The sequence below is a fragment of the Polaromonas sp. YR568 genome, assembly GCF_943369415.1.
Classification (GTDB): Bacteria; Pseudomonadota; Gammaproteobacteria; order Burkholderiales; family Burkholderiaceae_C; genus Polaromonas.
Genome location: NZ_CALRNF020000041.1, coordinates 1 through 51,088 on the forward strand (window position 1 = coordinate 1; position 51,088 = coordinate 51,088).

The following is a 51,088-nucleotide window of genomic DNA, read 5'->3' on the forward strand; positions in this document are numbered from 1 at the left end:
CGCTCAGGTGCTGCTCTCGAATCATCTTGACGATCTGCACCTTGAACGCCGCATCGAACGATCGCCTGGTCTTGGCTTTGGTCATTTCTATTCCTCTCAGACATTGATTTCCCTCATCGGGATGTCTTTTGAAATTAGACCAGCACAGTTTGGTATTTTTCCTCCCCCGTTCCCACCCCTTGTGGATGCGCCGAGGAGCGGAGGTCCAGACGGATCAGGGCAAAAACTTGTTTGAGCCGCAGGCGAGTTGTTTTTGACCCCGGCTGGACCGAGCACCGCAGGTTGCCCGCAGCGAAGCGAAGGGACGCAGCAACCAGGGTCGCCTTTCTTTTGGGTACTTTTCTTTGGCGAAGCAAAGAAAAGTGCCTCGCCCGCCGGGGCGAGACCCGGCCAGCAAGCGCAAGAGGAGCGCACCCCTCTTGAACAAAAACAGCCCCACCATTACCCTAACCCAATGCCCCAAACCCACGTCCTTCGCCTGAGCCCCGGAGAAGACCTCCGCTCAGCCCTCAACACCGCCTTCGCCCAGCTGCAGGCGGAGCAGCACGCCACCGCCGCCTGCGTGATCTCGGCGGTTGGCAGCCTGTCCCGCGCCGTCCTGCGCTACGCAGCCGAGCCCGAGGGCACGCTGCTGGTCGAACCGCTGGAACTGATCACGCTGTCGGGCACGCTGAGCCCGGACGGCGCGCACCTGCATGCCAGCGTGGCGACGGCGCGCGGGGAGATGCGGGGCGGGCATGTGATGGCGGGCTGCATGGTGCGGACGACGGCGGAGATCGTGCTGGCGCCGTTGCCGGGCTGGGTGTTTTCGCGTGCGCTCGATGCGCAAACGGGATTCAAGGAGCTGGTGGCCCAGCCTGTAGGCCGGCCCTGACAGCGATGCCGGTATTCCGGGACATGACGCCTTTGCGGGAATCGGCGTAGAGTCAAACGACAAGCGTGCGCCGGTCAGCGCGCGGACTCAAGGAGAACACGCCATGCAGAAAAAACACTTTGCCGCTTTCGCGCTGGCCGCATGGGCCTTGCCTTGGGCCGCCGCGCAAACCATGCAGTCGGGATCGGCGCCGCCCGAGCCGCCCGGGTTGAATCCGGGCGCGGTGCAAACGCCCCCGGCGCCCTTGAACAACCCGCTGAACCGCAATCCTTCGCGCCGGGCGCTGGTGCCCGACAACACGCCGCCCCCGCCGCCCGACCCGCGTGATTCCAGTGTTCGGCCCGTGCTGCCGCCCGGCAGTTTTGACAGCCGCGACACCGTGTTGCCGCCGCCCGCGCCCACGGCATCGGACGCCCGCAAGCCCTGATGGTGTTTCGCGGCGCCTGCCGCGGGGCAGTGCGCGGTCTTGGCCGCTATGACCGCGACAGCGGCTGGCTGGAGGCGGCCTGGCCCGGACTTTGCGCCCTGGGCGCATGGGCCTTGCGGCCCGCCGCGCCGCGGCCCTTGCGGTAGCGCTGCGGCGAGGCCGCGGCTTTCTGCATCATGCGCCGCCTCCTGAGGCGGGCCGGGTGGAACACCTGCTCGTACTGCGTGAGCCAGTGCTGCTCGCCGGCGTCCAGCGTGGGCGCGTCCTGCGGGTCGGCGCCGGGGCCGAAGCGCAGGGCCACCGTGCCCTCATCCTGCGGGCCCAGGTAGTCTGATTCGACGCTGCTTTCGGGCGTGAGGATGGCCCAGCGCATCTGGGAAAAACGTTTGGCGAAGAAGGGCGCGACCGCGTCGACGATGTGGTGTTCGGGCTCGTACCAGGCCACGTGCAGCGGGCCGGCCAGGGGGCGGGCCCTGAAGGTGTCGTCCTGCACCGAGCGAAAGCGCAGCTGGGCTTTCATGGCCTGCATGTCCTGGCGCACGTCTTCGGCCATGCGGCGGGCTTCTTCCATGTCGGCGTCGAGCGGGTTGTGGCGCAGCTGGGGCTCGTGCACCAGGCGCCACAGCAGGCGGTAGAGCAGCTTGAAGCGCTGGGGATTGTTGTGCAGCACGGCGGCCTGGCACATGGCGAAGAACTCGGGCGGCACATGGACGGCGGGGGCGTCGCTGAAGGCGGGGCTGTGGGCGGTGCCGGCGGCCTTGGGGCTTTCGAGCGGCGTGTCGCTGCAGCGCCAGCTCACCTGCTCGGGCAGGATGTTCTGCGCCAGCAGGCCGCGCGCGGCGCGGCGAAAGCCTTCAAAGTCCGCCTGGCCTTGCAGCGTGACGGGCAGCAAGGCCTGGGGAAAGAGGTCGGTCGTCAGCAGGTCATTCATCACGCCCATGCGGTACATCCTTTCTTCTTCACGGTCTGACTTCATGTTGCCGCCGCGGGTTCAAGCGCGGCTGTAGGCAAAGAGGCCGACTTCCCGGGTGCGGGCGGCGCATCGCCAGGAAAGAGAACACCAAAAACACTGTATCAATATACAGTAGTTTGTGGTCATGGACACAAGGATGGGCGCGAAAACCCGCACGGGGTGTGGCTTTGGCGCCTAAAGCAGGGGGAAAGCGCCTGGTGGCGGGCTGGCGGGGGGTAGCGCGGCGCGGGGCGGGCGTTTCGCGGGGACTAGGCGGCGCGGGGTGCCCGGGCCGCGCGCTTGAGTTTTTTGGCGCGGGCTTCCATGACGAGGTAGGCCGCGCTGGCGATGCCCAGCGGCGCCAGGTAATAGATGACGCGGTAGGCGACCAGCGCGGCCAGCAGCTCGGCCTGCGGCATCAGGTGCGAGAGCAGGGCGACGAACACGGCCTCCAGCACGCCCAGGCCGGCCGGTATGTGGGTGATGACGCCGGCGACGGCGGCCAGCAGCAGCACGGCGACGACGGCGGAAAACTCGATGCGGTGTTGCAGCAGGATGAACAGGATGCCCGACATGACGAGCCAGTTGCCGGCGCCCATCAGCAGCTGCAGGCAGGCCAGCCGCGGCGCGGGCAGTTCGATGGTGTGGCCGCGCAGCTCGAAGTGGCGGCGGCGCGTGAAGGCGCAGACGCCCAAATAGGCGGCGGCCGCCGCCAGCAGCGCGAGGCCGGCCAGGCGCAGGTGGCCGGCGCTGACGGGCCAGTCGGGCGGCAGGGTGGGCGGGTGCAGGCTGAACACCAGGCCGGCCAGCAGCACATAACCCATCCAGTTGGCCAGCATGCTGATGGACATGATGCGGGTGATGGCGCCGGGCTTCAGGCCCAGGCGCGAATACAGCCGGAAGCGGAAGGCCACGCCGCCCACCACCGAGCCCAGGTTGAGGTTGAAGGCGTAGCTGATGAAGGTGACCAGCATGACGGTGGGGGTGCTGAGCGTGTGGCCGGTGTAGCGCCGGCCCAGCAGGTCAAAACAGCTGTAGAGCGTGAAGCTGGCCACGGCCAGCGCCACGGCGCCCCAGGCGGCGGTGAGGGGGTATTGCTCAAGCGAGGTCAGGACCTCGCCCCATTGGATGCTGCGCGCCTGCGACACCAGCAGGCCGGCGACGAGCAGGAAGAACACGGTGGTGGCGATGCGCCTGAACCAGGGCCACCAGGGCCGTCCGCGCAGGGGGACTCGCGGAACACGCGCGGGAATCGCGGGGTTTGCGAGAGGCAGGCTGCGGCTGTCGGCCATCAGGCGCTCACACGGGTTTGGCCTGGCCCACCGGCTCGGGATCGGAGCCGCCGGACGGGGGAAGGTCTTGCCCGGCGGGTGTGAGGCGCGGCGCGTGCGCGGGCAGCCAGCCGGCCCAGGCCGGGTAGCGGCGCAGCAGGTGAAAGATGAAGTAGCTGCGCACGGTGCGCCACCAACTGGGCTCCACCAGGTCTTTGCGGTCTATCTGTTTGCAGCTGTGCTGCATCAGCGCGTCCAGCCGCTCGCCCAGTTCCTGGTTGAAGGCGCGGTCGCGGATGACGACGTTGGCCTCGAGGTTGAGCGAGAGGCTGAGCGGGTCGAGGTTGCTGGAACCGACAGTGGCCCATTCGCCGTCGATGGCGGCGACCTTGCCGTGCAGCGGGCGCTCGCAGTATTCGTAGATGCGCACGCCGGCGTCCAGCAGGTGGTGGTAGAGCATGCTGGCGGCGGTCTTGACGATGGGCATGTCGGGCTCGCCCTGCAGGATGAGGCGCACGTCCACGCCGCGCCTGGCGGCCCGGCGCATTTCCTTGAGCAGCCGGTAGCCGGGAAAGAAGTAGGCGTTGGCGATGATGACGCGGCTGCGCGCGGTGCGTATGGCCGCGCGGTAGTGGCGCTCGATGTCGTTGGTGTGCTTGCGGTTGTCGCGGGTGACGAACAGCGCCGAGGCCTCGCCCGCGGGCGCGGGGATGTTGTCGCGGCGCAGGGCGCCGGCCAGCGAGCGCGCGTGGCCGGCCAGGCGCTCGCGCAGGCCTTCGGGCGGCTCGGCGCCGGCATTGCGCCAGCCGGCGGCGAGAGCCCGGTGCACAAAGCTGTGGATGTCGGCGACCAGGGGGCCTTCGATTTCCACGGCGTAGTCCTGCTTGGCCTGGGGGCCGAAGTCGGCCAGGTGGTCGGCCGAATAATTGATGCCGCCCACAAAGGCGCGCTCGCCGTCGACCACCACGATCTTGCGGTGCATGCGGCGAAACAGGTTGGTGCGCCAGCCCCAGAGCTTGGCGCCCGGGTCGAACACGTGCACGCGCACGCCGGCGCGCGTGAGGGTGGAGATGAATTCGGGCGACAGATCGGGCGAGCCGTAGCCGTCTATGGTGATGTCGACCTGCACGCCGCGCCGCGCGGCCTGGTGCAGGGCCGCGTGCAGTTCTTCGCCGACCTTGTCTTCAAACAGGATGAAGGTTTCCACCACGACCTCGCGCTTGGCGGCGGCGATGCACTCGAACACGCGCGGAAAAAATTCCTCGCCGTTTTCAAGCAGGCGAAACTTGTTGCCACTGACCCAACGGCTCATCTTCAAAGCTCGATTTCTGCCGCTAGGGGCGCATGGTCTGAGAGATGCGACCAGGGCCGCAGCGGCAGCACCACGGGCGCATGGCCTATGGCGTTGCGCACATAGATGCGGTCCAGCCGCAGCAGCGGCAGGCGCGCGGGGAAGGTGCGCGCCGCATGGCCGTTGGCCTGCACGAAGACCTCGTGCAGTTCGGCGCCTTTTTCGAGTTGCGCGTGGGCGCGGTGGCGCCAGTCGTTGAAGTCGCCGGCCACCACCACGGGCGCGTGCGGCGGGATGTCCTTGCGCACGAGTTCGCAGAGCATGTCCATCTGCTTTTCGCGGTGGCTTTCCATCAGGCCCAGGTGCACGCAGATGGCGTGCACGTTGACGCTGCGGCCGGGGATCTGCAGCTCGCAGTGCAGCAGGCCGCGGCGCTCGGGGCCGCTGATGGAGACGTCGCGGTTTTCAAAACGCACGATGGGAAATTTGGACAGCACCGCGTTGCCGTGGTGGCCGTTGGTGTAGACGGCGTTGCGGCCGTAGGCGAACTGCGGCCAGATGGTGTCGGCCAGGAATTCGTAGTGCGGCGTCTCGGGGTAGTTGTCGAACTTGTCCTGGTGCTTGACGTGGTTGCCCGTCACTTCCTGCAGGAACACCACGTCGGCGCCCACGCTGCGCACCGCTTCGCGGAGCTCGGGCAGGATGAACTTGCGGTTGAAGAAGGTAAAGCCCTTGTGGATGTTGACCGTGAGCACCTTGAAGGAGAACGAGGACTCGGGGCTGACCGCGGCCAGCGCGGTCTGCGTGTCGGCCTCGACGGCGGCCATGTCGACCTGCGTGCCCGCCTTGGGGGGCGTCACGGGGACGGCGACGGACAGCGCGTCGGGCGCGCCGCGGGGGGAAGAGTCGGATGGCGATGTCTGCATAGGGGAAAAGCGGGCCGCGGGTTGGGCGGCAGGTAAACAGGTGACAGGTAAGCGGGCTTATGGCCCGGACGTTGATTGTGATCCCGCGTGTATTCCCGCAGGTGTAGGACAGAAACTTATTTCTCTGTTTGTACAGCGCCCGGCCTGGCCCGTGCTGCCCTGGTGTGCCGGCGGCAACCACAGGGCGCGGGCGCAGTGTCCTACATGGTGCGGCGTGCCTCTCCGATAAGACTGTCCTTGCCTGCTCGCTAAATTGAAATCAGCCCGTCAAAAGATCAGGGCGTGATTCTCAACATCCACTGCCTTATCTATTTGGGGCCAACTGAAGGAAATTATGATGAAGAAATACTCAATGCGTTCCGTTCCCGCCGCTGCAGCCATCGCCGCAGCCATGTTGTTTGGCGTGCAGGCTTATGCACAGACCACCAGCACGATGCCCAACACCACAACGCCCCCCGGCAGCACCAAAGCCAAGGACGCCGTGACGGCTGCCCCGGCAACCAATGCCGCGGCCCGCGCAGGTGCCGAAGCCAACAACAGCTCGGGCAATCCCGTGGCCAGCGGCAACACGCAAATCGGCGGCACGACCAAGGCCAAGGACGCGGTGATGGCCGCTCCCACAGGCGGCATGGCCAAGGACGCTGATGCACGGACTGCCGCCAAGGCTGAAAAGCGTGAAAAGCGCGCCGCCAAGAAGGCGAAGAACCAGGCCGCACGCGACATGGCCGCCACGTCCAATGCCGGCGCCCCACCCGTCACCGGCGGTACCAAGTAAGACAACCGATTCGCCTCAGAGGATGGAGCGGCCATGAAAAAGCCGCGCATGACCTTGAGGCGCCCCGGCCCCTGCAGGCCGGGGTCGGGCCAAGGCGATTTCGCCGCGGCCCTCCCCAGGTGAGCCGCCTTCCGGCATGCCCACCGTTTTTCCAAGGAGATTGATATGTCCAAGTTCACCATTCGTTCCATTCCCGCAGCCGCTGCCCTGACCCTGCTCGCGGCCCTTGCTTCCCCTGGCGTGTATGCGCAGGGCCTGGGCGTCGGCGTAGGCGCCGGTGCCGGCGTGAATGCCGGCTCGGGCGCGCGCACCACAGGCGCTGCCGCCAACACGGGCGCAGGCCTGGGCGTGTCGCTCGGCCAGAACACCAACATTGACGCTGGCGTGCGCGCCAATGCGGCAGCAGGCGGCGACAGCGGCTCCGGCATGAACAGCGGCCGGGTTGGCACAGGCGCCAATGCAGGCGCGGGTGTCAATGCATCGGGCGCGGGCAACATGGGCGGCCAGGCCGCAGGCGCGGTGGACAGCACCGGCCGTGCGGTTGCCCGCACGGGCAGCGCCGTGAAGAGCGGCGCCAAGCGAACCTATAACGGTGTCAGCAACGGCGTCGGCAATGCCACAGGCAGCGTCCAGGGTGGCGCGCGCGTGCAGGGCGGTGCCGACCTCAGCGGCGGCACCAAGTAAGCGTGTAAAACGCAAGGCCTGAATTCAGGCGCCCTGTGCGCCTGGGTTCTCGTCAATACCGGGCGCGGGGTTAACCTGCCGCCCGGTATTTTTTGGGCGGCTCTTATTTGGGCCGCGGCCGTGGCAGGTCTTTGTCGGGTTGCGACGGCGTGCCCGCGCGCAATTCCTTGACCGCACCGGCCACGGCTTTCGCCACATTGCGCACTTCGGCCAGCACGGCCTTGTCGGCGTCCAGCGTGTTGTGGCTGGTGGCATAGGGTTCGTAGTAGCCGATGAAGCGGTCCAGCCTGGCCTGGCTGCCGGCGTCTATCAAGCCCATCCAGTCCAGCCAGTCTGTGAGGCTGCGGCGCGCGCCCTCGATGCCGGCGACGTCGCCGTGCACCACCACGCCGTAAGCGCGGCCGGCCAGGTGTTTGGGATAGTCCCAGCCTTTCATTTCGAGCGACTTGGCTTCCGACGGCGTTTTGCCGTGCGTGCTGGTGGGGTCGGGGTTGCCGCCGTCGGCGCAGACCAGGCGGTCCACCATGAGCTTGAGCGGGCTGGGCGACTGGTACCAGTAGACCGGCGTGAGGATGATGACGCCGTGCGCGGCCGTCCAGCGTTCGTAGATCTCGGCCATCCAGTCGCTGGTCTGCCCCAGCGAATGGTTGGGGTAGCAACTGCAGGGCCAGTGGCACAGCGGCATGGCGGTGGAGACACAGCCCTTGCACGGGTGGATGTTCAGGTTGTAGCTGGAGGTCAGCAGGCTCAGGTCCAGCACGTCGGTGGCCATGCCGGCGCTTTCGAGCGTGGTCTTGGCGGTGTTGAGCAGCCGCCAGGTCTTGGAGATCTCGCCGGGGCAGGTGCCGTCGTTGCGGGCCGAGCCGCAGATGAGCAGCACGCGGGACGGCGTGGCGGGTTTCTTCCATTCGGCCGCGGCTTTTTTCAGGCGCGCGCGGGTTTCCAGCCATTCGGTGGACAGTTCGTATTCGGGGTCGGCAAAGCCCTTGCCGGCCTTGCGCGTGAAGGGTGCCTTGCGGCCCTCCTTGTAGGCGTCCCAGGCCAGCGCTTCGACGCGCGCCAGGGCTTCGTCTTCATCGCGGAAGGCCGGGTCCACAAAGGATTGCATGAAGCGTTCGTGGAAGGCGGTGCGCGACAACACGGCGGGTGCCTGGCCCTTGCGGATCTTGATCATCGGCCCAGTTTAGTCAGCGCGCAGTGTGGAAACGGGTGCATTCGATGCCGTCCTACGCGGGCTCCCGGTGGTGTCCGGCGACATGCGGCACGCATAAAAAAGCCCGCACCGGCTTGCGGTGCGGGCTTTGGGGAGAGCGCTTTTTAACGCGCCGCGGCTTAACCCTTTTGCGGGGCCGGGCCGCCGTGATGGCGGGGGCCGCCACCGTGCGGGCCGTGCTTTTTGTGCTCGGCGTCAAAGGTCTTTTGCTGCTCGGGGCTCAGCGCAGCGTAAAAGGTCTTGGTGGCTTCGCCGCGCTTGTCCATGGCCGTGTTCATTTCGGCCATGCGCTGGGTGCGCATTTCCTTCATCTTGTCGATGCGTTGCGGCGTGGTCAGCTTGTCGAACTCGGCGCGTTGTTCAGGCGTGGGGCGCGCGCCGTGTGCGGGCGGTTGCATGGACGCCGTGTAGCTGGTCCACGCGCCTTCCTGGGCGGGCGTGATTTTCAGCTTGGCCTTGAGCTCGGCCTGGCGCTTGGCGATCCAGGCTTGCATCTTGGCGGGGTCATGGCGTGCCATGCGGTCGCCGTGCGGGCCGGCGGGTTTGCCGGCGACGGGCGGAGAACCTGCGGGCGGGGCGGGAGGCGTCTGTGCCATGGCACCGGCGCCCACGGTAGCCAGCAGGCCGGCGAGGACGAGGCTGTTGAGGGAAGCGGAGCGGTTGAATGCGAATTTCATGGAGAACTTCCTTTCAAAGAGAAGAAGCCTGAAATCCATCGCCCGTGACATACGGCTTTTGGCTTCAGGTTGAGAGCAAGTGTGGCGGCCCACTGTTTCCGAGCCATTGCCCGATGGTAAAGATTCACCCCTGTTGGGGCTCACTGCGTGTAGCCCCCTCTCCCCTTGCAGGGACGGCGCCCTGCGGCCTGGCGAAGCAAGTTCCGCGGAGAGATGGATACACCCCTATCGGCACTCACTTCGTGTAGTACCTTTTCCCCTTGCAGGGGACGGGGCCTGCGGCCTGGCGAAGCCAGTTCCGCGGCCCCTGCTGGTGAACACCGTGCCTCTTGGTCAGTTCGTTCCGTGCAGCAGTGTCTCGAACAAATCCTCGCCGCCCATCTGGCCGCCCTTGAGCATGATCTCCATGCCGTCGAGCGTGGCCTGGTCGCTGTGCAGGCGGCACAGGGCGACGCCGGGTGCGAGTTGCGCGGCGTAGGACAGGCCCCAGGCATCGAGCGCCTGCACGGCGTGGCTGGAGGTGTCGCCGCCGGCAATGCCGAGGCGGCGCAGGGGCACGGCCTTGAGCACGCGTGCGAGCAGGTCGCCGCAGGCCTGGGCCAGCGCGCGGCCGTCCGTGGTGGCGTTGCTTGCGCCATCGGCCGAGGTGCAGGCCAGCACATGGCGGCCCTGGGCCAGCAGCGCTGCGATCTGCGCTGCCATCTGCTGTGCATAGTCCGCGTCGCCTGTGAGGCGGGCGGCGTTGAGCGCGACCTGCCGATAGGCGCTTGCGGCCTGCACTTGCCGCGCGGTCACCGGCGACAGGCTGCCGGCCAGCACCAGCACCGGGCCGCTGGCCGCGTCTACGCGAGGAGGCGCCGCTTCATCACCGGCCTGCCAGTGCGCGGCCAGGGCCTGGACCACGCTGCTGGGTCCTGCGGCCAGCAGGTTTTGCTGTTGCGCGCGCTGCCAGATCAGGCGGCCCACGGTGGCCAGGTGGCCGGCGTGGGCGACGTCCAGCAGCACGGCGTCGGGCTTGCCGGCCAGCAGCGTGTCCAGTTGCGCGTCCAGCGCGGCGTCATCCTGCTCGTAGTCGGGATAGGCGATGGCGGCCACTTGCGCCAGGCCCTGCGCGGCGAGGTGGCGGCGCAGGTCGGCTTCGTGCATGGGCGTGACGGGGTGCCGGCTCATGGTGGGGTGGCGGTCCAGTCGGTGCACGGCGGGGCCGGCGCCGGCGAACAGGTTGCCGAACACGCAGTAGCGCCTGAGGTTGGGCTGGCCGCCGACGATGGGCACAAAGGCATTGCCGGCATGCGGCTGCAGGATGCGGATGGCCGCGCCTATGCTGCCGACCTGGGGCGCGCTGTCAAAGGTCGAGCAGGTCTTGTAGTGCATGACGGGCGCACCCAGCCGCGCGAACAGGCGGCCCACGGGTTCAAGTTCGGCGCGCATCTCGTCGGGGTTCATGGCGCGGGCCGCGCCGGCGATGCCCAGGCAGTCCAGCGGGCCGGCGCGTTGCAGTTGCGCATCCGTGGGCAGGCCGAGAAAGAGCAGGCTGCGCAGGCCGGCGCGCGCGGCCGTGGCCAGGGTGTCGGTGGCGCCCGTGAAGTCGTCGCCGTAGTAAGCGACTTTCAGGCTAGAGACACTCACAAAACCCTCCTGGCGTTGTTGCAGTCGCCTTGCCGTGCTGTAGCACTGTCTGCGGCGACGCGCCTAGCCAGGACCGCTTCGCTGGGTTTTGTGAGCGTCTCTAGGGTGGCCATATGGTTATTTACCGAAGAAAGCCAGCGCCGCCGCGAGTTCGGGCGCGCTGCGCGCATGCTCGGCCAGCGCCACGCCGGCGCGTGTGGCTTCCCAGGCCTGGCGGATGCTGGCCACGCCGGCGGCGGGGCCGCCCGGGTGGGCGAGTATGCCGCCGCCGGACATGAAGAGCAGGTCGTCGCTTTTGACGGCGGCCCAGGTGGCGGGCACGGTGCCAGCCCACTGGCCCGAGGAGAAGGCCGGCATGACGCGGTCGTCGACGCCGTGGGTGCCGTCGGTCAGCGGCGTGTAGCAGTCCTGCGCGGATTCGATGACTTCTTCGTCGGATTGCGAGAACTTGCCCTGCAGGCCGTGCACGTGCATGTGGTCCACGCCGGCCAGGCGCCACAGCGTCTGGTAGGCCTGGAAGGACATGCCCAGCAGCGGGTGCCGGGACAGCGCGCCGTAGCCGTTGCGGTGGCCGTGGATGGCCAGGCCCGTGTGGCGGCGCAGCGTCTGCATGCCGGAGTGGCCGCACCAGTTGAGGCTGGCCATGACGCAGCTGCCGCCTTCGCGCTCGACCAGGTCGGCGTGGCGTTTCATCGCGTCGGTCTCGTCGGTGATGTTGAAGGCCACCATGACGTGCTTGCCGGTGCGCTGCTGGTGATCCCGCACCACGGCCATCACGGCCGGCACGCGTTCGCCCAGCGGCGCGTGGGTGGGGTTGGCGCAGACCTCGTCGTCCTTGATGAAGTCCACGCCGGCCGCGCAGAGGCGCGCCACGAGTTCGGCGGTCTGCGCGGACGAGAAGCCGACGTTGGGCTTGATGATGGTGCCGACCAGGGCGCCCGCGGCCACGCCGGTGACCTTGCGTGTGCCGGCGATGCCGACTTGCGGCATGTCGAAGAAGGCGCGGTAGCCGGCGGACAGCTTCAGGCTTTCCAGGCGCAGGCCGCTGGCCTCGCCGAGGTCGTAGAGGTTGCCCGAGACGGTGGCGGCCAGCGTCGGCAGGTTGGGCCCCACGTTGGCGACGGGAAAGGAGATGCGCACACGCGCGCGGCGCCAGGGCCCGGTGTGGCCCTTGCGTTCGAGCAGGGCGTTGGGCAGGCTGGGCGCGCTCACCGGTTCGAGCTCATCGATCTGCTCGACCGTGGCGCGCGCGCGCAGGCGCAGCTCGTCGGTCTCGCCCTCGACGCGCGCGAAGGTGCCGCAGGACTGTTCGCCCGCCATGACTTCGGCGACCTTGGCGGGCTCCAGCGGTGTTTCGATCAGGTAGGTGGCTTCAAAGCGGTCGGCGTTCATGGCGTGCGTCTTTTGGGTTGTTCAGAGTTTGCTGAGGTCGGGGAAAGGCCGCACCGGGTCGCTGCCGTCCCAGCCTTCGCTCGATGCGCGAATCAGGTCGAACATCTTGCCCTTGGGGCCGGCGACTTCGGACAGCTCGATCACGGTGCCGGGGTGGTATTCGGTGTCGAAATAGATGAAGCGGCCTTTCTCGCCGACTTCGCCGCTCATGACGGGCTTGAATCCCTGCTTGAGCAGGCGCGCCAGGTCGGCGTCGTAGTCGCTGGTCCAGTAGGCGACGTGCTGCAGGCCGGTGCGGCCGGCTTGCTGGAAGTCGCGGTACATGGAGGGCACGTCGTTGCGCGTCTGGATCAGCTCGACCTGCACAAAGCCCGAGTTGGCCAGTGCCACCGAGTTGTGCGGCTCGTGCGATTCGCCGCGGTAGGTGTAGTTCCTGATGGGCACCTTGGGGTTGTAGAACCAGGGGCCCACGCCAAGCGTCTTGCTCCAGTAGTCCATTGCGGCTTCGATGTCGGGCACGACGTAGCCCAGCTGGCGGATCTCGCCGAAAAATTTGCTCATTTGTTTTGCTCCAGTGAAAAGGGAGGAAGTGGGGATTCAGGTTTTGAGGAAACCCGTGGAGAACCAGGGCACGGCGGCCACCAGCGCCAGGCCTATGAGCAGCGCGCCCATATAGGCCCAGATGTAGGGAATGCCTTCGTCGGGGTCGACCTTGCTGACCGCGCAGGCGCCGTAGTAGCCGACGCCGAAGGGCGGCGCGAACAGGCCTATGCCCATGGCGAAGATGACGACCATGGCGTAGTGCACCTCATGCACACCGACCATGCGCGCGATGGGAAAGAGCAGCGGGCCGAACAGCACGATGGCGGGAATGCCTTCGAGCACGCTGCCCAGGATGACAAAGGCCAGGATGGACACCGCGAGGAAACCGTAGGCGCCGCCGGGCAGGCTGCCCATGACGCGGGCCAGGTCCTGCGAGAAGCCCGACTGCGTGAGGCCCCAGGCCATGGCGGTGGCGCAGCCGATGATGAACATGATGGCGCCGGTGAGCGACGCGGTTTCGATCAGCATGGGCATGAGCCGGCGCCACGGGAACTGGCGGTACAGGAAGAGGCCGGCCAGCACCGAGTAGATGATGCCGATGGTGGAGACCTCGGTGGCCGTGGCCACGCCTTCGACCACCGCGGCGCGGATCACGAAGGGCAGGATGATGGCGGGCAGGGCGATCAGCAGCAGCCTGCCGATTTCGCGCTTGCTGTGGCGCACGACGGCGCTCAGGTCTTCATGGCGGTAGCGCCACCAGACGACGGTGCATAGCGCCGCGCCCAGCACCACGGCCGGCAGCAGGCCGCCGGTGAACAGCGCGGCGATGGACACGCCGGTGACCGAGCCTATGGTGATCAGCACGATGGACGGCGGAATGGTTTCGGTCTGCGCGCCGGTGGCCGACAGCAGGGCCACCAGGTCGCCGGGCTTGGCGCCGCGTTTTTTCATTTCGGGGAACAGCACGGGCGCGATCGCCGCCATGTCGGCGATCTTGGAGCCCGAGATGCCGGAGACCAGGTACATCGCGCCTATGAGCACATAGCTGAGGCCGCCGCGCACATGGCCCAGCAGGCTGGCCAGGAACTGGATCATGGCCTTGGCCATGCCGGTCATCTCGATCAACGCGCCCAGGAAGATGAAGAGCGGCACGGCCAGCAAAATCATGTGCGACATGCCCTCGTCCATGCGGCCGACCATGACCAGCAGGGGCGTGGAGGTGGTGAGCGCGAGGTAGCCGAAGGTGGCCAGCGCGAAGGAGAAGGCGATGGGCACGCCCGACAGCACGGTGGCGGCGACGATGCCGACAAAAAACAGGATCAGGTTGAGCTTGCCCAGTGGCTGCAGCAGGGGCTGGGCGAACCAGAAGAGCGCGACCACGGCGGCGGTGCCGGCCAGCGCGATGCCGGCCTGCCTGAAGGTGCTGATGCGCAGCAACCGCAGCACGGCCACGATGACCATCAAGCCCATGCCGATGGGGATGGCCGCGGCGCGCCAGGCGTTGTTGACTTCCATGGCCGCGGTGACGATGAAGCTTTCTTCATAGGCGTATTCCGCGGCCGGGTAGATCACCAGCACCAGGAAGGCGATGGAGGCGGTGATGGCGATGGTGTCCAGCAGCGCGCGGGTATGCGGCTGGACCTTGTTGACCAGCGCCGTCATGCGCATGTGCTCGCCGCGGCGCAGCGCCACGACCGCGCCCAGCATGGACAGCCACAGGAACATGATGGAGGCGAGCTCGTCCGACCAGACCAGCGGCGAGTGGAAGACATACCGCGACACCACGCCGGCGAAGAGCACAAAGATCTCGGCCAGCACCAGGGCGGCGGCGATGGTCTCCACCACACGGCCCAGGCCGCGGTCTGCCGCGTGCGCGAGGCGGCTTAGCGCGTTGGCGGGTGGGGCGTCGGCTGGCGGTTGGGGGGAGGGGTGGGACATAGGGTGAATCTCCGAAGGACGGCGAAAGAGCGGGGGGAGCTAGGAGAGGAGACGCGAACGCCGAGGCAGTTTGTCTTGCTCCTTCTCCCTCCGGGAGAAGGTTGGGATGAGGGTCTCTTCGCCTGGATGAGGGCGGGGCCTGGTTATCGCCGCTGGCCCTCACCCCTGCCCTCTCCCAGAGGGAGAGGGAGGATGACGGGAGAGCCCGTTACGCCAGCTTGCCGACGGATTGTTCCAGCAAGCCCCAGGCCTCGGCCCCAAAACGCTCTTTCCACTCGGAATAGAACCCAGCCTCGCGCAGCTTGGCGCGGAAGCTGTCGGCCGTCGGGCGGTTGATGGCCAGGCCCTTGGATTGCAAATCGGCGACCACGGTTTCGTTGAGTTTCTTGATGTCGTCGCGCTGCTGCAGGCCGGCTTCGTTGATGGCGCGCGCCACGATGGTCTTGAGGTCGGCGGGCAGTTTGTCCCAGGCGCGGCCGTTGGCGATGAACCAGTAGCCGTCCCAGATGTGGTTGGTCAGCGAGCAGAACTTCTGCACTTCATAGAGCTTGGCGACCTGGATGATGGGCAGCGGGTTTTCCTGCGCGTCGACGATTTTTGTCTGCAGCGAGGAATACACCTCGCTGAACTGCAGGCTGGCGGGCGCGGCGCCCAGGCCCTTGAACATGGAGATGGACAGCGGGCTCACCGGCACGCGGATCTTCAGGCCGTCCATGTCCTTGGCGGTGTTGACCGGCGCCTTGCTGCTGGTGGTCTGGCGGAAACCGTTGTCCCACATTTTTTCAAACGCATAGAGGCGGCTCTTGCTGATGGCTTCGCGCACGTGCGCGCCCAGCTTGCCGTCCATGGCGCCCCAGACCTGGTTGTAGTCGCTGAAGGCAAAGCCCACGGCGTTGATGGCGGCCACGGGCACCAGCGTGGCGATGACCAGCGCGGAGGGCGTGAAGAACTCGATGCCGCCTGAGCGCACCTGGGCCAGCATGTCGGTGTCGCCGCCCAGCTGGTTGTTCGGGAAGATCTTGATCTCGACGCGGCCGTTGGACTCTTTCAGGATGCGGTCGGCGGCCTGCTGCGCGCGGATGTTGAGCGGGTGGGTGACGGGCAGGTTGTTGCCGTACTTGTAGGAGAACTCGGCGGCGCGGGCCATGGAGGGCAGGGCGGCGGCGATGCCGGCGGCAGGAACGGCGGACAGGGTGCGCAGCACACTGCGGCGGGTGACTTCGGTCATGGTTTGTCTCCAGTTTTGTTTTGATGCGTTTTGATGCATCATTGGGTGAAAGCAGCGCAACGATAGGCGCAGGGTATTCAATCGTCAAACGAGAATAATGATGGATTTTGATGTATGAGGGTTATCCCTGATGGATTGCAAGGGCCGCAGCAGCGGGCACGCGTGGTCGACATTGCGCGGGCCGCCGGTGTGTCCACCGCCACTGTAGACCGGGTGCTGAACCAGCGCCCCGGCGTGCGCGGCGCCACCGCACAAAAGGTGCTCAAGGCCGCAGCCGAGATGGACTACCTGCCGGAGACGGGCCTCTATGCCGCGCTGGCGGCGCCGCCCATGCGCCTGACCTTTCTGCTGCCCGACGGCAGCAACCGCTTTATCCGCATGCTGGGCGACACGGTGGGCTATTCGCAGGAACACCTGACGCCCTTCAACGTGAAGTGCCGCACGGAGCTGTTTGAAAGCTTCAACCCGCAGCAGCTGGCCGCCAGCCTGCTTCAGCAGGGCAAGCGCAGCGAGGGCATCGCGTTCATGGCGCTGGAACACCCGGCGGTGCGCGAGGCCGTCAGCGAGCTGGCCGAAAAAGGCGTGCCCGCCATCACGCTGATCTCGGACCTGTCGGGCTCGCGGCGCGCCGGTTATGTGGGCCTGGACAACCGCGCCGCCGGGCGCACGGCGGGCTACCTGGTGGGCCGCTTCATCGCGCCCGGCGCGCGCGGCGGCAAGGTGGCGCTGATCGCCGGCTCGCTGAGCTACCGCGCGCATGAGGAGCGCGAGGCCGGCTTCCTGCATGTGATCGAGGAAATGTTTCCCACACTGCAGGTGGTGGGCCTGCGCGAAGGCCAGGACGACGCGCAGAAGAACTACGAGCAGACGCGCACGCTGCTGGAGCAATACCCGGACCTCGCCGGCATCTACAACATAGGCGGCGCCTCCGACGGCGTGGCGCGCGCGCTCAAGGAAATGGGGCGCGAGCACAAGGTGGTCTTCATCGGCCACGGCCTCACGCCGGACACGCGCGCCATGCTGATAGACGGCAGCATGGACGCGGTGATCACGCAGAGCCCGCAGTCGGCCATGATGAGCTGCGTGCGCATGTTCACCAACCTGCGCGATGGGCGGGATGTGATGAGCGGGGTCGACGCGGTGCGCAGCCAGGTGATCTTCCGGGAAAATTTACCCTAACCCCTGTTGGGGCTCACTGCGTGTAGCCCCCTCTCCCCTTGCAGGGGACGGCGCCTGCGGCCTGGCAAAGCCAGTTCCGCGGCCCCCCCGCTTGAAGGGAGAGGCGGGACGAAATCGCGGTGATTGACCGGGGACATTTGCCATGGGTGCGCTGCCTGCCTACAATGGCCCCAGCTTGTCGGGGTGCCAAGGATGTTTCGTAAGGAATACCAAGGCTGAGATCGCAGTATGCGAGACCCGCTGAACCTGATCGGGATTATCCCCGCGTAGGGAACAACGCAATTGGCTCCGGTATTCCGTAGCGGCACCCCACAGACGCCGCCCATGGACCCTCCGGCTCCCCAGCAGGCACCCCACCTCCTGGAGAACCACATGGCCAAAACCCGACTCACCGTTGACACCCAAGACCTCACGAGCCGCATTACGCGCGCGCCGTTTCCGGGGTCGGCAAAAATCTACATCGAAGGCTCGCGTCCGGACATCCGCGTGCCTTTTCGCGAAGTCACGCTGACCGACACGCTGGTGCACGAAGGCGCCGGTGAGCCGCGCCGCGAAGCCAACCCGCCGCTGCGCCTGTACGACGCCTCGGGCGTCTACACCGACCCGGCCTCGCCCATCGACATCACCCGCGGCCTGTTGCCGCTGCGCGGCGCCTGGATCAACGAGCGCCAGGACACCGAAGCCCTGCCCGGCATCAGCAGCGCCTACGGCCGCGAACGCCTGAACGACCCGGCGCTGGCCGCGCTGCGCATGGCGCATGCGCCCGTGCCGCGCCGCGCCAAAGCCGGCGCCAACGTTTCGCAAATGCATTACGCGCGCAAAGGCATCATCACCCCTGAGATGGAATACATCGCGGTGCGCGAAAACCTGGTGCGCGCGCAGCTGGCCGAACGCCTGGCGACCGAGCGCATGCCGAAAAAAGGCCATTCCTTCAACGCGTCCATCCCGAAAGAGATCACGGCCGAGTTCGTGCGCGACGAAGTGGCGCGCGGCCGCGCGGTGATCCCGAACAACATCAACCACCCCGAGAGCGAGCCGATGATCATCGGCCGCAACTTCCTGATCAAGGTCAATGCCAACATCGGCAACTCGGCGGTCACCTCGAGCATTGAGGAGGAAGTTGACAAGCTGGTGTGGTCGATACGCTGGGGTGCCGACACCGTGATGGACCTCTCGACCGGCGAGAACATCCACGAAACCCGCGAATGGATTTTGCGCAACTCGCCGGTGCCCATCGGCACGGTGCCGATTTACCAGGCACTGGAAAAAGTCAACGGCAAGGCCGAGGACCTGACCTGGGAAATCTTCCGCGACACGCTGATCGAGCAGGCCGAGCAGGGCGTGGACTACTTCACCATCCACGCCGGCGTGCGCCTGGCCTATGTGCCGCTCACGGCGAACCGCCTGACGGGCATCGTTTCGCGCGGCGGCTCCATCATGGCCAAGTGGTGCCTGTCGCACCACAAGGAAAGCTTTTTGTACGAGCGCTTTGAAGAGATCTGCGAGATCATGAAAGCGTATGACGTCTGCTTCTCGCTGGGCGACGGCCTGCGCCCGGGCTCGATTGCCGACGCGAACGACGAGGCGCAGTTCGCCGAGCTGCACACGCTGGGCGAGCTGACGCAGATCGCCTGGAGGCACGACGTGCAGGTGATGATCGAGGGCCCGGGCCACGTGCCGCTGCAGCTCGTGAAGGAAAACGTCGACAAGCAGCTGGAGGCCTGCTTCGAGGCGCCCTTCTACACGCTGGGCCCGCTGATCACCGACATCTCGCCGGGCTACGACCACATCTCCTCGGCCATGGGCGCGGCCAACATCGGCTGGTACGGCACGGCCATGCTGTGCTACGTGACGCCCAAGGAGCACCTGGGCCTGCCGAACCGCGACGACGTGAAGCAGGGCCTGATCGCCTACAAGATCGCCGCGCATGCGGGCGACCTGGCCAAGGGTTACCCGGGCGCGCAGATGTGGGACAACGCGGTGTCCAAGGCGCGCTTCGAGTTCCGCTGGGAAGACCAGTTCCGCCTGGCGATAGACCCGGACACGGCCATGGCCTACCACGACGAAACCCTGCCCAAAGAGAATGCCAAGGTGGCGCATTTCTGCTCCATGTGCGGGCCGAAGTTCTGCTCGATGAAAATCTCGCAGGAGGTGCGCGAGTTCGCGCGGCTCAACCCGGCCACCACGACGCTGGCCGCACCCGGCGTGATCGCGATCAAGCAGGTGCACAGCGGCTTTGAGGAAAAAGCCAGGGAGTTTCGTGAGGGTGGCAGCGAGATCTATTCTTGACGTAATGCCCTCTTGTTCCCTTCTCCCTCTTCTCCATTCCCTCTCCCTCTGGGAGAGGGCTAGGGTGAGGGCTCCCCGAATTCCAATGGACGCCTCTTTTTCATCCGCCGCTGGCCCCCACCCCAACCCTCCCCCAGCGGGGGAGGGAGTGAAACCATGAAAACCCTCCGCATCGGCATCGCAGGCGCAGGCCTGGCCGGCCGCACGCTGGCCTGGCGCCTGCTGCGCGCCGGCTGCCGCGTGAGCCTGTTTGATGCGCGCAGCCGCGGCGACGTGGCCACGGCGTCCATGACGGCGGCGGCCATGCTGTCGCCGCTGGCCGAACTCGCGGTATCCGACGACGCCGTGTTCGCATTGGGCCAGCGCTCGATGCAGCTGTGGCCGCAGTGGATAAGTGAACTGGCCGATGCAGGCCTGCCGGTGTATTTCCGGCGCGAAGGCACGCTGGTGGTCGCACACGCGCCTGACCAGAGCTCACTCGCGCATTTCACCGGCCTGCTGCTGCACAAGCTGCCCGAAGCCGCGCGCGCGCAGGTGCATACGCTGGATGCGGCCGCACTGGCGCATGCCGAGCCGGCGCTGGCCGGGCGCTTTGGCAACGGCCTGATGCTGGACGGCGAGGGCCAGCTGGCCAACGACCAGTGGATGGCCGCGCTCGCGGTGGAGATAGACCGGCTGGGCGGCACGTGGCTTGAAGGCCAGGCGGTGGACCGCGTGGAAGAGGGGCGCATTGTCTGCGCGGGCCAGGCGTGTACCGTGGATGTCGCGGTCGATGCGCGCGGTGTCGGCGCCAAAGGGAGCTGGCCGCAGCTGCGCGGCGTGCGCGGCGAGGTGCTCACAGTTGAGTGCACCGGCGTGACTTTGAAGCGCCCGGTGCGCCTGATGCACCCGCGCTACCAGCTCTATGTGGCGCCGCGCCCCAACCACCAGTTCGTGGTCGGCGCGACCGAGCTTGAATCGGAAGACACGGGGCCAGTGACCTTGCGCTCCACGCTCGAGCTGGGCAGCGCGCTGCACAGCCTGCACCCGGCTTTTGGCGAGGCGCGTGTGCTGCGCCTGGCCGCAGCGTTACGCCCGGCGCTGGACGACCACCGGCCCACGGTGCTGCAACGAAACGGCGTTTGGCATATCAACGGCCTGTACCGCCACGGCTACCTGTGCGCGCCGGCGCTGGTGGATGGCCTCGTCCATCAGTTGCTGGGGACAGCACAATGAATGACATGACAACACCGGGAATTTCCATGAAGGTCTCACTGAACGGCGAAGCCATTGAAACCGACGCGGCCACTTTGCAGGCTTTGCTGCTGGCGCGCGGCTATCAGCTGCAGGGCGCGTTTGCCTGCGCGGTGAACAGCACTTTTGTGCCGCGTCCGAAGTGGCCGGCGCATGGTTTGCAAAACGGCGACCGAATCGACATCGTCACACCTATAACAGGAGGTTGAATGGACACCAGCACCGCTTCTTCCCCCATCGCCCACGGCAGTCCCTGGACCGTCGCCGGCGTCACACTCTCCAGCCGTTTCTTCCTGGGCACCTCGCATTACCCTTCGCCGCAGGTGCTGGGCGATGCGGTGCGCGCCAGCGGCACCGAGGTGCTGACCGTGGGCCTGCGCCGCCTGCAGCCCGAGAGCGGCGGCGGCAACAGCTTCTGGCAGCGTGTGCAGGCCATGAACTGCCGCATCCTGCCCAACACGGCCGGCTGCCACAGCGCCGAAGAAGCCATCACGCTGGCGCAGATGGCGCGCGAGATTTTCGGCACGCCGTGGATCAAGCTGGAAGTGATTGGCGACGACTACACGCTGCAGCCCGACACGGTGGCGACGCTGGAAGCGGCGACCACGCTGGCCAAGGATGGCTTTTCCGTGTTCGCCTACACCACCGACGACCTGGTGATGGCGCAGCGCCTGCATGCGGCGGGCTGCGCGGCCGTGATGCCCTGGGCCGCGCCCATAGGCACGGGCCGCGGGCCGCTCAATCCTTACGCGCTCGAAACCATGCGCCGGCGTTTGCCCGATGCGGTGCTGGTGGTCGACGCCGGCCTGGGCCGGCCCTCGCACGCGGCCCAGGTGATGGAGTTGGGCTTTGACGCCGTGCTGCTGAACACCGCGGTTGCGCAGGCCGGCGACCCGGTGCGCATGGCGCGCGCCTTTGCCGACGGCGTGGCGGCGGGCCGTGCAGCGTATGAATCCACACCCATGCCGGAGCGCGCGGCGGCGCAGGCGTCCACTCCCACCGTCGGCGTGCCGTTCTGGCATAGCGCTTGAGGTCACCATGAATTCTTTCAACCCCCTCACCGGCCCCATCGGTTTTTACCCCGTCGTGCCCAATGCCCGCTGGGTGCAGCGCCTGCTGGACTGGGGCGTGCGCACCATCCAGTTGCGCATCAAGGCGGCCGACCATGATGCGGAAGACATCGCGTGGGAAGTTCGCACCGCGATAGCGGCCGCGCGCGGCGTGCCGGGCGCGCAGGTGTTTATCAACGACCACTGGCAGCTCGCGCTGGACCACGGCGCTTACGGCGTGCACCTGGGCCAGGAAGACCTGGACACGGCGGGCATCGATGCGCTGCGTGACGCGGGTATCCGCCTGGGCCTGAGCACGCACACGCCGGCCGAACTGGCGCGGGCCAAGGCGGTGCAGCCGTCCTACCTCGCGATTGGCCCCATCTACCCGACCACACTCAAGGTGATGCCCTATGAGCCCGTGGGGCTGGAGCGTTTGAAGCTGTGGGCGCAGGATGCCGCGCCCTATCCGGTGGTGGCGATAGGCGGTATCTCGCTGGCGTTGATGGACGGCGTGATCGCCTGCGGCGTGGATGGCGTGGCGGTGGTCAGCGCGGTGACGCTGGCGGCGGACCCTGAGCAGGCTGCGCGCGAAGGCTTGCGGCTGGCCGGTTCCTGAGAAGACCTCACGGCGCGCAGGCCGGCGCCGGCCAGGCCTGCCGCCCCGCCTCTTCGGCCAGCCGGATGCGCTGCCGCACCGGCATGGGACGCATCCCCTGAATCACCCACTGCGTGCGCGCCACATTGATCTGTCCGGTCTCGGCCCAGCGCCGTGCCTCCATCCCGGGGTTGTGAAGCATGGCGGCCATCCAGGCGGCCTGCGTGGGGCTGAGTTCGTGGGCCGCGCGGCCAAAGTAGCGCCTTGACGCGGCCTCGGCGCCGCAAAGACCCTGGCCCCAGGGCGCGTGTGCCAGGTAGAGCTGCAGGATGCGCGGTTTGCCCAGCGTCCGCTCCATTTCGACCGCGTAGAGCAACTCGCGCAGCTTGCGCACGGGGCTGCGCTCGCCGCCGGTGATGAGCAGCTTGGCCAGCTGCTGCGGCAGCGTGCTGCCGCCGCGCTCGATACGGCCGTCCTGCCCCGCGCCCTGGTTGCGCGCCAGTGCAGCGGCGAGTTCGGCCAGGTCAAAGCCGCCATGCTCATAAAACCGCTGGTCCTCGGCGGCCACCACGGCGCGCGCGAGCCAGCTGCCGGTGGTGAGGCGGCCGGCGCTATTGCCGCAGGCCGAGCGGGCCGTGACCAGCGCTTCGGTACCCAGGCCGCTGACCTGAAAACCTTCGACTTGCGGCACAACGCTGAGGCTCGCGCCCGGCAGGACCAAGGTCGCCTGCAGTGCAAAGCGGCCTTCGATGCGGGCCTGCGCGACTTCAGGGATGGCGGCGCTGAACAGCGCGTAGCCGTCGGCAACGGGCGTCATCGGCAACTGCAGGCGCAGCCGCAGCTGGTCGTGCGCCAGTTCGCCATGCCATGTGGCGCGCAGCTTGCCGGAGCTGACTTCGCCATCGAGCGAGCCGCCGCGCCGGCGCACGGTGAGTTGCACTTCGTCGAAGGCAAGGGGATCTTTGCCCAGCCCGGGCGCCTGCACCTTGCACGGCGCGCAGCGCAACGCCAGCGCCTGGCTATGGGGCAGCCATGTCATGTGAACCGGCCCGGCGCGCGTCGGCACGGTCCGCCCCTGCAGCAGCGGCCCGACCCACGGAGCGGTGGCCAGCCGGATCAGCGACGGCACACCGGCCTGCAGTTGCACGGGGCCGGCGCGCAGCGGTATGGCCCACTCCCCTGGAAGCGGGGCGAGCACGGCCCTGGCCGCGCCGTAGAGCGCCAGGAGTGCCGCCAGCAGCAGGGCCAGCACGCCCAGCGGCACCCAGAGCCAGAGGTTTGCCCGGCGCGGCTTCACAACGTCCTTGCGACGGTGATGGCTTGCCAGGGCCCTTGCGACCGGCCCATGGCGGCGGACCAGTACCAGGCCGAGGTGTCGGTGAAGCCCTGGCCGTTGGCGTCGACGATGCGTTCGCACACCCTGAGGCGCTGGCCGCTGCCGGCTTGCCCGCGCGTGGCCTCAAAACAGCGCCAGAGCTGCCGCTGGCGATCAAGCTCCAGCTGCTGGGCCGCGATGCGGTAGCCCAGGCCCTGGTAGCAGTCGGCCGCGGGATGCAGCATGCGGGTGGGCTTGTCGACGCCGCGCAGCACCAGCACCTGCCAGCCTCCCGCATCGATTGACCCGTCGGCGCCGCCGCCCTCCGCGGGCGCTGTTCCGCCGTGGCGCGGCTCGATGGCGAAGCGCGCCAGGCTGCCGGGAAAATTCCGGGCAAAGCGCTGCTCGACTTCGCTGAGCGCCAGTGGCCGCAGCGGCGCGCCCTGCCACTGCGCGGGCAGCTCGCGGCCTGCACGCTGCTGTGGCTGCACCGTGTCGGCCGGCCGGGAGAGCTCGGCGAAGGCGCTCCACAACATGCAGGCCGGCAGCAGCCCCGCCCAGAGCGTCTTGTGCAGCACACGGTTGACGAAGCTGTTTTCAAACATGGCGATTCCTTTCGGGCCGGCTCATCACCCAGGCAATGGCGCCGCACACCCCGGCCAGCACGATCAGGCCGACGGCTTCATGGGCCCAGCCCGGCAGGTGCCGGCCCGAGGCTTCGGCCGCCACCAGCATGGTGTTGCGCACGATGTTGCCGCCCAGCACCAGCACGCTGACGGCGGGCAGGCGGGTAAAAAAGGCGCGGTTGCCGCGCGCCAGGTAAAGCGTGACCACACAGGCGGTGAAGTAGCCGAACCAGGCCATCTGTACACCCGAGCAGGGCGCGTCGACGATGACCAGGTGGCCGTCCACGCGCAGGCTGGCGCCGCTGCGTTCGACCGCGTGGCTCGCCATCAGCAGCCAGCGGCTGGCTTCGGCGGTGATCACGCGCAGCGGAAAGCCCGCGTAAAACTGCAGCGAGGCCAGCAGCGGCAAGGCCAGCACCGACAGGCCGAACATGGGCGCCGCCGCCACGGTGGTGGGCAGAAAAGCCGCAAGTCCCGCGGCCAGCGCCAGCAATGCCAGCAGTGACGCCGCCAGCGGCGGCAGCATGCCGTGCGCGGCGGTTGCCAGCAAGGCGCCGGCCAGTGCCACGGCGAGCCAGCCCAGCGGAGGCGCGGCGCGAAGCCTGCGGCGGCTGCGCCAGGCCAGCCAGCCCAACGCGGCGAGCGCCAGCAGCCCGAGCGGGTCGTCCGAGCCATCCAGCATGCGCCTACCCATCCAGAGCCAGGCCGGCCAGAGGGCGGCGGCCAGCAGGGCCAACCACACACCGGCCGGCGCGGTGTCGATGCGGATGCCCCAGCGCACGAAGGCGGGCATGCTCAACAGGCGAGGCACGAGATGCCGGGGAAGCATGCGGGGAAAGCGGATCAGATGGGGCAGCGCCATGGCGTTTCTCCTTGAGGGCTTGGGCATGTTCAGGCGGTGAAACGGGCGGCGCCCTCGCGCCTGTCCCTGCGCTGCTGCCGTTCGCGGCGCGCCAGCAAGGCCAGCACGGACAGCAGCACGATCACGGCGCCCCAGGTGGCGGGCTCGGGCGTGCCGGGCACTTCGGCGCCTATGGCCAGGTCGCTCACGCCCTGGGGCAGGGGCGACGGCTGGTTCACGGCGGCGGCATCCTGGGGCTGTGTGTTGCGCACCACCTGGTCCACGGCCAGGAAGCTGGTGTACTGGGTCAGCAGGTTGTACTGAAGGCCGAGTTCGGTGATGCGCTGGCGATGGGCGTCACCGCCTTCCAGCGATTCCTGGTCCGACAGGCCGGCAATGCGGTGGCGTGCCCACAGGTAGCGCAGCGCAGCCATGTCCTGCCCCGCAGCCGGCACGGGCACGGCGTTGCGGTAAGGGCCGCCGGCGCCGTGGCCTTCGATGACCACCTGGCTGCCGGCGTTCAACGGGCCGCGCCATTTGCCGAACACCACGACCGGGCGCTCGCCGAGCACGTCGGGCAACTGGGCCGGCTCGATGTCGTAGACATCAAGACCCTCGAAGCGGGCCTTCACGCCGGTGAGCACGGGCGACTCGATCATCTTGCGAAAGCGCCTGGCTTCGGCCTGCGCCTCGGACGGCTGCGTGATGATGAAGGGCTCGCCCATGCCGGCACGGGCCAGCCCCTCCATCAGGTGGCGATTCACCGAGGAGCCTATGCCGAAGGAAAAGAGATTGGCCTGCGAGAGGTTGCGCCGCACCAGCTCGAAGGCTTCACGCTCCACGGACACGTAGCCGTCGGTGACCACCACCACGGTGCGCGAGACGTCCGCGGCCTTGGGCTCGGCATAGACGCGCTTGAGCGCGGGGATCAGCTCGGTGCCGCCGCCGCCGCCCATCTCGTTGATGGTGCGGATCGCCTGCTCGATATTGGCCTGGGTGGCGGGCACGGATTTGGGGCTCAGGAGCCGGTTGCTGCCGGAGAACAGCATCACGTTGAAGGTGTCGCTGGGGCGCAGGCTGCCGATCAGCTCGCGCAGCAGCACCTTGGCGGTTTCCAGCGGAAAACCGTGCATCGAGCCCGAGATGTCCACCACGAAGATGTAGTCGCGCGGATTGATGGTTTGCACCGCGACCTGCTTTGGCGGCTCGATCATGGCCAGGAAGAAGTTTTCGCCGTTGCCCTTGTCGCCCTGGTAGAGCATCACGCCCGACTCTATGCGTTCGCCGGCCAGCCGGTAGTCGAGGATGAAGTCGCGGTTGTTGCCGCTTTTTGCGTCGCTGCCGGGGCGCAGCGACACACTGGCGTGCCGGTCGCCTTCCCCGTCTTTTTTCACGTCGACGGCATGGGAATTTGAGCGCACCTCTTTCAGGCCGATCGGCGTGGCGATCTGCACCTTGATGTCGAAGGCCGTGGCGGAATCCTGGCCGGCCGGCAGATAGGGTTTGCTGATCCACTGCGCCTGCGCCTGCCCGGACTGGGGGCTGTTGTAGCGCGGGCCAACCACCGTGGGAAAGACGAACTGGTAGTTGCCCGCCTGCGGCACCAGCAGCTCGGTGTAGCGCAACTCGACCTTGATGTCGTCGCCCGGCAGGATGTTGGCGACATTCATCTGGAACACATTGGGCAGGTGCTGCTCCAGCAATGCGGCGGTCTTGCCTTCTTTCTTCGCGCTGTCGTATTCGATGCGGGCCTGCTGTTTTTCGCGGATGTTGGCGGTGATCAGCCGGTCGGCCAGGCGCACGTTCATGCCGTAGACGGCGGCGCGGGTGGAACCGGGGAACACATAGCGCGCTTCGATGGCGCGCCGGCCCTCGTTTTTGTACCGCTGCGTGACGGTGACGTCGGCGATGACGCCTGAAATCCGCACGTCGACCTGGGTGGATTTGAGCGGAAGCTGGTCCAGGCCGGGCTCGTCGCTCTTGACGAAGAAGTAGGGGCTTTCGGTTTTTTGCCGCGGGGCGGCGCCATCCCTGGTTTCCTGGGCGCATGCCGGGCGCATCGCCAGGGTGACAAAGCAGGCGGCCGTGGCGACAGTCGCCGTGGCGGCCCATAGCCAGCGCGCCGCGGCGGCATGTGGGGACAGGGTTGGTTCCATAAAAGCTCCTTGGCAGGCGTGCGACAGTGCACGAAGCCAAGCATCCGCGGCGCCCGGGAAGGCGGTTTGAAGCTTTCGGGAAGCCTGTGTGAAGCCTGCGTGAAAAGCCGCGCGGCGGCCGCCGGCTACATGGCCGCGCGCGGCAGCGAGAGCGTGGCCAGCGCCCCGCCGCCCGGCGCGTTGGCCAGCTCGATGCGGCCGTGATGGAGCGAGGCGATCTCTTTCACGAAGGCCAGGCCCAGGCCGGTGCTTTTTTTGCGGGAGTGGGACCGGGCCAGTGAATAAAACTTTTCAAACACCTTGTCCTGGGCGTATTGCGGGATGCCTTGCCCGTGATCCCGCACCTGGATGCGCACGATACGTGCGCTGCCATGGAGCGACAAGGCCACCTCGCCGCCCTCGGGCGAGAAGTCGATGGCGTTGTCCAGCAGGTTGCTCACGGCGCGCCGCAGCAAAAAGGCATCGCCTTCCACGGCCGCGTCTTCCGGCGCATCGACCCTGACGCGGATGCCGCGCGGCGCGGCCGCGTCCTGCGCGGCGCCGGCCAGCTCTTCGAGCAGGGGCTTGAGCGGCACCGGCGCCACATTGTCCAGGGAACGCCGCGTCTCCAGCGCGGTGAGTTCCATCATCCTGTCCACCATCTCCTGGATGCGCCCGGTCTCGCGGCTGATGTTGGCCAGGAAGCGCTCGCGCTCGGCCTGCGGCATGCCCGGCTCCTGCAGCAGCTCGGCCGCGCCGCGGATGGCCGACAGCGGACTCTTCACTTCGTGCGTCAGCGTCTGCACGTAGTCGGCCACATAGTTGCGCCCGGCCAGGGCGTCGCGCATTTCGTCGTACGCCGCGCCGATGACGCCGAGCGCGCGCCGGCCCAGCCGCGGCAGGTTGAGCGAACGCTGGGCCCGCACATAACGCACATAGTCGGCGATCAGGCCGAAGGGCCGGACCAGCCAGACCGACACGATGACCGCCAGCAGCAGCACCGCGAGCACGGACACCAGGCCGACGTAAAGGGTTTTCTCGCGCGCGGCCGAGACGAACTGCCCAAAACTCGTCACGGGTTTGCCCACCGCCGCAACGCCGATGATCTCGTTGTTCCAGCGGATGGGCGCGCCCACGTACATCACCGAGCTGAGCGGATCGCCTTCGACGTCGGGGGTGGTGCGCGCGCCGTAGTCGCCGCGCAGCGTGTAGCTGACGTCGCGCCACTGCGAGAAGTCGGCCCCCGGCGCCTGGCCGAGCGAATGAAACAGCAGCCGGCCCGAGCGGTCGGTGACATAGGCGCGCAGTTCGACCCGGGTTTTGGTGACCGAATAGATCTGCGAGAGAAATTGCCGCGCGTAGAGCGATTTGAACAAGGGCTCCAGCCGTGCGGTGTCGATGGCGCCGGCGCGCACGTCCTGCTCGACCAGGGTGGCCAGCAGGTGCGAGCTTTCCACCAGCGACTCTTCAGCGGACTCGCGGTAACGCGGGTCGATGTCCGCCACGACGCGGTACAGCATGAAGGCGATGCCCACCGCATAAATCAGCAGGATGCCGATGAAGATGCGGTTTCTTTTGGTCACGGGGCGGGGAGGTCTTCGGCCAGCGCGTAGCCCGAGCCGCGCGAGGTGCGGATGGGCTCGGTGTGCGGCACCACGGCTTTGAGCTTGGCGCGCAGTGTCTTGATGTGCGCGTCCACCGTGCGGTCCAGGCTGCCGCTGCCGTTTTCCCAGACTTTGTCCAGCAGCTCGTCGCGTGTGTAGACGCGGCCGGGCTTGAGCACCAGCAGGCGCAGGATGCCGTACTCGTAGCGCGACAGCTCCAGGGTGCGGCCATAAAAGCGGATCTGGCGGCGCTCTTCGTCGAGCACAAAAGGCGTGGCGAAGGCGGCTGACGCGGCGGGAGGCGAGGCAACGGCCTGCGGCGCGGCCGGCGGCCGGACGCTGCGGCGCAGGATGCCGCGAACCCTGGCCACCAGTTCGCGCGGCGAAAAGGGTTTGGCGATGTAGTCGTCGGCGCCGAGCTCCAGGCCGACCACCCGGTCGATCTCGTCGCTGCGGGCCGTCAGGAACAGCATGGGCACCTGTGCGCCGCCGGGCAGGGCCTGAAGGCGCTTGAACAATTCAAAGCCGTTGAGGTCGGGCAGGCCCACGTCCAGGATGGCCAGGGCCGGCGTCTCGGCGGCAAATTCCTGCAAAGCCTGCTGGGCCGTGCTGCACCACACCGGCGCGAAGCCGTCGGTGGCCAGCACGTACTGGATCGTGTCGGCGATGCCGGACTCGTCTTCGACCACAAGGATGCGCGGCTTGTTGAGCATGGGCGCTATCGTAGCGCCTGCGCCCGCGCGCGCGCTGACGGGCTCAGGGAGGCGAGAGCCGCTTCCATGCCTCGGCCCAGCAACAGGCATGGGTGAACGCCGGGACCTCGACGAGCCGGGGCCTTTCAGCCGGTGCAAAGCGGTCTAAAAAGGGCTGCACAGCCATGCGGCCGGCCAGCTTGTCTTGCGCGCCGACAAAATGGATTTGCCGCAGGCCGCGCAGCGCCGACCATTCATCGGCAGGGTTGAGCGAGCCCCGCAGCGGCGAAATGCCTTGTGCGCGTGTCCAGGCCTGGTGGTCCAGCACGGCGGCCACGGTGATGAGCAGGGACACGTCTTTGCGCCGTGCGGCCAGCAAGGCCGCAACCGTGCCGCCGCCGGAATAGCCGACCAGCACCAGCCGCTGGGCGCCGAACATGGCCTTGAGCTGCGACAGGCCCTGGTCCATGGCGGCGATGATCTCCGGCGAGAAACGCGCCTGCGTCCAGTGGGCCGCGCGGCAGTTGCCGGGCGTTAATGGCGCGTCGAACTGGCAAGGCCGGGCCAGGTAAACGCTGGGGCGATGGCGCTCAGCCAACGCCAGGCGCAAAGCGACGGGGTCGACAGGCGTCGGGTCGGCGGACGGCGTGCGAGGATCCAGCCAGGCCAGGCCGTCGCCTTCGATAAAGACGGCAAGTTCGGGAGTCTGCTGTGGCGCGGGGTGCAGCGCCAGCAGGCGGAAGTCGCCGGCCGCCAGCGCTCCGGCCTGCCAGCCCGAGGGCGCGGCCAGGGCCAGTGCGGATTGCCGGCGCGCTTCGGGGCTGGCGGTGGCGCAGCCGCCAAGCCCCGCCACCACGGCGAGAGCGGCCAGGAAAACCGTGAGGCGCTTCAGAAAGCCCACATGGCGCGCGCCGACAGCTGGTGGCCCAGGTAACCGGACCTCACTTCGGCGTCATAGCGCAGCGTGAAGGTCACGCCCTGCGCGCTGACGCTGCGGTAGCCCACGCCGAGCTGCAGCGAATCGCGGCCCGGCTGCACGCCGCCGGCGATAAAGCCCGGGCCGCCGGCGACGAATGAAGCCTTGATGTCCGGCGTGTTGGCGAACTCATGCAGGTAGCGCGCGCGCAGCTGCAGCGAACTGGTGCCGGACAGCGCTTGCGTGAGCTCGGTGCCGAGCACCGACTGCAGGCTGCTGGCGCTGTTGGAATCCACGCGCTGCGCGGCGACGCTGCCGGTTTCGGTGTAGCCGTCGGTGGCGAGGTAGCCGGCGCGGCCGCCGACCAGCCAGCGGCCCGACCACGATGCGCCGAGGGTGAAGGGGAAACCCACTTCCACACGGCCGCCGGCCTGCCAGCCCTTGTAGTCGCCCCTGGCGATTTCGGAGAAGCCGGGGAAGGCCACCTGGCGTTCGCTCTTGTAGTTGTTGTAGCCCAGCAGCACGGATGCATCGAGCGTCATGTCCGCGCGGTTCTGGCTGAAGTAGCCGCCCAGGTTGAAGGCCTTGACGCGCACCTGGTCGCCCTGCGCGGTATCTTTGCCGTCGGTGCCGGCCTCGGTATAGGCCAGCGACATGCCCATGAGTTCATTGGCCGAGCGGTCGACCTCCAGGCCGGTGGCCAGGCCGTAGGCGTGCAGCTTGTAGCCGGGGCCGCCGTTGCGCGCGTCCTGGCGGCCTTGCCCGCCCGTGCCCTGCAGCCACATGCGGCGGCTGGCGTCGCCGCCGGCGGCCAGGCCGGTCTGGCCCTGGGCCAGCGCGCCGTCGCGGCCGGCGTCCATGCGGCTTTCCAGCGAGGAGAAGATGGTGCCGGTCGCGAGTTGCGAAGCCTGCTGGGCGCCGCGCGCGGTGTCGGGTGCGATCTGCGCCAGCGCATCGCTGACGGCCTGCGTCGTGGGCAGGGTTTCCAGCGCGGCGAACAGGCTGTTGGCGCCGCCGCTTTGGCCCAGCGCTTCCAGCGCGGCGCCCATGCTTCCCAGGCTGGCCGGCGTGAGGGCGCCCAGCGTGGTGGCGCGCTGCGCGGTCAGCACCAGGTCGTTGCCCGACCGGGACAGCGTGTAGTTGACGAGCGCGGTGTTGGCCACCACCAGGCCGGCGGGCGTGGCGTTCAGGCCGCCGGCGGCGGAAACCAGGGTGTAGGCGCCGCCGGCCACATAACCGCGCGGGACGGGGCGGATGGTCGCGCCGTTGGCCAGGGTGGCGCTGCCGGTGACGCTGATCTTGTCGGAAACGTTGCCGCCGCCTATGCCGGCTTCCAGCACGCCGCTTGCGCCTTGTGTGAAATTGCCGCCGACCGCGATGCTGCGCGGCGCCGTGTCGGTCGCGGCCTTGAAGGTGCCGTTCACTGTGAAGTTGCCGGACAGGGACAGGGCGCCGTTGACCTGCAGGGTCGCGCCGCTGTCGACCTGCACGCCGGCGACCGGGCCCAGGCCGTAGGTGAAGGTGGTGCTGCCGTTGCGGACGACGAAGTTTTCAAAGCCGGTGACGGCGCCGGGCGCAAAGGACTGGGTGCCGCCGGTTTCCAGCGTGTCGGTGCCGCTGCCGCCGTCGACCGTGCCGACGATGACGCCGGTGCTGCCGCCGTTGAACAGCGCGACCGTGTCGTTGCCGGCGCCCATGTCGATGGCCAGGCCGTTCTTGCCTTCAATCCGGCCGTAGTTGGTCAGGGTGTCGTCGCCGGCGCCCATCTGGACGGCGGCCGCCGGCGCGGTGCCGGCGGCGAGGTCGACGCGGACCGCGTCCTTGCCGCCGGTGATCACGCCGGTCGCAAAATTGGTGAGACTGTCGTTGAAGTTGCCGACCAGGCCGATGGCGACGCCCTTCTCGGCGGTGATCGTGCCTTCGTTGGAGATCTTCACGGCGCCGCCGTTGGCCGTGGCGGTGCCGCGCCCGGCCGCGATCGCCGTGCCGGCGGCGCCGTCGTCGACCAGGATGCCCTTGGACTGGCCGAAGATCGTCGCGCCGGCGTGGTTGATGATGGTGCCGCCGCCGGCGGCGATGCCGTCCGCGCCGTTGGGGTTGCCGCCCGAGTCGAAGCCGCCCGCGCCCAGGCCTTCGATGCGGCCGTAGTTTTCAACGTAGGCGATGCCGTCGATGTCCACGCCGTCGCCGTCGCCGTTGCTGGTGGTGCGGCCCAGGCCTTCATGGTCGAACACCTTGCCGGCGCCGGCGTACTTGCCGGTGATGGTGCCGTAGTTGATGACCACGCCGTGGCCGTCCAGGCCCACGCCCGAGCCGTTGTTGCCGGTGAGCACGCCGCCGGCGTAGTTGATGACGACCGGGTTGACGATCTTGATGCCCGAGGTGGTGACGCCGCCGACGACCTTGTCGAAGGTCACGCCGTTGGGGCCGGTGGAGGTGACGATCAGGCGGTCCACGCCTGTCAGGTTGGCGTCGGCCGCGGTGGCGACCGGGTCGCCGCCGTCGATGCCGTGGCGCGGGCCGGTGATCGTGCCGTAGTTGAGGATGACGACGTTGGAGCGGGCGTTTTCAATCGCCACGCCGTCGGCCGCCGAGAGGTCGGCGACGCACAGGTTGACGGGCGTCTTGAGGTAGTTCGGGCAGCTGGTGTTGACCACGCCGGTCGAAAAAATGCTGCCGTAGTTGGTCAGCGTGAAGTTGTTGCCCAGGCGTATCGCGTCGTTGGCGTCGGATCGGATGATGGCGCCGGTGTTGCCAGCCGAGCCGTTGATGATCTGGTTGTTGGTCGACGTGTAGGCCGCGTCGGCCTTGATGGCGCGGCTGCCGCCCGGCGTCGTGCTGGTCTGCCAGATGGTGCCCTGGTTGTTGATGATGTAGCTGCCGGCGGGGCGGTTCAGCCGAATCACTTCCCCGCCCACGGCGGTGATCACGCCGCCGATGTTGTTGGTGATGGTGAGGTTGGGCGTGCCGGTGTTCGCGTCTATCGTGCGGCCGGTGCCGGTCTGGCTGATGGTGCCGGAGTTGGTGATCGACGAGGTGCCGGCGTTGACGGTGATGGTGTTGGTCGCGCCGCCGACCGACAAGGTTCCACCGCTTTGCACGGTGCCGGCCGCGCCCGTGAGGGTCTGGCCGGTGTTGTTGGTGACGCCGGGGTTGACGGTGAACTGGGCGTGCGCCGGAATCGCGAAGAGGGCTTGCAAGGCCACGGCGACGGGCAGCAGGCGGAAGCGGTGTGTTGTCTTCATCGGGCACTTTTTGTAACAAAGTGCCGATGGTGAAGGCCGATTGTGACGAAGCGATTAAACGCGGCGAACCGGTCGCCGCCGCAAAGGGTTTGTTGCTCCAGCGATGAATGGGCGGCGGTAAAAAGAAAAAGGGCTGCGGGGAAAATCCCTGCAGCCCTTTTTGCGGTGAACGCCGGCCGTGATTACGCCGTCAGCGCCGGGTAGTCGGTATAGCCTTTTTCGCGGCCGCCGTAGAAGGTGTTTTTGTCGGGCGTGTTGAGCGGCGCCTTGGCGCGCAGCCGCTCCACCAGGTCGGGGTTGGCGATGTAGGGCTTGCCGAAGGCGACCAGGTCGGCGCCGTCGGCGACGGCTTTTTCAGCCAGTTCCTGGTCGTAGCCGTTGTTGACCATCCAGGCGCCCTTGCCGCCGGCTGCACGGTAGGCGGCCTTCAGCGCCTTGTAGTCGAACGGGCGGTCTTCGATTTCACGCGGGCCGCCGGTGGCGCCTTCGATGATGTGGATGTAGGCGAGGTTCAGGCTGGCGAGATGCTTGACCACGTATTCAAACAGCGCTTGCGGCTGGCTGTCGTTCACGTCGTTGGCCGGGGTGACGGGTGACAGGCGTATGCCGGTTTTGCCGCCGCCGACCGCGTCCGCCACGGCGCGGGTGACTTCCAGCAGCAGGCGGGCGCGGTTTTCAATGCTGCCGCCGTAGTCGTCGGTGCGCTTGTTGCTGCCGTCTTTCAGGAACTGGTCCAGCAGGTAGCCGTTGGCGCCGTGGATTTCCACGCCGTCAAAACCGGCGGTTTCGACCGCGTTGCGCGCGGCGGCGGCGAAGGTGTGGACGATGCCCGGGATTTCGCCGGCGTCCAGCGCGCGGGGTTCGGAGGTTTCAACAAAGGTCGGCACGCCGTCCTCAATCAGCACCGTCTTGGTTTTGGCGGTGATGGCCGAAGGCGCGACCGGCTTGCCGCCCTCGGGCTGCAGTTTGGTGTGCGAGACGCGGCCCACGTGCCACAGCTGCACGACGATCTTGCCGCCTTTTTCATGCACGGCGTGGGTGACTTTTTTCCAGCTGTCGAGCTGCTCGCTGCCGTACAGGCCCGGCACGTCCGAATAGCCCTGGCCCTGGTGGCTGATGGCGGTGGCTTCGGTGATCAGCAGGCCGGCGCTGGCGCGCTGGGCGTAATAGGTTTGCGCGATGTCGGGCGGGATGGCGTTGGGCGAGCGGTTGCGCGTGAGCGGCGCCATGACGATGCGGTTGGCCAGCTCAAGGTCGCCGGCTTTGTTGGTGTCGAAGAGGGTAGGCATGGAAAGGTCCTGAAGTCGGGAATGAGGTTGTGAATTTAAAAAGGGCCAGTCTGGCCCTGATTCGATTGGCCTGCCCAACACGGGTTGCTGATTTCGTGCTATTGGACGGCCGCAAGGTATTGGTTTTTGGCTGTTTGGAATTTCTATCCCCACCCCTTGTGGATGCGCCGAGGAGCGCAGGGCCAGACGGATAAGGGCAAAAACTTGTTTGAGCGAAGCGAGTTGTTTTTGACCCCGTCTGGACCGAGCACCGCAGGTTGCCCCGGAGCGAAGCGCAGGGGACGCAGCAACCAGGGTCGCCTTTTTTGCTTACTTTTTTGGCGAAGCAAAAAAGTGAGTCGCATGCCGGGCGACCCCGGCCCCGGAACCCAACCCACCATCAACGTTTATTTAAGCAAGCCCTCATGCTTCATGGCCGCCTGCACAGCAGGCCGAGCCGCGACGCGTTCGCGAAACGCAGCCAGGTTGGCAAACCCCGAAATATCCACCCCGACGCGCGGCGCCCAGTTGGTAACAGTGAAGAGGTAAGGATCGGCCACGCTGAAAGCATCGCCCATCAGGTATTGCTTGCCGGCAAGCTGCCCGTCCACCCACTTCAGGCGCGACATCAGCTTGTCGACGACGATGGTCTTGTACTCGGCCGGCGTGGCGGCGTTGAACAGCGGGCTGAAGCCCTTGTGCAGCTCGGTGCCGATGAAGGTCAGCCACGATTGCATCTTGTAGCGCTCCAGCGTGCCGTTGGCGGGGGCGAGTTTTTTCTCGGGCACCTGGTCGGCGATGTATTGCACGATGGCCGGGCCTTCGGCGATGCGCGTGCCGTCGTCGAGTTCAAGCAGGGGAACGTAACCCAGCGGGTTGATGGTGTAGTAGTCGGTGCCGTCTTCCAGCTGGTGGGTCTTGGTGGGCGCCGCCACGTGCTCGAATTTCAGGCCCGACTCATGCAGCGTGATGTGCGGGGAGAGGGAACAGGCGCCGGGGGAGTAATAAAGCTTCATGGTGCGTCCTTTGTGTTGTGGGGAAATGCCGTACAGCCCCTGATGCTAGCCGCAACCGGCGATTTTTGCTGTAGGCCGGGACGCGGATCGCCGTGCCCCGCCACAATAGCCGCATGGCAAAAGTTTTCAAATGGCTGGTGTTCCTGGCCCTGGGTTTGATGGTGTTGCTGGCGGCGGTGGCGTTCACGCTGCACCGCTGGGTCAGTACCGACGATTTCCGCCAGCGCGTGGAGCGCGAGGCCTCGGCCGCGCTGGGCGTGCCGGTGGCGCTGGACCGGGTCGCCGTGGACGTATGGCCGCTGCCGGCGGTGGCGCTCAGCGGCATTTCGGTGCAGAGCAAGCCGCCCCTGACGCTGGGCCGCGTGGAGGTGCGGCCGCAGTGGCAGCCGTTGCTCAAGGGCCGGCTGGCGGTGTCCACCCTGCTGGTGCGCAAGGCCGTGCTGCCGCAGCAGGGCATAGACGCGGTCTTGCTGCTGCTGCAAAAGAAAAAAGCCCAGCCCGCGGCCGCCCCGGCGCAAGGGGCACCGGCCGAACAAGCCGCGCAGGCCGCGCAGGCGTCCACCGACTGGCTGCCGCGCCGCACGGTGCTGGACGAGGTGACCTGGGTCAATGCCACGGGCGCGCGCACCACGGTAAATGCCGAAGCCACGCTGGGCGACGACGGCCTGCCCGACATGGTGTCGCTCAAGCTGGTCCAGGGCAATCTGCAGGGGCTGGAGGCCAGCCTCAAGCGTGACGAGGCCCAGGCCGGCGCCGCGGGCGATGAATGGGCGCTGCGCGTGGACGTGGGCGGCGGCAAGGTGGAAGGCCGGCTGGCCCTGAAGAAGGTGCCCGTGGGGGCTTCGGCACGCGAGGAGCTGCAGCTGCAGGGCAAGCTGCAGACGCAGGGTGTCGAGGTTTCGGCATTGACCGCGCCCAGCAAATCCCTGACGGGCCGGCTGGAGGCGACCACGACACTGAATGCGCGGGCCGCGACCACGGGCGCGCTGGTTGAGGCACTGCAAAGCCAGACCACCTTCACCGTGCGCAACGCGGTGCTCAACGGCCTGGACCTGGCCAAGGCGGTCAAGACCATAGGCCTGAGCCGCGGCGGCCAGACGCAGCTGGACACGCTGGCGGGGCAGGTCAGCACGCATGGCAAGGCGGCGCAACTGAGCAACCTGGTGGCGAGTTCGGGTGCGCTCAGCGCGACGGGCGAGGTTGCCATCTCGCCGGCCAAGGCGCTGAGCGGCCGCGTGAGCGTGAACCTGGCGGGCGACAGCAAGCTGGGCAGCGCCCTGGGTGGCGCGGTGGGCGTGCCGCTGGTGGTGGGCGGCACGCTGGACAAGCCCGAAGTCACGCTGTCGCGCTCGGCCCTGCTGGGCGCGGCCATAGGCACGGTGCTGATGCCCGGCGTGGGCACAGGGGCCGGCGCCGGCGTCGGCGAGAAGATCGGCAACAGCATTCGCGGCCTGTTTGGCAAGTGAGCTTTTCCAGGCGCGGCGGGATAACGCTGCGGCGCTAGGAAAACCATAGCGGGCGGCAGGGGCTGCGCCCTTGTCCTACAGCGGCAAGCGGGCGCTGCTGATGGGTGGCCGGCCGGCGTACTTTTAGCATGGGGCATCACCGCGACGCTTCCGTTTTATGGTTCCGTCGTAGTGCGCAGACCCCGGTCCCGATGGGTGCGCATAGACGCAAGAGGCCGGGCCCCAACCTTCCACAGGAGGCCAAGATGCTCAAGTACGCGATTATTTTTGCGCTGATTTCACTGATTGCCGGCGCCCTCGGCTTCGGCGGCGTGGCGGCGGGCGCAGCCGGTATTGCCAAAATCCTGTTCGGCCTGTTCCTGATCCTGGCGGTCGTGTTCCTGATCCTGGCCGCCCTGGGCGTAGGCGCGGCGCGAAAGGCCTTGAAGTAAATGACGCCCCGCGGGAATCCAGCCATTGCGAGCATTACGCCGCCGACCATGGTGTCGCGCTTCCGGCAGCGGCTGTTCCAGCCGTGGTCGGGCACGCGCGCCACGGTGCCGTCGCCGGATTTGCCCCTGCCCATCGCCAAGCGCAAGCTCGGCTTCCAGGCCAGCATCGCTGAATTCCTGCTGGTCAACCGCCTTCGCGCGCGCCGGCCCGCCCAGCCTTCGGCCGACGTGCTGGAGCGCGCCGCGCGCATTGTTTTTGTGACCTGCCAGAACTGGTTTGCGCCCGCGCCGAACCGGGACGTCAGCCACCGTACCCGCCTCTGAGAGGGGCGGTTGCGCCCTTGTCCTTATTTGCCCGCCTGGGTCCTTTTCACCACGCTCCGTTTTTATGCACACCACCCTGATCGATTTGCTGCTGGAGTATGAAGTCAGCGCACCATCGCATTTCCTGTTTCACATCGAGACGGCTTTTCACGAAGGCCATCATGCGGTGGAGGAGCGGTTGACCATTACCCCCAGCATGAAGGTGCGTAATTTTTCCGACGAACGCAGCGGGAACCGTTTTATCCGGCTGGACGCGCCCAAGGGGGTGCTGTCGGTCAATTACCACGCGCGTATGGAACTGCATCCGGCGCCGGTGCCACTGCACCTGGACGAAACGCCGGTGACGGCCGTGCCGGACGAGGTGCTGCGCTACCTGATGCCCAGCCGGTATTGCGAATCCGACGTGATGAGCCGCGCGGCGCAGCAGCTGTTCGGCCATCTGCCGCCCGGCATAAGCCGGGTGCGCGCCATCGAAAGCTGGATCCACGACTCGATCGGTTATCTGCCGGGCTTCAGCAATTCCACGACCACCGCGCAAGAGGTGTTTGTGCAGCGCGCGGGCGTCTGCCGTGACTTCGCGCACCTTGGCATCACGATGTGCCGGGCGCTGAACATTCCGGCGCGGCTGGTGGTGGGCTATGTGTATTTCGAGGAGCCGCCCCAGGACTTCCATGCGGTGTTTGAAGCCTGGCTGGACGGCCGCTGGGTGATCTTTGACCCGACGCGCATGGCGCCCATAGACCGCCTCGTGCGCGTGGGCACCGGCCGCGACGCCAAGGACGTGGCTTTCGCCACGATTTTTGGCGGCGTGCAGATGCTGCGCAAGGAGCTGACCATCACCGAGGGAGACCTGCTCCCGGAAGGTGCGGGCGACGTGCCCGCACCGGCGCTGTCTGTTGTCGCAGGCTAGCGCGCCTGCGGGGCCTGCCCCGCCGCAACCCCGGGCGCACCGCGGCGCTTGAGCACCAGCAACCCGAACAGCGTGGCCGTGACGTACATGCTGAAGGAATAAATCGCCGCAGGCAGCGCCAGCTGGACGTTGTTCAGCACGGCCAGCGCGATGAAGATGGCCAGCGTCGCGTTGTGGATGCCGATTTCATAGCTGATGGCGGTGGAGATGGGCTTGTCCAGCCCGGTCGCCCGCGCCACGTAGTAACCCGCCAGCAAACTCACGAGGTTGAAGGACAGCACGGCCGGGCCGATGGCCGCGAAGCCGCCGCTGAGCGCCTGCCACTCCTTGACGACCGCACCCACCGCCACGACGACCAGCACCACGATGCTGAAGATCTTGGTCGGATTCTCGCTGCGCGCGGCCCAGCCCGGCTTGACGGTGCGCAGCCACATGCCGACGGCCACCGGCACCAGCACGATGACGATGACTTCCACCACCTTGCCGAACTGCAGCGGCACGACCTGGCCGGTCCTGGCGAAAGTGTTGATGGCCCAGTTGGCGATCAGCGGCATGGTGACGATGGACAGCAGGGTGTTGATGGCGGTCAGCGAGATGTTCATCGCCACATTGCCGCCGAACAGGTGGCTGAACAGGTTGGCCGAGATGCCGCCCGGCGAGGCCGCCAGCAGCATCAGCCCCACGGCAAACAGCGGCGGCACATTGAGCAGCACGATGATGGCGTAGCAGGCCACCGGCAGCACGAGGACCTGCAGCACCAGTGCCACGATCACCGCCTTGGGGTATTTGAGCAGTCGGGTGAAGTCCTCGACCTTCAGGGTCAGGCCCAGGCCCAGCATGACCAGCGCGAGCGCGACGATCAGCAGTTGCGCGACGAGGGGCGAGCCGCTCATGACTTGTAGCTTTCATCGAGCTTGTCGAGCTTGCGGATCAGCGAGGGCCAGACAAAAGCCCCGCCCATACCGCCGGTCTGCACGCGCATGGCCTCGGCCACGCCCTTGACGATGAGCGGGTTGACTTCGGTCAGCGCACCGCCTGCCTGCGCATCGAGCTGGATGCGGCAGGTGTTCTCGAAGGTGTACATGCTGAGGAAGGCGTCGGCAATCGTTTTGCCGACGACCAGCAGGCCGTGGTTGCGCAGCATCAGGAAGTTGGCTTGTCCCAGGTCGGCCTGCAGGCGCGGTTTTTCGTCGTCGCGAAAGGCCACGCCCTCGTAGCCGTGATAGGCCAGCGAGGCCAGCACAAAGGTGGATTGCTGGCTGATGGGCAGCACGCCGCATTGCTGGGCGCTGACGGCCACGCCGGCGCGCGTGTGGGTGTGCAGCACGCAGCCGGCATCGGCGCGCGCCTCGTGCACCGCGCTGTGGATCACAAAGCCCGCGGGGTTCACCGGGAAGGGCGAGTCAATCACCTTGTTGCACTGGCCGTCGATCTTGACCAGGCTGGAGGCCGTGATCTCGTCGAACATCAGGCCGTAGGGGTTGATCAGGAAGTGGTGGTTACCGGCGCCCGAGACGGACTCGGGCAGCTTGGCGCTGATGTGGGTGAAGACCAGGTCGCTCCAGCCGTACAGCGCGGCGAGGCGGTAGCAGGCGGCGAGGTCGCAGCGCAATTGCCATTCTTCGGCGCTGACGACTTCTTTCAGGGATGGGATGTGCATGAGTTTGTCTCCGTTGTTTGTAGGGGTCTGTTGCACGATACGTCCGTGCTTGACGGCGAACTGTCAAAAATTTGACAATTGGCCGCATGCCTATCGTTCCCGCGACACTTTCCCCGCCCAGCCCCATGGACCGCATGTCGGCCAATCCCTGGTTCGGCGCCCTGCCGCTGGCGGACCGGGAGGCCTTGCTCGACTCCGCCGAAGTGTTGCGCCTGCGGCCCGGGGAGATGCTGTTCCGCCAGGGCGATGCGCCTGGCGGTTTCTACGGCTTGCTGGGCGGGCTGCTCAAGATTTCTTCCTTGCGCGAGGACGGGCGCGAGGCCATCCTGGTGGTGCTGGAAGCCGGCAACTGGATAGGCGAGATCTCGCTGATGGACGGCGAGCCGCGCACCCACGATGCGACGGCGCTGTCGGCGGTGGAAGTGCTGGTGGTGCCGCAGCCGGCCTTTGCCGCGCTGATGCAAGGCGCGCCCTTTGCGGGGGCCATCGCCGGCCTGCTGGCCGCGCGCGTGCGCTCGCTCTACGGCATGCTGGAAGACGCGGCGCTGCGCTCGACCCGCGCGCGCGTGGCGCGGCGCCTGCTGTTGCTGGCGCGCGGCGACGCCACGCTGGCACTGACGGCGCGGCCGGTGGTGCCGGTGTCGCAGGAGGCGCTGGCCATGATGCTGGGCATCAGCCGGCAGACGTTGTCGGTGGAGCTCAAGGCCATGGTGGCGCAGGGCGCCATCGCGCTGCGCTACCGGCGCATCGAGATCCTGTCGGCGGCGCGGCTCGAAGCACTGGGCAACGTGGCGCGTTAGGCCACGGCGGGCCGCGTGTCGCGTTCGAGCTGGCCCAGCCACAGCATCGCGGCGCCCGCATCGGCGCCGCACATCTCCGCCGCAGGCATGAGCTGCCCGCACACGGCAAGGTCACCCGGGGGCCGAGGTGATCAACGCGAGTTCTGTTGCGCGCCTCACCGCCTCGGCGCGCGTGCGGCACTTCAGGGCCAGCAGTGCGTTCGCGACATGCATTTCAACGGTGCGCGGACTTAAGGCGAGCTTGCGCGCAATCTGCTTGTCGGTCTGGCCCTGCCCAACCTCGCGCAGGATCTCGATTTGCCGCGGTGTCAGCAGCGGCTTGCTGGTTGTTGGCGCGTTCGCATCTCGTGGTGCGGATTCGGCGCCGGCCCCGGGCAGGAAGGCCCGAAATTCGGACAGAAACACGGGCCAGGCGGCCTCGGTCTCGAACGGCAGGTGGTTTTTGCTCTCCAGCGGTATAAAGCGCGCGTTCGGGATCAGCGATGCGAGCAGGCGGCCCTCCTCGAAGGGAAAACACGGGTCGTCTTTGGCGTGGAACACCAGCGTTGGGCAGCGCACCTTGGGCGCCGATTCGCGCAAGTCGATGTCGAAGACCTCCTTGAGGAAACGCACGGCGTTCGCGCCGGAGATCGTCAGCCGCTGCGCTTCGTCGACCGCGCGTTGCTGTTCCGCCGTTGCATCATGCAGCAACTGGGAAATGAACACTTGCCTGAACGACGAACTGTTGGAACCCCAGCCCAGTTCTGCCGCCTTGAGCATGGCCAGCGCCGCGTCGATGACCTTGGCCGGGGGATCGCGTTTCAACAGGCCGCGAGCGCAAGCGCCATAGAGCACCAGGTGGCTGACCCTGTCCGGGTGGCGCGCCGCGTAGTTGACGGCGATGGCCGCGCCCTGGGACATGCCAAACAGGGGAAAGCGGTCTATGGCCAGGGTGGCGGCCACGGCCTCCAGATCCTCGATCCAGGCTTCCATGGAAATGCGGTCGACCTGCCGTTCCGACAAGCCGCAGCCGCGGGAGTCGTAGCGGATGAGGGTATTGCCGCGGCTCAACTCGGACACCCAGTGCCGGGTGAACAGGTTGCTCGGGTCCTTCTCGACATGGGTCAGCCAGGTGGCCGCCTTGACCAGGGGCGCGCCTTCCCCGAGCGTCGCAACGGCCAGTCGCGTGCCGTCTGCGCTGGTGCAAAAACGAATCTGCTGTTGTCGTTCCCGGTGCATCGCCCCGATTGTAAAAGGCGACCAGGGCGCAGTCCAACGACATCTGGCCCGGAGTCCGCCTCGCTTCAATGGGGCGGATATCCTGTGCTTGAAAGCATGTCCAGGGCATGTTCACAAGCGGCCATGTTGACGCCTTGGCCTTAGCGAAGCGTCTTTCCGGGAAATGGAATGATCATCGCCACGCGCTTGCGATACTGCCGGTAGGTGTCACCGAAATAGTCGATCAGGTCGCGTTCTTCGAACCGGATCGCGATCAGGATATACAGCGTGGTGGCAACAGCAAACACCAGATGCGCGATCGTCATGGTGGGCGTCACCCAGAAAGTCAGCAACCAACCCAGGTAGATGGGGTGACGTACGTACCGGTAAGGGCCTGGTGATGCAAACGGGATGGTTTGGTAGGACTCGCCGCGCAAGTAGCAGTAAACCTGCCGCAGGCCAAACAAGTCCCAATGGTTGATGGCATAGGTGCTGCCAAACACGGTCAGCCATCCCAGCGCATACAGGATGTAGAGCAGTGTTCTGCCGTTGGTGTCTTGCACGTTCCAGACAACGCCGCCCATGGGCTGCCACAGCCAGAACAGCAGAATCAGGGCCAGGCTTGAGGCCAGGACATAGGTGCTGCGCTCCACGGGTTCAGGAACAATCCGCGTCCAGGCCTTTTTGAATGCGGGCCTGGCCATGACGCTGTGCTGCAGCGCAAATACGCCGATCAACAAGACGTTGGCCAACAGTGCCTGCGTCCAGTGTGTATGCGGTGCGGAATCCATGGTCTTGGGGACCAGAATGTTGCCAATGAAACCGACGGCGTATAAGGTTGTGCCGACGGAAACGGCATAGGCCGTCAAGCCGTATACAAATGCAAGTAACCTCTTCATGGCGAGTGTCCTTTGTCAATGGATGGAAATGGAAGCCAGCCTGGATGGGGATATTGGGTACGCGGAGTCCGTCCACACACAAGAAGCTGTGACGTCAGTGTGCGATGGAACCAGGCCGCAGCCCAGTCGGAAAATTACGGCTGGTGCAGGCCGCGATTACGGTAGCCGGCTACCGTAGGTGCTATCGAAACGGGTAGAACGCGATGGGTGCCGGGCCGACCCAGGGAGCTTGCGGCCCCTCGGGGCTGCACTGCGATGGCCTCAGGCCGTCAGTCTGTGAGGGACGCAGCCGACGTTGTAGACGTGGAACGCTCCAGGTCATCCAGCCATTGAATGGCCAGTTCGCGTGATGTCCCGCACATTTCCACGGAAGGCTGTAGTCCGGAACAACATGCTGGCCGCTCGGGCCGGCCGAAGATCAGGCACTGGTTGGCGTCGCCCAGCTGCACGCAGCGCACGCCGGCCGGCTTGCCCTGGGGCATGCCGGGAATGGCGGAGCTGATGGACGGCGCGATGCAGCAGGCGCCGCAACCGGGGCGGCAGTTCATGGGGCGCTCAGTCCGGCTTGATCTTCGCGCGCGCCACCACTTCTTTCCAGCGTGCCTGCTCGGTCTTGATGAAGGCGCCGTACTGCGCGGGCGTGTCGCCCACGGGCTGGGCGGTGTCGCCGCGCAGGCGTTCGGTGGCCTGCGGGTTGCGCATGGCCTTGTTGCAGGCTTCGGCGATCTTGTCGATGGCGGCTTGCGGCATGTTGGCGGGCGCGTTGAGGCCGTACCACTGCGTCATTTCAAAACCCGGGTAGCCGCTTTCGGCCACGGTGGGCACGTCGGGCAGTTGCGGCAGGCGCTCCTTGGTGCCGGTGGCGATGCAGCGCAGCTTGCCGGACTTGATGTGCGCCAGGATGGCGGGCGCGCCCACGCTGGCGGCTTCGAGCCGGCCGGCCAGCAGGTCGGTGAGCTGCGGGCCGGTGCCGCGGTAGGGCACGTGCAGCACGAAGATGTTGGTGGCGACCTTCAGGTACTCAAAGGCCAGGTGGCCGGCGCTGCCGTTGCCGGCCGAGCCGTAGTTGAGCTGGCCCGGTTTGGACTTGGCCAGCGCGACGAACTCCTTGAGGTTGTGGGCCGGCACGTTGGCGTTGACGACATACAGGCTGGGCACCTTGGCCAGCAGCGAGATGGGCTTGAAGTCCTTGTTGGTGTCGAAGGGCAGCTTGTCGAAGATGAAGGGGTTGACCGCCATGGTGCCGATGTGGCCCAGGATGATGGTGTGGCCGTCGGTGGAGGCCGCGCATTCCTGCATCGCGATGTTGCCGCTGGCGCCTGGCTTGTTCTCGACGAACACGGTCTGGCCCAGGCTTTTGGTCAGTTCGTTGGCGGCCGAGCGCGCCACGATTTCCGAGCTGCCGCCGGGCGCGAAGGGCACGAGCAGGCGTATCGGTTTGCTGGGCCAGCCGGCCTGCGCATGCAGCAGCCCGGGAAAGGCCGAGGCCGCGGCCAGTGCGCCGCCGGCCTTGAGGCCCAATTGCAAGGCGCCGCGGCGCGTGTTCGAGTGGTTCATGTCATGTCTCCGTGATCGTTGTCGTGGCGTCCAATATAGGACCGTATGGGCGGGGGCTTGCTACGTGGTTGCGCTAATGAGGCTAACCCTGCCAGCCCACTAATTAAAAGACGCGTCAAAACGTTCGCGCGCGGTCTTCAGCTTCTGGTGGTTGCGCTCGGCCCAATTGTCCAGCGGGATCAGCGTTTCGCTGAGCGACTGGCCCAGGGTGCTGAGCTGGTATTCCACATGCGGCGGCACGCTCTGGCGGTCAAAGCGCAGCACCAGGCCGTTGCGCACCAGTTCCTTGAGCGTCTGCGTCAGCATCTTTTGCGAGATGCCTTCTATCTTGCGCATCAACTCGTTGTTGCGCACCGCGCCTTCGGCCAGCGCTGGAATGATGAGCAGCGCCCATTTGCTGGCGACCAGTTCCAGCGCCTGGCGCGAAGGGCAGGCCTGGCTAAACACAGTTGGGAGGTCGGCGGTGGTGTCGGCGGGAATTGTCATGGTTACCAAAAGGTGCGTACTTGCCTCTGGGTGATCGTAAACCTAAGCTGGCGGCTCTTCACCTCTTCTGCACTTATTCACCCAAGAAAGACTCCTGATGGCCTGGTTTTACCTTCTCGCCGCAAGCATTGTCGAAATCGCGATGGCTCTGCTCCTCAAATCCTCGCAGGGCTGGACCCGGCTCTGGCCCAGCGTGCTGGGCGTCACGGCGGCGGGCGCCAGCATTTTCTTTCTGACGCATGCCGTCAAAACCTTGCCGGTGGGCACGGCCTATGCGATCTGGACCGGCATCGGCTCGGTCGGCGTGACGCTGATCGGCATCCTCTGGATGGGCGAGAGCGCCTCGCCGCTGCGCCTGGCCTGCGTGGCGCTGGTGGTGGCCGGCATGGTGGGCTTGCGCCTGCTGGATGGCGCTGCGTGAAAAGCGTTGAGGCCTAGGCCGCGAGCCGGGCGCTGGCAAACAGCACCTGGTCGATCACGGCCTGCACGTTCTTCACGTGTGCTTCGTTGCCCATTTTTCCGTCGACGTCAAACGCATCGGCGGCGCGGCCCAGGGCAAAAGCCGTGGGCGCGACCCAGCACTGCGCATTGAGCAGCAGCGGCACCAGGTGGCTTTGCGATCGCAGACCGCCCAGCGCGCCGGGCGAGGCGCTGAGCACGCCCACCACTTTGCCGGTGAAGGACTTGAAGCCTTCGTGCCAGGCCGGGTCGCTCTTGACGGGGCTGGACACCCAGTCGATGGTGTTCTTGAGCAGCGCGGTGTAGCTGCCGTTGTATTCGGGCGAGCAGATGATCCAGGCCGGGTGCTCGTACATGACCTGCTTGAGCTTCATGACATCGGCCGGCGTGCCCTTGGCTTCCAGGTCGGCGTTGTACATGGGGATGTCGAAGTCGGCCAGCTCGATGTGGGTGACTTCGGCGCCGCCGGCGCGCGCCAGCGCGGCCGCGACATGGGCCAGCTTGCGGTTGTAGGAGTTCTGGCGTGTGCTGCCGGCGAAGATGAGGAGTTTTTGGGGGGCGGTCATGGGGTGATTTCACCACAGGGCGCGGGGTAAAGCGCTGCCGCCGGCTTGCAGCCTGGATGAACCCCGCTAAAATGTACAAAACCCGAGGATTTGTACAAAATGCACACGATTGCTCTGAGCGAGTTTCGCGCCAACGCTTCCGCCATGATCGACCTGGTGGAGCAGGGCGAGACCGTCCGCATACTCCGGCACGGCAAGCCGGTGGCCGAGCTGGTTCCCCTGAAGGCCGAAGATGACGCCGCCAAGGTGCCCAGCTGGAAAACGCCGTTTGAACCCGTGGTTCTGCCGCCCGGTGTTTCGCTGTCGCAGGCTGTGCTCGATGAACGGAATGAATCGCCATGGTGAAGAAAACCCAGGCGGCCTATGTGGCGCAGGCCGCAGGCACGGCCACCCGGGTGGTGGCGCGCGACGGTGAAGCGCGGCTGATGTTCGACGCGTCGGCGCTGACCAAGCGCTACGCGAGCGAAGCCGGGCGCGACCGGGTGCTGATGCTGTTCGAAGCCGCCAGCGAATTGCTGGTGGCCGCGCATTGCAAGACCGAGGTGGCTTCGGCGCTGCTTCGTCGCCGGCGTGACGGCAGCCTGCCCGCGCCGGAATTCGACCGGGCCTGGGCAGCGGCGCAGCGCGATGTGGCCGACATGACCCTGGTGCCGCTGGATGCGCACGTCGAGCGCTTCGCTTTTGCCGCGATGGAGCACGGCCCCTTGCGCGGCATGGATGCCCTGCATGTGGGCAGCGCGCTGGCCAGCCGGGTGGACCTGTTCGTCACGGCGGACAGGCGCCAGGCGCAGGTGGCGCGCGGCATGGGCCTGGCCACGGAATTGATCGAGAGTTAACCAGTTAGTAGCGTTAGTAGCCGGTCGAGAGACCTGAAGGTTGGATATGTTTTACCCCCAAGAATTTGACGTGATCGTGGTCGGCGGCGGCCATGCCGGCACCGAGGCCGCCCTGGCTTCGGCCCGCATGGGCTGCAAGACTTTGCTGCTGTCGCACAACATCGAGACGCTGGGCCAGATGAGCTGCAACCCCTCGATAGGCGGGATCGGCAAGGGCCACCTGGTCAAGGAAGTGGACGCCCTGGGCGGCGCGATGGCGCTGGCCACCGACGAAGGCGGCATCCAGTTCCGCATCCTCAACAGCTCCAAGGGCCCGGCCGTGCGCGCCACCCGGGCGCAGGCCGACCGCATTCTGTACAAGGCCGCCATCCGCCGCAAGCTGGAGAACCAGCCCAACCTCTGGCTGTTCCAGCAGGCGGTCGACGACCTGATGGTGGAGGGCGACCGCGTGGTGGGCGCCGTCACCCAGGTCGGCATCCGGTTCCGCTCGCGCACCGTCGTGCTGACGGCCGGGACTTTTCTCGACGGCAAGATCCATGTCGGGCTTAACAACTATTCGGCGGGCAGGGCGGGCGACCCGCCGGCGGTGTCGCTGTCGAGCCGGCTCAAGGAACTCAAGCTGCCCCAGGGCCGGCTCAAAACCGGCACGCCGCCGCGCATCGACGGCCGGACAATCGACTTCAGCAAGTGCACCGAGCAACCCGGCGACGGCATGCCCGGCGGCATCGAGGGCCCAGTCCCGGTGTTCAGCTTTATGGGCGGCGGGATCGCTCACCCCCAGCAGATGTCCTGCTGGATCACCCACACCAACGAACGCACCCACGACATCATCCGCTCGGGGTTTGATCGCAGCCCCATGTTCACCGGCAAGATAGACGGCATCGGCCCGCGCTATTGCCCCAGCGTGGAAGACAAGATCAACCGCTTCGCCGACAAGGACAGCCACCAGATTTTCCTGGAGCCCGAGGGCCTGACCACCCACGAGATCTACCCCAACGGCATTTCGACCAGCCTGCCATTCGACATCCAGTACGAGCTGGTGCGCTCCATGGCTGGCATGGAAAACGCCCACATCCTGCGGCCCGGCTACGCCATCGAGTACGACTACTTCGACCCGCGCGCGCTCAAATCCAGCTTTGAAACCCGGGCCATAGGCGGCCTGTTCTTCGCCGGCCAGATCAACGGCACCACCGGTTATGAGGAGGCAGCCGCCCAGGGTTTGTTTGCCGGCGTCAATGCCGCCCTGCAGTGCCAGGGCAAAGATGCCTGGCTGCCGGCGCGCAACGAGGCCTACCTCGGCGTGCTGGTCGACGACCTGATTACCAAGGGCGTGACCGAGCCCTACCGCATGTTCACCAGCCGGGCCGAGTTCCGCCTGATGCTGCGCGAGGACAACGCCGACATGCGCCTGACCGAAAAAGGCAGGCAGCTGGGCCTGGTCGACGACGCGCGCTGGGACGCCTTCAACCGCAAGCGCGACACTGTTTCACGTGAAACAGCCCGGCTCCGGGCGATCTGGGTTAACCCCAACAACCTGCCGGCGGCCGAAGCCGAGCGCGTGTTGGGCAAGACGATTGAGCGCGAGTACAACCTGCTCGACCTGCTGCGCCGCCCGGACGTGAACTACGCTGGGCTGATGTCGCTGGAGGAGGGCAAGTACGCCAACCCCGAACTGGCAGCCGAAGCGGCCGCCAGCGACGACATGGCCAAAAGCGTGATCGAGCAGATCGAAATCACCGCCAAGTACGCCGGCTATATCGACCTGCAAAAGACCGAGGTTGAGCGTGCCGCCCACTACGAAAACCTCAAGCTGCCCGCCGACCTGGATTACCTGCAGGTCACGGCCCTGAGCTTTGAGGCGCGCCAGACCCTGGCCAAGCACCGGCCCGAAACCTTGGGCTTGGCCTCGCGCATCTCCGGCATCACGCCGGCTACCGTGTCTTTGCTGCTGGTGCACCTGAAGAAGAACCTGTGGAAAAACACGGTTCCGCTGCAGGCCGCGGACGCCGCTACCATCGAAAAAGCCCAGGCCTGATGCGGGCCGGTGAACAGGAATTGCGCGCCGGCCTGAAGGCGCTGCAACTGGACTTGGGCGATGCGCAGGTCGGCCAGCTGCTGGATTACCAGGACCTGATCGGCAAATGGACCAAGGTTTACAACCTCACGGCCGTGCGCGACCCGGCGGAAATGATGACGCACCATCTGCTGGACAGCCTGGCCGCAGTGCTTCCGCTGCGGCGGCATTTGCAAAAAGCCGGGCTGGAGCAGGGCGCTCGCTTGCTGGATGTCGGTTCGGGCGCCGGCCTTCCAGGGGTGGTCATCGCGATCTGCTGCTCTGAGGTGGCAGTGACTTGTGTGGATACGGTGGCCAAAAAAGCCGCTTTTATCAAGCAGGCGGCGCTGGCCCTCAAACTGCCCAATCTTTCCGGGCTGCATGCCCGGGTTGAAGCCATCACCACGCCGTTTGAGGTGATCTGCTCACGGGCCTTTGCCTCGCTGGCCGATTTCACGAACTGGTCCGTTGATGCCTTGGCGCCGCAGGGTGCCTGGATGGCCATGAAGGGCAAGCACCCGGCCGACGAAATCGCCGCTTTGCCAGCGGGGGCTGAGGTGTTTCACGTGGAACAACTGCAGGTGCCCGGGCTCAATGCCGAGCGCTGCATTGTCTGGATGCGGGTGAAGGCCATTTCCAGTTCCGCCTGAAATCGACCCGCGGGGGCGCCGGGCGTTGTTCGGGCACAAAAAGAATGCCTTGTGGATGCCGAATCAGCCTGATCGGGCCGCTTTGGCATTTTGGCGGCACACCCCTGTCGTAAACTCGGTTCCTCACTTTTCTCTACTTTCTGGAGAACCTCCAATGTTGGGCTCATTCGTCGGCATCGCCGACTACGGCGCTTTTGTCGTCGCGATCATTGTGTTTCTGCTGATTCCCGGCCCGGGCAACCTCGCGCTGATCACCTCGACCAGCAAGGGCGGCATCGCGGGCGGCCTCGGTGCGACCTTTGGCGTGATTGCCGGCGACCAGGTTTTGCTGTGGGCGGCGGTGGCCGGCGTGTCGGCCATCATGGCGGCTTACCCAACGGCGTTCCATATCGTCCAGTGGGCGGGTGCGGTTTACCTGGCCTGGCTGGGCATCAAGATGCTGCTGGCCAAGCCTGGCGATGCGCCGCTACTGAACATCAAGCCTCGCCACTATTTTCAGCAGGCCATGATGATCACCTTGCTGAACCCCAAGGCCATCGTCTTCTATATGGCTTTCTTCCCGCTCTTCGTCGACCCGGCCCAGCACCAGGGCATCAAGACCTTTGCCGTGATGGCGGCCACGATTGCCGGGCTGACTTTCCTCTACGGCCTGACCTCGGTGATGATCACCTACCACCTGGCCGAGCGCATACGCGCCAACCCGAAAATCACGCTGGTGCTGAACAAGCTGGCCGGTGTGTTCCTGATCGGCTTCGGCCTCAAGCTGGCGATTTCCAAGTAAGCCGCCCCCGTCCCCTCGCATCTCGCGCCCCTTTCCGAACAAAAACTAAAAGCACACATGGCCAAAATTTTCTGCATTGCCAACCAAAAGGGCGGGGTGGGCAAGACCACCACCACGGTGAATCTGGCAGCGGGGCTGGCGACAGTCGGCCAGCGGGTGTTGATGAACGACCTGGATCCCCAGGGCA

The 51,088-nt window shown here is 66.8% G+C and carries 52 protein-coding genes and 1 riboswitch; of the genes, 23 read left to right on the forward strand and 29 right to left on the reverse strand.

The window, feature by feature from the left end:
- The 3 genes from ACLV74_RS21540 to ACLV74_RS21550 form a co-directional block, all read left to right on the forward strand.
- A partial coding sequence (locus ACLV74_RS21540; RefSeq protein WP_411881462.1) for a hypothetical protein occupies nt 1-235 on the forward strand: 235 nt, incomplete at its 5' end.
- Nucleotides 236-454: 219 nt separating this feature from the next.
- Nucleotides 455-874 (forward strand): PPC domain-containing DNA-binding protein, encoded by a 420-nt coding sequence (locus ACLV74_RS21545; protein ID WP_411881463.1) that lies wholly within the window; start codon nt 455-457, stop codon nt 872-874.
- 103 nt (nt 875-977) lie between these two features.
- Complete coding sequence (locus ACLV74_RS21550) at nt 978-1,301, forward strand: hypothetical protein (protein WP_411881464.1); 324 nt, start codon at nt 978-980, stop codon at nt 1,299-1,301.
- 46 nt (nt 1,302-1,347) lie between these two features.
- On the opposite strand, the gene ACLV74_RS21555 is transcribed toward ACLV74_RS21550, so the two are convergent.
- The 4 genes from ACLV74_RS21555 to ACLV74_RS21570 all read right to left on the reverse strand — a co-directional run bounded on the left by ACLV74_RS21555 (nt 1,348) and on the right by ACLV74_RS21570 (nt 5,642).
- The gene (locus ACLV74_RS21555) at nt 1,348-2,277 is read right to left on the reverse strand and encodes a TIGR03915 family putative DNA repair protein (protein ID WP_411881465.1); all 930 of its coding nucleotides are present in this window, start codon (nt 2,275-2,277) and stop codon (nt 1,348-1,350) included.
- A 245-nt stretch (nt 2,278-2,522) separates the two neighbouring features.
- Nucleotides 2,523-3,545, reverse strand: coding sequence for a lysylphosphatidylglycerol synthase domain-containing protein (locus tag ACLV74_RS21560; protein WP_411881466.1), 1,023 nt, complete (start codon nt 3,543-3,545; stop codon nt 2,523-2,525).
- Nucleotides 3,546-3,552: 7 nt separating this feature from the next.
- Nucleotides 3,553-4,836 (reverse strand): cardiolipin synthase ClsB, encoded by a 1,284-nt coding sequence (gene clsB, locus ACLV74_RS21565; RefSeq protein ID WP_411881467.1) that lies wholly within the window; start codon nt 4,834-4,836, stop codon nt 3,553-3,555.
- Nucleotides 4,837-4,838: 2 nt separating this feature from the next.
- On the reverse strand, nt 4,839-5,642 hold the full coding sequence (locus tag ACLV74_RS21570) for an endonuclease/exonuclease/phosphatase family protein (RefSeq protein ID WP_411881512.1): 804 nt from the start codon (nt 5,640-5,642) through the stop codon (nt 4,839-4,841).
- A gap of 451 nt (nt 5,643-6,093) precedes the next feature.
- Here ACLV74_RS21570 and ACLV74_RS21575 point away from each other — a divergent pair, with 451 nt between their 5' ends.
- Nucleotides 6,094-6,516 carry a hypothetical protein gene (locus ACLV74_RS21575; RefSeq protein ID WP_411881468.1) on the forward strand — a complete coding sequence of 141 codons (423 nt, stop codon included), beginning with the start codon at nt 6,094-6,096 and terminating at the stop codon, nt 6,514-6,516.
- Between the two features lie 165 nt (nt 6,517-6,681).
- Nucleotides 6,682-7,200, forward strand: coding sequence for a hypothetical protein (locus ACLV74_RS21580; protein WP_411881469.1), 519 nt, complete (start codon nt 6,682-6,684; stop codon nt 7,198-7,200).
- 103 nt (nt 7,201-7,303) lie between these two features.
- On the opposite strand, the gene ACLV74_RS21585 is transcribed toward ACLV74_RS21580, so the two are convergent.
- The 7 genes from ACLV74_RS21585 to ACLV74_RS21615 form a co-directional block, all read right to left on the reverse strand.
- Entirely contained in the window at nt 7,304-8,374 is a 1,071-nt protein-coding gene (locus tag ACLV74_RS21585) for a flavodoxin family protein (RefSeq protein WP_411881470.1), read from the reverse strand.
- 158 nt (nt 8,375-8,532) lie between these two features.
- Complete coding sequence (locus ACLV74_RS21590; RefSeq protein ID WP_411881471.1) at nt 8,533-9,090, reverse strand: Spy/CpxP family protein refolding chaperone; 558 nt, start codon at nt 9,088-9,090, stop codon at nt 8,533-8,535.
- 333 nt (nt 9,091-9,423) lie between these two features.
- A complete protein-coding gene (locus ACLV74_RS21595; RefSeq protein ID WP_411881472.1) occupies nt 9,424-10,719 on the reverse strand; it encodes a four-carbon acid sugar kinase family protein in 1,296 nt (431 codons plus the stop codon).
- A gap of 117 nt (nt 10,720-10,836) precedes the next feature.
- The gene (locus ACLV74_RS21600; protein ID WP_411881473.1) at nt 10,837-12,111 is read right to left on the reverse strand and encodes a ribulose-bisphosphate carboxylase large subunit family protein; all 1,275 of its coding nucleotides are present in this window, start codon (nt 12,109-12,111) and stop codon (nt 10,837-10,839) included.
- Nucleotides 12,112-12,132: 21 nt separating this feature from the next.
- Nucleotides 12,133-12,672 carry a VOC family protein gene (locus ACLV74_RS21605; RefSeq protein WP_411881474.1) on the reverse strand — a complete coding sequence of 180 codons (540 nt, stop codon included), beginning with the start codon at nt 12,670-12,672 and terminating at the stop codon, nt 12,133-12,135.
- A gap of 36 nt (nt 12,673-12,708) precedes the next feature.
- The gene (locus ACLV74_RS21610) at nt 12,709-14,592 is read right to left on the reverse strand and encodes a TRAP transporter large permease subunit (protein WP_411881475.1); all 1,884 of its coding nucleotides are present in this window, start codon (nt 14,590-14,592) and stop codon (nt 12,709-12,711) included.
- Nucleotides 14,593-14,800: 208 nt separating this feature from the next.
- On the reverse strand, nt 14,801-15,820 hold the full coding sequence (locus ACLV74_RS21615; RefSeq protein ID WP_411881476.1) for a TRAP transporter substrate-binding protein: 1,020 nt from the start codon (nt 15,818-15,820) through the stop codon (nt 14,801-14,803).
- A 114-nt stretch (nt 15,821-15,934) separates the two neighbouring features.
- On the opposite strand from ACLV74_RS21615, the gene ACLV74_RS21620 reads away from it, so the two are divergent.
- From ACLV74_RS21620 to thiE, 6 genes are all read left to right on the forward strand, one after another.
- Nucleotides 15,935-16,999, forward strand: coding sequence for a LacI family DNA-binding transcriptional regulator (locus ACLV74_RS21620; RefSeq protein WP_411881477.1), 1,065 nt, complete (start codon nt 15,935-15,937; stop codon nt 16,997-16,999).
- Between the two features lie 169 nt (nt 17,000-17,168).
- Nucleotides 17,169-17,289: riboswitch (TPP riboswitch) on the forward strand.
- 82 nt (nt 17,290-17,371) lie between these two features.
- Entirely contained in the window at nt 17,372-19,288 is a 1,917-nt protein-coding gene (thiC, locus tag ACLV74_RS21625; RefSeq protein WP_411881478.1) for a phosphomethylpyrimidine synthase ThiC, read from the forward strand.
- Between the two features lie 156 nt (nt 19,289-19,444).
- Nucleotides 19,445-20,503, forward strand: coding sequence for a glycine oxidase ThiO (gene thiO, locus ACLV74_RS21630; RefSeq protein WP_411881479.1), 1,059 nt, complete (start codon nt 19,445-19,447; stop codon nt 20,501-20,503).
- Nucleotides 20,500-20,730 carry a sulfur carrier protein ThiS gene (gene thiS, locus ACLV74_RS21635; protein ID WP_411881480.1) on the forward strand — a complete coding sequence of 77 codons (231 nt, stop codon included), beginning with the start codon at nt 20,500-20,502 and terminating at the stop codon, nt 20,728-20,730. Before thiO ends, thiS begins: the two co-directional genes overlap by 4 nt.
- Complete coding sequence (locus tag ACLV74_RS21640) at nt 20,731-21,552, forward strand: thiazole synthase (protein ID WP_411881481.1); 822 nt, start codon at nt 20,731-20,733, stop codon at nt 21,550-21,552.
- A 7-nt stretch (nt 21,553-21,559) separates the two neighbouring features.
- A complete protein-coding gene (gene thiE, locus ACLV74_RS21645) occupies nt 21,560-22,189 on the forward strand; it encodes a thiamine phosphate synthase (RefSeq protein WP_411881482.1) in 630 nt (209 codons plus the stop codon).
- Nucleotides 22,190-22,196: 7 nt separating this feature from the next.
- Here the strand turns inward: thiE and ACLV74_RS21650 are convergent, their stop codons facing one another.
- The 10 genes from ACLV74_RS21650 to gstA all read right to left on the reverse strand — a co-directional run bounded on the left by ACLV74_RS21650 (nt 22,197) and on the right by gstA (nt 35,826).
- Nucleotides 22,197-23,465, reverse strand: a complete 1,269-nt coding sequence (locus tag ACLV74_RS21650; RefSeq protein ID WP_411881483.1) for a biosynthetic peptidoglycan transglycosylase — start codon at nt 23,463-23,465, stop codon at nt 22,197-22,199.
- Nucleotides 23,462-24,088 (reverse strand): hypothetical protein, encoded by a 627-nt coding sequence (locus ACLV74_RS21655; protein WP_411881484.1) that lies wholly within the window; start codon nt 24,086-24,088, stop codon nt 23,462-23,464. Before ACLV74_RS21655 ends, ACLV74_RS21650 begins: the two co-directional genes overlap by 4 nt.
- Nucleotides 24,081-24,971: an exosortase Q gene (gene xrtQ / locus ACLV74_RS21660; protein ID WP_411881485.1), complete on the reverse strand. Its 891-nt coding sequence runs from the start codon at nt 24,969-24,971 to the stop codon at nt 24,081-24,083. The genes ACLV74_RS21655 and xrtQ overlap by 8 nt, the downstream gene beginning before the upstream one ends.
- Nucleotides 24,972-25,000: 29 nt before the next feature.
- On the reverse strand, nt 25,001-27,106 hold the full coding sequence (locus ACLV74_RS21665; RefSeq protein WP_411881486.1) for a VIT and vWA domain-containing protein: 2,106 nt from the start codon (nt 27,104-27,106) through the stop codon (nt 25,001-25,003).
- Between the two features lie 125 nt (nt 27,107-27,231).
- Complete coding sequence (gene creC, locus ACLV74_RS21670; protein ID WP_411881487.1) at nt 27,232-28,668, reverse strand: two-component system sensor histidine kinase CreC; 1,437 nt, start codon at nt 28,666-28,668, stop codon at nt 27,232-27,234.
- Nucleotides 28,665-29,402, reverse strand: a complete 738-nt coding sequence (gene creB, locus ACLV74_RS21675; RefSeq protein WP_411881488.1) for a two-component system response regulator CreB — start codon at nt 29,400-29,402, stop codon at nt 28,665-28,667. Before creB ends, creC begins: the two co-directional genes overlap by 4 nt.
- A gap of 43 nt (nt 29,403-29,445) precedes the next feature.
- The gene (locus tag ACLV74_RS21680) at nt 29,446-30,282 is read right to left on the reverse strand and encodes an alpha/beta fold hydrolase (RefSeq protein WP_411881489.1); all 837 of its coding nucleotides are present in this window, start codon (nt 30,280-30,282) and stop codon (nt 29,446-29,448) included.
- On the reverse strand, nt 30,270-33,542 hold the full coding sequence (locus ACLV74_RS21685) for an autotransporter domain-containing protein (RefSeq protein ID WP_411881490.1): 3,273 nt from the start codon (nt 33,540-33,542) through the stop codon (nt 30,270-30,272). The genes ACLV74_RS21680 and ACLV74_RS21685 overlap by 13 nt, the downstream gene beginning before the upstream one ends.
- 182 nt (nt 33,543-33,724) lie before the next feature.
- A complete protein-coding gene (locus ACLV74_RS21690; protein ID WP_411881491.1) occupies nt 33,725-34,831 on the reverse strand; it encodes an alkene reductase in 1,107 nt (368 codons plus the stop codon).
- Between the two features lie 386 nt (nt 34,832-35,217).
- On the reverse strand, nt 35,218-35,826 hold the full coding sequence (gstA, locus tag ACLV74_RS21695) for a glutathione transferase GstA (RefSeq protein WP_411881492.1): 609 nt from the start codon (nt 35,824-35,826) through the stop codon (nt 35,218-35,220).
- Nucleotides 35,827-35,939: 113 nt separating this feature from the next.
- Here gstA and ACLV74_RS21700 point away from each other — a divergent pair, with 113 nt between their 5' ends.
- From ACLV74_RS21700 to ACLV74_RS21715, 4 genes are all read left to right on the forward strand, one after another.
- Nucleotides 35,940-37,292, forward strand: a complete 1,353-nt coding sequence (locus ACLV74_RS21700) for an AsmA family protein (RefSeq protein WP_411881493.1) — start codon at nt 35,940-35,942, stop codon at nt 37,290-37,292.
- A 245-nt stretch (nt 37,293-37,537) separates the two neighbouring features.
- The gene (locus ACLV74_RS21705; protein WP_411881494.1) at nt 37,538-37,723 is read left to right on the forward strand and encodes a DUF1328 family protein; all 186 of its coding nucleotides are present in this window, start codon (nt 37,538-37,540) and stop codon (nt 37,721-37,723) included.
- Nucleotides 37,724-38,047, forward strand: a complete 324-nt coding sequence (locus ACLV74_RS21710; RefSeq protein WP_411881495.1) for a hypothetical protein — start codon at nt 37,724-37,726, stop codon at nt 38,045-38,047. It begins immediately after the preceding gene.
- A gap of 64 nt (nt 38,048-38,111) precedes the next feature.
- A complete protein-coding gene (locus tag ACLV74_RS21715; protein ID WP_411881496.1) occupies nt 38,112-38,957 on the forward strand; it encodes a transglutaminase-like domain-containing protein in 846 nt (281 codons plus the stop codon).
- Here ACLV74_RS21715 and ACLV74_RS21720 read toward each other — a convergent pair.
- Nucleotides 38,954-39,850 (reverse strand): bile acid:sodium symporter family protein, encoded by an 897-nt coding sequence (locus ACLV74_RS21720; protein WP_411881497.1) that lies wholly within the window; start codon nt 39,848-39,850, stop codon nt 38,954-38,956. The genes ACLV74_RS21715 and ACLV74_RS21720 overlap by 4 nt on opposite strands.
- Nucleotides 39,847-40,617 carry a class II aldolase/adducin family protein gene (locus ACLV74_RS21725; RefSeq protein ID WP_411881498.1) on the reverse strand — a complete coding sequence of 257 codons (771 nt, stop codon included), beginning with the start codon at nt 40,615-40,617 and terminating at the stop codon, nt 39,847-39,849. The genes ACLV74_RS21720 and ACLV74_RS21725 overlap by 4 nt, the downstream gene beginning before the upstream one ends.
- A gap of 86 nt (nt 40,618-40,703) precedes the next feature.
- On the opposite strand from ACLV74_RS21725, the gene ACLV74_RS21730 reads away from it, so the two are divergent.
- A complete protein-coding gene (locus tag ACLV74_RS21730; protein WP_411881499.1) occupies nt 40,704-41,417 on the forward strand; it encodes a Crp/Fnr family transcriptional regulator in 714 nt (237 codons plus the stop codon).
- 111 nt (nt 41,418-41,528) lie between these two features.
- On the opposite strand, the gene ACLV74_RS21735 is transcribed toward ACLV74_RS21730, so the two are convergent.
- From ACLV74_RS21735 to ACLV74_RS21755, 5 genes are all read right to left on the reverse strand, one after another.
- Complete coding sequence (locus ACLV74_RS21735; RefSeq protein WP_411881500.1) at nt 41,529-42,635, reverse strand: alpha/beta fold hydrolase; 1,107 nt, start codon at nt 42,633-42,635, stop codon at nt 41,529-41,531.
- Nucleotides 42,636-42,775: 140 nt separating this feature from the next.
- Entirely contained in the window at nt 42,776-43,513 is a 738-nt protein-coding gene (gene mddA / locus ACLV74_RS21740) for a methanethiol S-methyltransferase (RefSeq protein ID WP_411881501.1), read from the reverse strand.
- A gap of 269 nt (nt 43,514-43,782) precedes the next feature.
- Nucleotides 43,783-44,061, reverse strand: coding sequence for a YkgJ family cysteine cluster protein (locus ACLV74_RS21745; protein WP_411881502.1), 279 nt, complete (start codon nt 44,059-44,061; stop codon nt 43,783-43,785).
- 7 nt (nt 44,062-44,068) lie between these two features.
- A complete protein-coding gene (locus ACLV74_RS21750) occupies nt 44,069-45,070 on the reverse strand; it encodes a Bug family tripartite tricarboxylate transporter substrate binding protein (RefSeq protein WP_411881503.1) in 1,002 nt (333 codons plus the stop codon).
- A 99-nt stretch (nt 45,071-45,169) separates the two neighbouring features.
- A complete protein-coding gene (locus ACLV74_RS21755; RefSeq protein WP_411881504.1) occupies nt 45,170-45,556 on the reverse strand; it encodes a winged helix-turn-helix transcriptional regulator in 387 nt (128 codons plus the stop codon).
- Between the two features lie 97 nt (nt 45,557-45,653).
- Here ACLV74_RS21755 and ACLV74_RS21760 point away from each other — a divergent pair, with 97 nt between their 5' ends.
- Nucleotides 45,654-45,977 carry a DMT family transporter gene (locus ACLV74_RS21760; protein WP_411881505.1) on the forward strand — a complete coding sequence of 108 codons (324 nt, stop codon included), beginning with the start codon at nt 45,654-45,656 and terminating at the stop codon, nt 45,975-45,977.
- Between the two features lie 13 nt (nt 45,978-45,990).
- Here ACLV74_RS21760 and ACLV74_RS21765 read toward each other — a convergent pair whose 3' ends face one another.
- Nucleotides 45,991-46,581, reverse strand: a complete 591-nt coding sequence (locus ACLV74_RS21765) for an NADPH-dependent FMN reductase (RefSeq protein WP_411881506.1) — start codon at nt 46,579-46,581, stop codon at nt 45,991-45,993.
- A 99-nt stretch (nt 46,582-46,680) separates the two neighbouring features.
- Between ACLV74_RS21765 and ACLV74_RS21770 the strand changes: the two genes are divergently transcribed.
- The 6 genes from ACLV74_RS21770 to ACLV74_RS21795 all read left to right on the forward strand — a co-directional run.
- Entirely contained in the window at nt 46,681-46,926 is a 246-nt protein-coding gene (locus ACLV74_RS21770) for a type II toxin-antitoxin system Phd/YefM family antitoxin (RefSeq protein ID WP_411881507.1), read from the forward strand.
- Nucleotides 46,920-47,417 carry a type II toxin-antitoxin system VapC family toxin gene (locus ACLV74_RS21775; RefSeq protein WP_411881508.1) on the forward strand — a complete coding sequence of 166 codons (498 nt, stop codon included), beginning with the start codon at nt 46,920-46,922 and terminating at the stop codon, nt 47,415-47,417. Before ACLV74_RS21770 ends, ACLV74_RS21775 begins: the two co-directional genes overlap by 7 nt.
- 46 nt (nt 47,418-47,463) lie before the next feature.
- On the forward strand, nt 47,464-49,452 hold the full coding sequence (mnmG, locus tag ACLV74_RS21780) for a tRNA uridine-5-carboxymethylaminomethyl(34) synthesis enzyme MnmG (RefSeq protein WP_411881509.1): 1,989 nt from the start codon (nt 47,464-47,466) through the stop codon (nt 49,450-49,452).
- Nucleotides 49,452-50,120, forward strand: coding sequence for a 16S rRNA (guanine(527)-N(7))-methyltransferase RsmG (gene rsmG / locus ACLV74_RS21785; protein WP_411881510.1), 669 nt, complete (start codon nt 49,452-49,454; stop codon nt 50,118-50,120). Before mnmG ends, rsmG begins: the two co-directional genes overlap by 1 nt.
- Before the next feature lie 154 nt (nt 50,121-50,274).
- Entirely contained in the window at nt 50,275-50,901 is a 627-nt protein-coding gene (locus ACLV74_RS21790) for a LysE family transporter (protein WP_411881511.1), read from the forward strand.
- 57 nt (nt 50,902-50,958) lie between these two features.
- On the forward strand, nt 50,959-51,088 hold a 130-nt coding region (locus tag ACLV74_RS21795; protein ID WP_411881513.1), incomplete at its 3' end, for a ParA family protein.

Coding starts and splice junctions, on each gene's coding strand:
- ACLV74_RS21545 (WP_411881463.1), top strand. CDS start 455: ATGCCCCAAACCCACGTCCTTCGCCTGAGCCCCGGAGAAGACCTCCGC.
- ACLV74_RS21550 (WP_411881464.1), top strand. CDS start 978: ATGCAGAAAAAACACTTTGCCGCTTTCGCGCTGGCCGCATGGGCCTTG.
- ACLV74_RS21555 (WP_411881465.1), bottom strand. CDS start 2,277: ATGAAGTCAGACCGTGAAGAAGAAAGGATGTACCGCATGGGCGTGATG.
- ACLV74_RS21560 (WP_411881466.1), bottom strand. CDS start 3,545: ATGGCCGACAGCCGCAGCCTGCCTCTCGCAAACCCCGCGATTCCCGCG.
- clsB (WP_411881467.1), bottom strand. CDS start 4,836: ATGAGCCGTTGGGTCAGTGGCAACAAGTTTCGCCTGCTTGAAAACGGC.
- ACLV74_RS21570 (WP_411881512.1), bottom strand. CDS start 5,642: ATGGCCGCCGTCGAGGCCGACACGCAGACCGCGCTGGCCGCGGTCAGC.
- ACLV74_RS21575 (WP_411881468.1), top strand. CDS start 6,094: ATGCGTTCCGTTCCCGCCGCTGCAGCCATCGCCGCAGCCATGTTGTTT.
- ACLV74_RS21580 (WP_411881469.1), top strand. CDS start 6,682: ATGTCCAAGTTCACCATTCGTTCCATTCCCGCAGCCGCTGCCCTGACC.
- ACLV74_RS21585 (WP_411881470.1), bottom strand. CDS start 8,374: ATGATCAAGATCCGCAAGGGCCAGGCACCCGCCGTGTTGTCGCGCACC.
- ACLV74_RS21590 (WP_411881471.1), bottom strand. CDS start 9,090: ATGAAATTCGCATTCAACCGCTCCGCTTCCCTCAACAGCCTCGTCCTC.
- ACLV74_RS21600 (WP_411881473.1), bottom strand. CDS start 12,111: ATGAACGCCGACCGCTTTGAAGCCACCTACCTGATCGAAACACCGCTG.
- ACLV74_RS21605 (WP_411881474.1), bottom strand. CDS start 12,672: ATGAGCAAATTTTTCGGCGAGATCCGCCAGCTGGGCTACGTCGTGCCC.
- ACLV74_RS21610 (WP_411881475.1), bottom strand. CDS start 14,592: ATGTCCCACCCCTCCCCCCAACCGCCAGCCGACGCCCCACCCGCCAAC.
- ACLV74_RS21615 (WP_411881476.1), bottom strand. CDS start 15,820: ATGACCGAAGTCACCCGCCGCAGTGTGCTGCGCACCCTGTCCGCCGTT.
- ACLV74_RS21620 (WP_411881477.1), top strand. CDS start 15,935: ATGAGGGTTATCCCTGATGGATTGCAAGGGCCGCAGCAGCGGGCACGC.
- thiC (WP_411881478.1), top strand. CDS start 17,372: ATGGCCAAAACCCGACTCACCGTTGACACCCAAGACCTCACGAGCCGC.
- thiO (WP_411881479.1), top strand. CDS start 19,445: ATGAAAACCCTCCGCATCGGCATCGCAGGCGCAGGCCTGGCCGGCCGC.
- thiS (WP_411881480.1), top strand. CDS start 20,500: ATGAATGACATGACAACACCGGGAATTTCCATGAAGGTCTCACTGAAC.
- ACLV74_RS21640 (WP_411881481.1), top strand. CDS start 20,731: ATGGACACCAGCACCGCTTCTTCCCCCATCGCCCACGGCAGTCCCTGG.
- thiE (WP_411881482.1), top strand. CDS start 21,560: ATGAATTCTTTCAACCCCCTCACCGGCCCCATCGGTTTTTACCCCGTC.
- ACLV74_RS21655 (WP_411881484.1), bottom strand. CDS start 24,088: ATGTTTGAAAACAGCTTCGTCAACCGTGTGCTGCACAAGACGCTCTGG.
- xrtQ (WP_411881485.1), bottom strand. CDS start 24,971: ATGGCGCTGCCCCATCTGATCCGCTTTCCCCGCATGCTTCCCCGGCAT.
- ACLV74_RS21665 (WP_411881486.1), bottom strand. CDS start 27,106: ATGGAACCAACCCTGTCCCCACATGCCGCCGCGGCGCGCTGGCTATGG.
- creB (WP_411881488.1), bottom strand. CDS start 29,402: ATGCTCAACAAGCCGCGCATCCTTGTGGTCGAAGACGAGTCCGGCATC.
- ACLV74_RS21685 (WP_411881490.1), bottom strand. CDS start 33,542: ATGAAGACAACACACCGCTTCCGCCTGCTGCCCGTCGCCGTGGCCTTG.
- ACLV74_RS21690 (WP_411881491.1), bottom strand. CDS start 34,831: ATGCCTACCCTCTTCGACACCAACAAAGCCGGCGACCTTGAGCTGGCC.
- gstA (WP_411881492.1), bottom strand. CDS start 35,826: ATGAAGCTTTATTACTCCCCCGGCGCCTGTTCCCTCTCCCCGCACATC.
- ACLV74_RS21700 (WP_411881493.1), top strand. CDS start 35,940: ATGGCAAAAGTTTTCAAATGGCTGGTGTTCCTGGCCCTGGGTTTGATG.
- ACLV74_RS21705 (WP_411881494.1), top strand. CDS start 37,538: ATGCTCAAGTACGCGATTATTTTTGCGCTGATTTCACTGATTGCCGGC.
- ACLV74_RS21710 (WP_411881495.1), top strand. CDS start 37,724: ATGACGCCCCGCGGGAATCCAGCCATTGCGAGCATTACGCCGCCGACC.
- ACLV74_RS21715 (WP_411881496.1), top strand. CDS start 38,112: ATGCACACCACCCTGATCGATTTGCTGCTGGAGTATGAAGTCAGCGCA.
- ACLV74_RS21720 (WP_411881497.1), bottom strand. CDS start 39,850: ATGAGCGGCTCGCCCCTCGTCGCGCAACTGCTGATCGTCGCGCTCGCG.
- ACLV74_RS21725 (WP_411881498.1), bottom strand. CDS start 40,617: ATGCACATCCCATCCCTGAAAGAAGTCGTCAGCGCCGAAGAATGGCAA.
- ACLV74_RS21730 (WP_411881499.1), top strand. CDS start 40,704: ATGCCTATCGTTCCCGCGACACTTTCCCCGCCCAGCCCCATGGACCGC.
- ACLV74_RS21735 (WP_411881500.1), bottom strand. CDS start 42,635: ATGCACCGGGAACGACAACAGCAGATTCGTTTTTGCACCAGCGCAGAC.
- mddA (WP_411881501.1), bottom strand. CDS start 43,513: ATGAAGAGGTTACTTGCATTTGTATACGGCTTGACGGCCTATGCCGTT.
- ACLV74_RS21745 (WP_411881502.1), bottom strand. CDS start 44,061: ATGAACTGCCGCCCCGGTTGCGGCGCCTGCTGCATCGCGCCGTCCATC.
- ACLV74_RS21750 (WP_411881503.1), bottom strand. CDS start 45,070: ATGAACCACTCGAACACGCGCCGCGGCGCCTTGCAATTGGGCCTCAAG.
- ACLV74_RS21755 (WP_411881504.1), bottom strand. CDS start 45,556: ATGACAATTCCCGCCGACACCACCGCCGACCTCCCAACTGTGTTTAGC.
- ACLV74_RS21760 (WP_411881505.1), top strand. CDS start 45,654: ATGGCCTGGTTTTACCTTCTCGCCGCAAGCATTGTCGAAATCGCGATG.
- ACLV74_RS21765 (WP_411881506.1), bottom strand. CDS start 46,581: ATGACCGCCCCCCAAAAACTCCTCATCTTCGCCGGCAGCACACGCCAG.
- ACLV74_RS21770 (WP_411881507.1), top strand. CDS start 46,681: ATGCACACGATTGCTCTGAGCGAGTTTCGCGCCAACGCTTCCGCCATG.
- ACLV74_RS21775 (WP_411881508.1), top strand. CDS start 46,920: ATGGTGAAGAAAACCCAGGCGGCCTATGTGGCGCAGGCCGCAGGCACG.
- mnmG (WP_411881509.1), top strand. CDS start 47,464: ATGTTTTACCCCCAAGAATTTGACGTGATCGTGGTCGGCGGCGGCCAT.
- rsmG (WP_411881510.1), top strand. CDS start 49,452: ATGCGGGCCGGTGAACAGGAATTGCGCGCCGGCCTGAAGGCGCTGCAA.
- ACLV74_RS21790 (WP_411881511.1), top strand. CDS start 50,275: ATGTTGGGCTCATTCGTCGGCATCGCCGACTACGGCGCTTTTGTCGTC.